At 39.3% G+C, this 56,634-nt stretch carries 59 protein-coding genes, 2 pseudogenes and 1 other annotated feature; of the genes and pseudogenes, 21 read left to right on the top strand and 40 right to left on the bottom strand.

Annotation, left to right across the window (positions count from 1 at the left end):
* Positions 1-225: 225 nt before the first annotated feature.
* Entirely contained in the window at positions 226-1,110 is an 885-nt protein-coding gene (locus tag AC0KTX_RS10735; RefSeq protein WP_474252195.1) for a nucleotidyltransferase-like protein, read from the bottom strand.
* Between the two features lie 138 nt (positions 1,111-1,248).
* Between AC0KTX_RS10735 and AC0KTX_RS10730 the strand changes: the two genes are divergently transcribed.
* Positions 1,249-1,611, top strand: a complete 363-nt coding sequence (locus tag AC0KTX_RS10730) for a YgzB family protein (protein WP_474252194.1) — start codon at positions 1,249-1,251, stop codon at positions 1,609-1,611.
* Between the two features lie 29 nt (positions 1,612-1,640).
* Here the strand turns inward: AC0KTX_RS10730 and perR are convergent, their stop codons facing one another.
* From perR to AC0KTX_RS10700, 6 genes are all read right to left on the bottom strand, one after another.
* Positions 1,641-2,081: a peroxide-responsive transcriptional repressor PerR gene (perR, locus tag AC0KTX_RS10725; RefSeq protein ID WP_474252193.1), complete on the bottom strand. Its 441-nt coding sequence runs from the start codon at positions 2,079-2,081 to the stop codon at positions 1,641-1,643.
* A gap of 391 nt (positions 2,082-2,472) precedes the next feature.
* On the bottom strand, positions 2,473-2,943 hold the full coding sequence (gene bcp / locus AC0KTX_RS10720; RefSeq protein ID WP_474252192.1) for a thioredoxin-dependent thiol peroxidase: 471 nt from the start codon (positions 2,941-2,943) through the stop codon (positions 2,473-2,475).
* A 54-nt stretch (positions 2,944-2,997) separates the two neighbouring features.
* Positions 2,998-3,408, bottom strand: a complete 411-nt coding sequence (locus AC0KTX_RS10715) for an ion channel (RefSeq protein WP_474252191.1) — start codon at positions 3,406-3,408, stop codon at positions 2,998-3,000.
* A gap of 96 nt (positions 3,409-3,504) precedes the next feature.
* A complete protein-coding gene (locus AC0KTX_RS10710) occupies positions 3,505-4,290 on the bottom strand; it encodes an ABC transporter permease (RefSeq protein ID WP_474252190.1) in 786 nt (261 codons plus the stop codon).
* A 4-nt stretch (positions 4,291-4,294) separates the two neighbouring features.
* A complete protein-coding gene (locus AC0KTX_RS10705; protein ID WP_474252189.1) occupies positions 4,295-5,086 on the bottom strand; it encodes an ABC transporter permease in 792 nt (263 codons plus the stop codon).
* Complete coding sequence (locus AC0KTX_RS10700) at positions 5,079-6,125, bottom strand: ABC transporter ATP-binding protein (protein ID WP_474252188.1); 1,047 nt, start codon at positions 6,123-6,125, stop codon at positions 5,079-5,081. The genes AC0KTX_RS10705 and AC0KTX_RS10700 overlap by 8 nt, the downstream gene beginning before the upstream one ends.
* 172 nt (positions 6,126-6,297) lie before the next feature.
* On the opposite strand from AC0KTX_RS10700, the gene AC0KTX_RS10695 reads away from it, so the two are divergent.
* From AC0KTX_RS10695 to plsY, 3 genes are all read left to right on the top strand, one after another.
* Positions 6,298-7,599, top strand: a complete 1,302-nt coding sequence (locus tag AC0KTX_RS10695) for a glutamate-1-semialdehyde 2,1-aminomutase (RefSeq protein WP_474252187.1) — start codon at positions 6,298-6,300, stop codon at positions 7,597-7,599.
* Between the two features lie 134 nt (positions 7,600-7,733).
* On the top strand, positions 7,734-8,807 hold the full coding sequence (locus tag AC0KTX_RS10690) for an FUSC family protein (RefSeq protein ID WP_474252186.1): 1,074 nt from the start codon (positions 7,734-7,736) through the stop codon (positions 8,805-8,807).
* A gap of 41 nt (positions 8,808-8,848) precedes the next feature.
* Entirely contained in the window at positions 8,849-9,478 is a 630-nt protein-coding gene (gene plsY, locus AC0KTX_RS10685) for a glycerol-3-phosphate 1-O-acyltransferase PlsY (protein ID WP_474252185.1), read from the top strand.
* Positions 9,479-9,649: 171 nt separating this feature from the next.
* On the opposite strand, the gene AC0KTX_RS10680 is transcribed toward plsY, so the two are convergent.
* The 4 genes from AC0KTX_RS10680 to AC0KTX_RS10665 all read right to left on the bottom strand — a co-directional run bounded on the left by AC0KTX_RS10680 (position 9,650) and on the right by AC0KTX_RS10665 (position 15,453).
* Positions 9,650-12,340 (bottom strand): tetratricopeptide repeat protein, encoded by a 2,691-nt coding sequence (locus tag AC0KTX_RS10680; protein WP_474252184.1) that lies wholly within the window; start codon positions 12,338-12,340, stop codon positions 9,650-9,652.
* A 128-nt stretch (positions 12,341-12,468) separates the two neighbouring features.
* Positions 12,469-14,211 carry an ABC transporter ATP-binding protein gene (locus AC0KTX_RS10675; protein ID WP_474252183.1) on the bottom strand — a complete coding sequence of 581 codons (1,743 nt, stop codon included), beginning with the start codon at positions 14,209-14,211 and terminating at the stop codon, positions 12,469-12,471.
* Positions 14,212-14,275: 64 nt separating this feature from the next.
* Positions 14,276-14,803 (bottom strand): nucleoside tri-diphosphate phosphatase, encoded by a 528-nt coding sequence (gene ntdP / locus AC0KTX_RS10670; RefSeq protein ID WP_474252182.1) that lies wholly within the window; start codon positions 14,801-14,803, stop codon positions 14,276-14,278.
* Positions 14,804-15,213: 410 nt separating this feature from the next.
* Positions 15,214-15,453, bottom strand: coding sequence for a YgaB family protein (locus AC0KTX_RS10665; protein WP_474252197.1), 240 nt, complete (start codon positions 15,451-15,453; stop codon positions 15,214-15,216).
* Positions 15,454-15,684: 231 nt separating this feature from the next.
* Here AC0KTX_RS10665 and AC0KTX_RS10660 point away from each other — a divergent pair, with 231 nt between their 5' ends.
* The gene (locus AC0KTX_RS10660) at positions 15,685-16,509 is read left to right on the top strand and encodes an undecaprenyl-diphosphate phosphatase (RefSeq protein ID WP_474252181.1); all 825 of its coding nucleotides are present in this window, start codon (positions 15,685-15,687) and stop codon (positions 16,507-16,509) included.
* Positions 16,510-16,579: 70 nt separating this feature from the next.
* Here AC0KTX_RS10660 and AC0KTX_RS10655 read toward each other — a convergent pair.
* Positions 16,580-16,723: pseudogene (locus AC0KTX_RS10655) on the bottom strand (gamma-type small acid-soluble spore protein); the annotation flags it as partial.
* Positions 16,724-16,965: 242 nt separating this feature from the next.
* Here AC0KTX_RS10655 and AC0KTX_RS10650 point away from each other — a divergent pair.
* The gene (locus AC0KTX_RS10650) at positions 16,966-17,139 is read left to right on the top strand and encodes a cytosolic protein (RefSeq protein WP_474252180.1); all 174 of its coding nucleotides are present in this window, start codon (positions 16,966-16,968) and stop codon (positions 17,137-17,139) included.
* A 10-nt stretch (positions 17,140-17,149) separates the two neighbouring features.
* Here the strand turns inward: AC0KTX_RS10650 and mutY are convergent, their stop codons facing one another.
* Entirely contained in the window at positions 17,150-18,247 is a 1,098-nt protein-coding gene (gene mutY / locus AC0KTX_RS10645; protein ID WP_474252179.1) for an A/G-specific adenine glycosylase, read from the bottom strand.
* Positions 18,248-18,387: 140 nt separating this feature from the next.
* On the opposite strand from mutY, the gene AC0KTX_RS10640 reads away from it, so the two are divergent.
* The 3 genes from AC0KTX_RS10640 to AC0KTX_RS10630 all read left to right on the top strand — a co-directional run bounded on the left by AC0KTX_RS10640 (position 18,388) and on the right by AC0KTX_RS10630 (position 19,814).
* Positions 18,388-19,368: a metal-dependent hydrolase gene (locus AC0KTX_RS10640; protein WP_474252178.1), complete on the top strand. Its 981-nt coding sequence runs from the start codon at positions 18,388-18,390 to the stop codon at positions 19,366-19,368.
* A gap of 103 nt (positions 19,369-19,471) precedes the next feature.
* Positions 19,472-19,621, top strand: a complete 150-nt coding sequence (locus AC0KTX_RS10635) for a small, acid-soluble spore protein K (RefSeq protein ID WP_474252177.1) — start codon at positions 19,472-19,474, stop codon at positions 19,619-19,621.
* Between the two features lie 37 nt (positions 19,622-19,658).
* Entirely contained in the window at positions 19,659-19,814 is a 156-nt protein-coding gene (locus AC0KTX_RS10630) for a YpzG family protein (RefSeq protein ID WP_474252176.1), read from the top strand.
* Positions 19,815-19,832: 18 nt separating this feature from the next.
* Here the strand turns inward: AC0KTX_RS10630 and AC0KTX_RS10625 are convergent, their stop codons facing one another.
* Together AC0KTX_RS10625 and recX are read right to left on the bottom strand one after the other, a co-directional pair.
* Positions 19,833-20,162 carry a YfhH family protein gene (locus AC0KTX_RS10625; RefSeq protein ID WP_474252175.1) on the bottom strand — a complete coding sequence of 110 codons (330 nt, stop codon included), beginning with the start codon at positions 20,160-20,162 and terminating at the stop codon, positions 19,833-19,835.
* A gap of 16 nt (positions 20,163-20,178) precedes the next feature.
* Entirely contained in the window at positions 20,179-20,991 is an 813-nt protein-coding gene (recX, locus tag AC0KTX_RS10620) for a recombination regulator RecX (protein WP_474252174.1), read from the bottom strand.
* A gap of 60 nt (positions 20,992-21,051) precedes the next feature.
* Here recX and AC0KTX_RS10615 point away from each other — a divergent pair, with 60 nt between their 5' ends.
* Together AC0KTX_RS10615 and AC0KTX_RS10610 are read left to right on the top strand one after the other, a co-directional pair.
* The gene (locus AC0KTX_RS10615; RefSeq protein ID WP_474252173.1) at positions 21,052-21,951 is read left to right on the top strand and encodes a TIGR01777 family oxidoreductase; all 900 of its coding nucleotides are present in this window, start codon (positions 21,052-21,054) and stop codon (positions 21,949-21,951) included.
* 273 nt (positions 21,952-22,224) lie between these two features.
* Entirely contained in the window at positions 22,225-22,785 is a 561-nt protein-coding gene (locus tag AC0KTX_RS10610) for a GNAT family N-acetyltransferase (protein ID WP_474252172.1), read from the top strand.
* Positions 22,786-22,835: 50 nt separating this feature from the next.
* On the opposite strand, the gene AC0KTX_RS10605 is transcribed toward AC0KTX_RS10610, so the two are convergent.
* The 12 genes from AC0KTX_RS10605 to AC0KTX_RS10550 all read right to left on the bottom strand — a co-directional run bounded on the left by AC0KTX_RS10605 (position 22,836) and on the right by AC0KTX_RS10550 (position 35,667).
* Entirely contained in the window at positions 22,836-24,083 is a 1,248-nt protein-coding gene (locus tag AC0KTX_RS10605; RefSeq protein ID WP_474252171.1) for a glutamate-5-semialdehyde dehydrogenase, read from the bottom strand.
* Complete coding sequence (proB, locus tag AC0KTX_RS10600) at positions 24,080-25,207, bottom strand: glutamate 5-kinase (protein ID WP_474252170.1); 1,128 nt, start codon at positions 25,205-25,207, stop codon at positions 24,080-24,082. The genes AC0KTX_RS10605 and proB overlap by 4 nt, the downstream gene beginning before the upstream one ends.
* A gap of 57 nt (positions 25,208-25,264) precedes the next feature.
* Positions 25,265-25,476, bottom strand: a binding site (T-box leader).
* Between the two features lie 58 nt (positions 25,477-25,534).
* Positions 25,535-26,026, bottom strand: coding sequence for a DoxX family protein (locus tag AC0KTX_RS10595; RefSeq protein WP_474252169.1), 492 nt, complete (start codon positions 26,024-26,026; stop codon positions 25,535-25,537).
* A gap of 324 nt (positions 26,027-26,350) precedes the next feature.
* Positions 26,351-27,034, bottom strand: coding sequence for a TerC family protein (locus AC0KTX_RS10590; RefSeq protein ID WP_474252196.1), 684 nt, complete (start codon positions 27,032-27,034; stop codon positions 26,351-26,353).
* Between the two features lie 304 nt (positions 27,035-27,338).
* Complete coding sequence (locus AC0KTX_RS10585; protein ID WP_474252168.1) at positions 27,339-28,820, bottom strand: aldehyde dehydrogenase family protein; 1,482 nt, start codon at positions 28,818-28,820, stop codon at positions 27,339-27,341.
* A 765-nt stretch (positions 28,821-29,585) separates the two neighbouring features.
* Positions 29,586-30,830, bottom strand: a complete 1,245-nt coding sequence (locus AC0KTX_RS10580; protein WP_474252167.1) for a S1C family serine protease — start codon at positions 30,828-30,830, stop codon at positions 29,586-29,588.
* 136 nt (positions 30,831-30,966) lie between these two features.
* Entirely contained in the window at positions 30,967-31,119 is a 153-nt protein-coding gene (locus AC0KTX_RS10575) for a hypothetical protein (protein ID WP_474252166.1), read from the bottom strand.
* A gap of 129 nt (positions 31,120-31,248) precedes the next feature.
* Entirely contained in the window at positions 31,249-32,241 is a 993-nt protein-coding gene (gene mgrA, locus AC0KTX_RS10570) for an L-glyceraldehyde 3-phosphate reductase (RefSeq protein WP_474252165.1), read from the bottom strand.
* Positions 32,242-32,498: 257 nt separating this feature from the next.
* Positions 32,499-32,906 carry a cytosolic protein gene (locus tag AC0KTX_RS10565; protein WP_474252164.1) on the bottom strand — a complete coding sequence of 136 codons (408 nt, stop codon included), beginning with the start codon at positions 32,904-32,906 and terminating at the stop codon, positions 32,499-32,501.
* Positions 32,907-32,925: 19 nt separating this feature from the next.
* A complete protein-coding gene (gene glsA / locus AC0KTX_RS10560; RefSeq protein ID WP_474252163.1) occupies positions 32,926-33,849 on the bottom strand; it encodes a glutaminase A in 924 nt (307 codons plus the stop codon).
* A gap of 305 nt (positions 33,850-34,154) precedes the next feature.
* Entirely contained in the window at positions 34,155-35,129 is a 975-nt protein-coding gene (locus AC0KTX_RS10555) for a bile acid:sodium symporter family protein (RefSeq protein WP_474252162.1), read from the bottom strand.
* Positions 35,130-35,343: 214 nt separating this feature from the next.
* The gene (locus AC0KTX_RS10550; RefSeq protein ID WP_474252161.1) at positions 35,344-35,667 is read right to left on the bottom strand and encodes an antibiotic biosynthesis monooxygenase family protein; all 324 of its coding nucleotides are present in this window, start codon (positions 35,665-35,667) and stop codon (positions 35,344-35,346) included.
* A gap of 150 nt (positions 35,668-35,817) precedes the next feature.
* Here AC0KTX_RS10550 and AC0KTX_RS10545 point away from each other — a divergent pair, with 150 nt between their 5' ends.
* Entirely contained in the window at positions 35,818-37,020 is a 1,203-nt protein-coding gene (locus AC0KTX_RS10545; RefSeq protein ID WP_474252160.1) for a trans-sulfuration enzyme family protein, read from the top strand.
* An 89-nt stretch (positions 37,021-37,109) separates the two neighbouring features.
* Positions 37,110-37,235, top strand: a complete 126-nt coding sequence (locus tag AC0KTX_RS10540) for a hypothetical protein (protein ID WP_474252159.1) — start codon at positions 37,110-37,112, stop codon at positions 37,233-37,235.
* 9 nt (positions 37,236-37,244) lie between these two features.
* On the opposite strand, the pseudogene AC0KTX_RS10535 reads toward AC0KTX_RS10540, so the two are convergent.
* Together AC0KTX_RS10535 and AC0KTX_RS10530 are read right to left on the bottom strand one after the other, a co-directional pair.
* A pseudogene (locus tag AC0KTX_RS10535) lies at positions 37,245-37,301 on the bottom strand (glycoside hydrolase family 2 protein); the annotation flags it as partial.
* A 374-nt stretch (positions 37,302-37,675) separates the two neighbouring features.
* Positions 37,676-38,836 carry an MFS transporter gene (locus AC0KTX_RS10530; protein WP_474252158.1) on the bottom strand — a complete coding sequence of 387 codons (1,161 nt, stop codon included), beginning with the start codon at positions 38,834-38,836 and terminating at the stop codon, positions 37,676-37,678.
* A 462-nt stretch (positions 38,837-39,298) separates the two neighbouring features.
* On the opposite strand from AC0KTX_RS10530, the gene AC0KTX_RS10525 reads away from it, so the two are divergent.
* The 3 genes from AC0KTX_RS10525 (at position 39,299) to AC0KTX_RS10515 (ending at position 40,861) form a co-directional block, all read left to right on the top strand.
* On the top strand, positions 39,299-39,514 hold the full coding sequence (locus tag AC0KTX_RS10525) for a hypothetical protein (RefSeq protein WP_474252157.1): 216 nt from the start codon (positions 39,299-39,301) through the stop codon (positions 39,512-39,514).
* A 6-nt stretch (positions 39,515-39,520) separates the two neighbouring features.
* Complete coding sequence (locus AC0KTX_RS10520; RefSeq protein ID WP_474252156.1) at positions 39,521-39,724, top strand: hypothetical protein; 204 nt, start codon at positions 39,521-39,523, stop codon at positions 39,722-39,724.
* Between the two features lie 501 nt (positions 39,725-40,225).
* On the top strand, positions 40,226-40,861 hold the full coding sequence (locus AC0KTX_RS10515) for an FMN-dependent NADH-azoreductase (RefSeq protein ID WP_474252155.1): 636 nt from the start codon (positions 40,226-40,228) through the stop codon (positions 40,859-40,861).
* Between the two features lie 217 nt (positions 40,862-41,078).
* Here AC0KTX_RS10515 and AC0KTX_RS10510 read toward each other — a convergent pair whose 3' ends face one another.
* Positions 41,079-41,861 carry a MerR family transcriptional regulator gene (locus AC0KTX_RS10510; RefSeq protein ID WP_474252154.1) on the bottom strand — a complete coding sequence of 261 codons (783 nt, stop codon included), beginning with the start codon at positions 41,859-41,861 and terminating at the stop codon, positions 41,079-41,081.
* Between the two features lie 59 nt (positions 41,862-41,920).
* On the opposite strand from AC0KTX_RS10510, the gene AC0KTX_RS10505 reads away from it, so the two are divergent.
* Together AC0KTX_RS10505 and AC0KTX_RS10500 are read left to right on the top strand one after the other, a co-directional pair.
* Complete coding sequence (locus AC0KTX_RS10505; RefSeq protein WP_474252153.1) at positions 41,921-42,586, top strand: hypothetical protein; 666 nt, start codon at positions 41,921-41,923, stop codon at positions 42,584-42,586.
* Positions 42,579-42,935 (top strand): hypothetical protein, encoded by a 357-nt coding sequence (locus AC0KTX_RS10500; protein WP_474252152.1) that lies wholly within the window; start codon positions 42,579-42,581, stop codon positions 42,933-42,935. Before AC0KTX_RS10505 ends, AC0KTX_RS10500 begins: the two co-directional genes overlap by 8 nt.
* Here the strand turns inward: AC0KTX_RS10500 and AC0KTX_RS10495 are convergent.
* The 6 genes from AC0KTX_RS10495 to AC0KTX_RS10470 all read right to left on the bottom strand — a co-directional run bounded on the left by AC0KTX_RS10495 (position 42,932) and on the right by AC0KTX_RS10470 (position 46,748).
* Entirely contained in the window at positions 42,932-43,396 is a 465-nt protein-coding gene (locus tag AC0KTX_RS10495; RefSeq protein ID WP_474252151.1) for a DinB family protein, read from the bottom strand. The genes AC0KTX_RS10500 and AC0KTX_RS10495 overlap by 4 nt on opposite strands.
* Positions 43,397-43,808: 412 nt before the next feature.
* Positions 43,809-44,264, bottom strand: coding sequence for a GNAT family N-acetyltransferase (locus AC0KTX_RS10490; protein ID WP_474252150.1), 456 nt, complete (start codon positions 44,262-44,264; stop codon positions 43,809-43,811).
* A gap of 20 nt (positions 44,265-44,284) precedes the next feature.
* Positions 44,285-45,319, bottom strand: a complete 1,035-nt coding sequence (locus AC0KTX_RS10485; RefSeq protein WP_474252149.1) for a DUF1835 domain-containing protein — start codon at positions 45,317-45,319, stop codon at positions 44,285-44,287.
* 400 nt (positions 45,320-45,719) lie between these two features.
* The gene (locus tag AC0KTX_RS10480; protein ID WP_474252148.1) at positions 45,720-45,950 is read right to left on the bottom strand and encodes a hypothetical protein; all 231 of its coding nucleotides are present in this window, start codon (positions 45,948-45,950) and stop codon (positions 45,720-45,722) included.
* 158 nt (positions 45,951-46,108) lie between these two features.
* The gene (locus AC0KTX_RS10475; RefSeq protein WP_474252147.1) at positions 46,109-46,543 is read right to left on the bottom strand and encodes a branched-chain amino acid ABC transporter substrate-binding protein; all 435 of its coding nucleotides are present in this window, start codon (positions 46,541-46,543) and stop codon (positions 46,109-46,111) included.
* Positions 46,527-46,748 carry a helix-turn-helix transcriptional regulator gene (locus AC0KTX_RS10470; RefSeq protein WP_474252146.1) on the bottom strand — a complete coding sequence of 74 codons (222 nt, stop codon included), beginning with the start codon at positions 46,746-46,748 and terminating at the stop codon, positions 46,527-46,529. Before AC0KTX_RS10470 ends, AC0KTX_RS10475 begins: the two co-directional genes overlap by 17 nt.
* 552 nt (positions 46,749-47,300) lie before the next feature.
* On the opposite strand from AC0KTX_RS10470, the gene AC0KTX_RS10465 reads away from it, so the two are divergent.
* Entirely contained in the window at positions 47,301-48,626 is a 1,326-nt protein-coding gene (locus tag AC0KTX_RS10465) for a S8 family peptidase (protein ID WP_474252145.1), read from the top strand.
* A 719-nt stretch (positions 48,627-49,345) separates the two neighbouring features.
* Here the strand turns inward: AC0KTX_RS10465 and AC0KTX_RS10460 are convergent.
* From AC0KTX_RS10460 to AC0KTX_RS10445, 4 genes are all read right to left on the bottom strand, one after another.
* A complete protein-coding gene (locus tag AC0KTX_RS10460; RefSeq protein WP_474252144.1) occupies positions 49,346-51,274 on the bottom strand; it encodes a glycoside hydrolase family 127 protein in 1,929 nt (642 codons plus the stop codon).
* 52 nt (positions 51,275-51,326) lie between these two features.
* On the bottom strand, positions 51,327-52,154 hold the full coding sequence (locus AC0KTX_RS10455; RefSeq protein WP_474252143.1) for a carbohydrate ABC transporter permease: 828 nt from the start codon (positions 52,152-52,154) through the stop codon (positions 51,327-51,329).
* 112 nt (positions 52,155-52,266) lie between these two features.
* Entirely contained in the window at positions 52,267-53,217 is a 951-nt protein-coding gene (locus AC0KTX_RS10450) for a carbohydrate ABC transporter permease (protein ID WP_474252142.1), read from the bottom strand.
* Between the two features lie 58 nt (positions 53,218-53,275).
* Complete coding sequence (locus AC0KTX_RS10445) at positions 53,276-54,259, bottom strand: ABC transporter substrate-binding protein (RefSeq protein WP_474252141.1); 984 nt, start codon at positions 54,257-54,259, stop codon at positions 53,276-53,278.
* Between the two features lie 1,181 nt (positions 54,260-55,440).
* On the opposite strand from AC0KTX_RS10445, the gene AC0KTX_RS10440 reads away from it, so the two are divergent.
* Both AC0KTX_RS10440 and AC0KTX_RS10435 read left to right on the top strand, forming a co-directional pair.
* Entirely contained in the window at positions 55,441-56,025 is a 585-nt protein-coding gene (locus tag AC0KTX_RS10440; protein WP_474252140.1) for a TetR/AcrR family transcriptional regulator, read from the top strand.
* Positions 56,022-56,432 carry a DUF5367 family protein gene (locus AC0KTX_RS10435; RefSeq protein WP_474252139.1) on the top strand — a complete coding sequence of 137 codons (411 nt, stop codon included), beginning with the start codon at positions 56,022-56,024 and terminating at the stop codon, positions 56,430-56,432. The genes AC0KTX_RS10440 and AC0KTX_RS10435 overlap by 4 nt, the downstream gene beginning before the upstream one ends.
* The last annotated feature ends 202 nt before the right edge of the window (positions 56,433-56,634 follow it).

The raw sequence follows: 56,634 nt of genomic DNA, 5'->3' as shown, positions 1-56,634 counted from the left end.
AAAAAAGTTTATCCTCATATCTGCTCATTTCTTGAATCAACAGGAACGCTTTCGTTTTGTTCAGTTTTCAAAGATCATTTTCTAATCAGGATTTTAATTTTAACAGACATAAACAACTCTGTCAACATCTTTTTTTAATGTTACAAATAAATAAGCTGCAAAAACGAATTATATCTTTTTGCTCAATCATTCATTAAAGCAGCGACGTTTAAAAATTTATCATCTTCAGATCAACCTGTCAACACTTTTTTTAAAAGAATATTCACGATGGTAGATCCCATGCCCTTTTGTTTGAATTCTGTTGACTTCAATAATGTCTTTTTCCACCAAATATTCTAATAAAACGCTTAAATCTACCGAATACAACTTTACTTCGGGATGATCCATAAGTTCCGAAAACAACCACGTTTCCTTTTCGGACATAATATCTAATAAATGAGCTGCACCGAATTCGGCTTTTGAGCGAATTAAAAAATCAAATGCTATAAAAATCAATTCAAGTCTCTTATGTAAATCTTCATGACTTTCGATTAGTTCTTTATACAGCTTGTATGCTTGGGGTTCAATTTGTTTCACTTGAGACCATACGGTAAGTTCCGGATGAAATCCGTAGTCAATAATCTCCAATCTAGCTAAATGATGAAGTGCGTGAACGATATGATTATAGGCATCAAGATATTGTTTTGTTTCAAAAAAAGCTTTTCCTTCCAAATACCGGCGGATTAATTTCGAAAACTCAATGGCAATTTTCAATTTCCTTTCTTCGAACGGAAAACTATTAAATCGCTCAATTAATTTAGACAAGTATTCATTTCGATCAAACAATACTTTCCCATTTAAAATCCAATCAATGATTCGCCGATTTGCCCCAAATGAAATCCATTTATGTAATTGAGCTTCGGTCACAATATGCAGAGCAGCTTTTTTGTCCAAAAACTCATAATGTTTAACAAAAACAGGCTTCTCAGCTTTTTTTATAATGACAAGCATTACAATATCAAAATTATCTGTCTGAGGAGATGTTTCTTTTTTCTTTTCTATGGATAAAACAGCCAAAGTGTCTGGGTGGCTTGCTCTTTCCTGATAGATTGGGCGAAGCAAATCCTCCATATTAAGTCCTCCATCCGTAACAATTACTTTTAAGCAACTATAGTAACTATAAATGATTGTTTCTGCAAATGAAAGACAAAATCCTTTATTTCTCATTTCTGTTTTGTTTGCTATATTTATTTACGGGAGGTCTATTCAATGGAAAAAAAGTATACAAGCAAGATCAATAAAATTCGTACATTTGCATTAAGTTTGATATTCGTCGGATTTATCATTATGTATTTCGGAATTTTCTTTCGTGAACATATGTGGCTCATGACGATCTTCATGCTGCTCGGCTTGCTGTTTATCATCGCCAGCACCATCGTCTATTTCTGGATTGGGATGTTGTCAACTCGAGCTGTCCAAGTGGTTTGCCCATCTTGCGGAAAAATAACCAAAATGCTTGGGCGAGTGGATATGTGCATGTATTGCAGGGAGCCTTTAACACTTGATAAAGAACTGGAAGGCAAAGAGTTTGACGAACGCTACAATCGAAAAAGCAGAAAACATAAAAAATAAAGCTGATAGTTCATTTTTCTATCAGCTTTTTAATGCATCTTATTTTTCTTTTGACAGTCCGGACAAATGCCGTAAATTTCCATCCGATGATGACTAACTTTAAAATCAGTGACATGTTCTGCCAGATTCTCTACTTCATCGAGTCCGGGATAATGAAAATCAACAATTTTCCCGCATTCTTCGCAAATGACATGATAGTGATCTGTCGTGACAAAATCAAACCGACTTGACGCATCGCCATACGTTAATTCTTTCACTAGTCCAACTTCCCGAAAAACACGAAGGTTGTTATAAACTGTTGCAACACTCATATTTGGAAATTTGCCCTCCAACGCTTTATATATATCATCAGCGGTAGGATGAGTCATGGAATTAATCAAATATTCCAAAATCGCATGACGTTGCGGTGTGATGCGTACCCCTGTTTGCTTTAACGTTTCAAGCGCTTCTTTCAGCATAGTCTCAGACATCGCCATGCACCTCTCTTCTAAAAACATTATTACTTTAAAAAATTCTTATATTATAATATTTATAATTAGTGTACATTTACGACAAGATTTTTGTCAATGGCAACAAATGAAAATTCGTTTAATTCCATTGTATCGCTGTTTTGTTGAAAATTCCAGCACTTTGGAATTCCGATTATGAAATGTCTTCCATCAAAATTTGCTTTTGCCGCATCCTTCATGGGGATAGAGCGCTGTCAAATTTTAATACAGCCTTGAAACCGGTGTATCCTGCATAAACAAAAACGGGCTTAGCAACCCCCGCTCAGCCCGCTGATTGTTTGAGGAGAAAAATATTTTTCACTACTACGATATGCAGCGCGCTTTCCCATGTTCATATACGATAACCCATTTTTTAATTCGCCATGCTTTTAATATACCTCAAGGCATCTTCAGCATGTCCTTTTACTTTGACATTCCGCCACTCTTTCATCAATTTGCCTTCTTTATCGACAATAAAAGTAGAACGTTCGATTCCCATATATTCTTTTCCAAAATTCTTCTTTAATTTCCAAACCCCATATTGCTCTGCCACCTTATGGTCTTCATCCGCTAAAAGCAGAAAAGGAAGCCCGTGCTTTTCTTTAAATTTTTGATGTCGGGTTTGAGGATCAGGACTAACCCCCAAGATGACGGCATCAAGCTCTTGAAAGCTTTCGTGATGATCACGGAAATCACAGGCCTCCGTTGTGCAGCCCGGAGTCATATCTTTAGGGTAAAAATATAACACAACATATTTCCCGCGAAAATCGGAAAGTTTTACTGTTTGTCCATTATCTGCGGTCAATTCAAAATCCGGTGCAGGTTTACCAATTTCCACAGTCATGTCTCCATACCTCCACTCTTTTTTCTATCTAATTATACCAAATATTGCCATACTTTACAACTTTGGTGTTTTTTCAATATCAATCATTGTTTTGGCAACAACGGCAGTTGGCAGCATATAACCAATTAAAGCTTCGATAACAGCAATCCATCTTCCTATTGAAACCGGCGTTATGTCGCCGTAACCGACGGAAAACAATGTAACAGCGCTAAAATATAAACAAGCAAACAAGTTTTCAAAATATGTTCCAAAGACTGGTTTCCCGGCTTCCATTAAAATTAGAAAGCCGTTTTGAAGAAAAATCAAATAAAGGACGGCAAACCCCAATAAAAAAGAAATATATACTAAAACAATTAAATAGATAGTCTCAAAGGTCAGAAATGTACCTTTTTTCACAGCAGAAAACATCGTTCGGACGCTCATGATTAAACAAAACATGATCCCAGTGCCAACAAAGAGTGCCATCATTTCCCCCAATAATTTTTTTGTTAATACATGCTATTCAAATCTTTTCTAATATATCCCTAAAGAATAAGCATTCTTTATGGCAAGGAATCGGATTTAGTTTCCTGCGCCTCGATACCGTTTGACCCCTTTATTCCAAATCATTACTGACAATACAAAAAAAACAAGGCCTACTGCGGGTGTGAAAAAAGCATAAAAATACCAATCGGTTTTTCCTAGAAAATAAGAAGCAGGGTAAACTCCAACAAACGCAAAAGGCAAAATCCAAGTTAATATGAAACGGATGAAACGATTGTATATATTAACAGGATATCGCCCATAGTTGCCTATGTTGTACATCATTGGCATAATCGATGTTTTGGCATCCGACCAAAAGCCAATCGAAGCAAGCGCAACAAATATACTGCCATATACAAGTGTGCCGCCTAGCACAAACAAAATAAAAATAAACAGATCGTACCAATGAAAAGATAAATTTAGCCGAGCCGCTGCATAACTCATGATCAAGACTCCTGTAATGGCTCCAAAAAGCGATTCCAGTTCCATTCTTTCCAATAATACCTGAAAGAGGCTATGGATAGGCCTTGTCAAAATCCGATCCATTTCCCCTCTGATAATATAACGTTCATTAAAATCCCATATATTAAAAAAAGAACTAAACAAAGCGTAAGGAACTAAGAAAAAACCATAAATAAAGATAATTTCATCCCTCTGCCAGCCGCCAAGTGCGTTTGTATGGCTAAAGACAACAAGGATGAACACTAAATTGACCGCTTGGAACATCAAATCAGATAAGATTTCTACAACCATGTCCGTTCTGTATTCCATTCGCGTTTTCATATATTGGGCGATGTATTGGAAAAAGATTGAGATATAGAACACCTCTTCATCCCCCTTGAATAATCATTTGTCTCTTAGCTAGCACCCACAAAATTTGAATCGGTACCACTAATAATAAAGCCCAAAACGCTTGAAAAAGAATGGCGTGATAAATGTCCGTTCCCGGAAAACCTTCCGTAAAAATCATGCTCGGAATATAACTGATACCTTGAAACGGCAGATATTTCATTATTTCTTGCGCCCATATTGGATAAAAACTGATCGGGAGAAGGAGTCCAGAAAACAAGTCGACAATTACCCGTTTTGCTCTCATGAGTCCATCGTTGTTATAAAAGAAAAAGGCTAAAATCCCTGTTAATAAATTAATCTCTGTATTAATGATAAAGCTGAATAAGATAGCAACGGCAAAAAAACTCCACGCATGCAAATCTGCAGGCAGTTTCAGAGGAAAAATGAAATGGACGATCGCCATACCGGGAAGGGAAAAAAAGAACAACCGAAAAATTCCTTCGCCAAGAGCCTGCATCGTTTTCATTCCGAGATAATGATAAGGTCGGATCAGTTCAACAGCGACTTTCCCTTCCTTAATCTCCATGGCGATTTCCCTGTCGATATTATTGAAATAGAATGCTCTTGCCATCCAAGATATTGCCACATATGTCACCATTTGCCCTGCAGATAAACCTTGGATGTTCTCTTTTTCTCCATAAATGGCCGTCCATAAAAAATAGTAGGCGCCAATATTAATGCTATAAATCAAAATTCCGGTATAATAGTTTGTTCGATAAGCCAGCATCATCAAAAAGCGAATGCGGATCATTTCCAAATACTTAGACATTCGCCATCACCTTTTCATCTTTTTGATCGGCCGCCGCACGAGCGTCCCCTTTTTCATAAATGTTGCGGATAATTTCTTCTGTGGAAATTTCCTTTATGGCTAAATCGACAATTTCATAAGCATTGATAACACGGTTAATGACTTCAGACATATGTTCATGATTGGTAATTTGTGCGGTCCAGATATTGCTTTTATCTCCTTTTGCCCATTGAACCTTCAAATCAGACGTCAGCTGTTTTAGAAGCGGTTCTTCAACATATGAAGCAAATTGAAAGGCAATTTGCTTTCCTCTTCCCCATTCGCTTCGCAAATGTTCCAAAGAACCGTCGTATATTATTTTTCCTTCATCAAGCATAATAACACGCTCACATAATGCTTCTATATCTGAAAGATCATGGGTTGTCAGCAAAATCGTCGTTTTATACTTTTCGTTAATCTCTTTTAGAAATTCACGTATTTTCAGCTTGACCAATACATCCAATCCAATCGTCGGCTCGTCCAAAAACAGCAGAGGCGGATTATGAATCAGCGCAGCAGCCAGTTCGCATCTCATCCGCTGTCCTAAAGATAATTTTCTTACAGGTTTGTCTAAAAGCGGTTCAATGTCAAGCGTTTGAATGACATGATCCATATGTTCGTTATAATCTTGATCAGAAACCTTATACACTTTTTTCAGCAATCGGAATGATTCTTGAACAGCTATATCCCACCATAGCTGAGATCGCTGGCCAAACACAACCCCGATTGTCCGGACAAACTTTTCCCTTTCTTTATGAGGGTTCATGCCGTTGACGATTACTTTTCCGGATGTCGGTGTTAAAATTCCTGTTAACATTTTTATTGTCGTCGATTTTCCTGCGCCATTTTCCCCTATATAACCTACCATTTCGCCTTGCCTTACTGTAAAAGACACACCGTCTACTGCCGGTATAATTTTGTAATTTCTTGTCAACAAATCGCGGAAAGCGCCTTTCAACCCTGATCGACTTGAATAGCTTTTAAATTCTTTCCTTAAATTTTCTACCTCAATCACTTTCATGTTCATCTACCTCCATCGATCGGTCACAACGATTAGTTTACTGGATTCTTGCCAAATTCACAATTTCACTGCTTTATTTTCCTTCTTGCTAAAAAGTGCTAGAATAAACAAGGATCATGAAACACCGGATGCCAATAAATGATCCAAACGCAAAGATAGAAGGTGGAAAAACATGAATTTTACAAAATCCGAACAACTATATAAAGAAGCGCTTGAACATATTGTCGGCGGAGTAAACAGCCCTTCCCGTTCATACAAAGCCGTGGGCGGGGGCGCACCCGTTGTGATGGAGCGTGCGCAGGGCGCCTATTTTTGGGATGTTGACGGGAACAAGTATATCGATTACTTGGCGGCTTATGGACCTATCATTACCGGCCACGCCCATCCCCATATTACTAAAGCGATCAAACAGGCGGCAGAAACGGGAGTCTTATATGGAACGCCAACTCCACATGAAATCAAATTTGCAAAAATGTTAAAAAAAGCGATTCCCTCATTGGAAAAGGTTCGCTTTGTCAATTCGGGTACGGAAGCTGTTATGACAACCATTCGTGTTGCCCGCGCCTATACCGGCCGCGATAAAATCATCAAATTTGCCGGCTGCTATCACGGACACTCCGACCTTGTGCTTGTGGCAGCAGGATCCGGGCCTTCCACGCTTGGAACACCTGATTCCGCCGGAGTGCCTCAAAGCATCGCTCAAGAAGTTATAACCGTTCCGTATAATGAAATAGAGCCATTTCAACAAGCTCTAAAAAAATGGGGAAACGAAATTGCTGCTGTTTTAGTTGAACCGATTGTAGGAAACTTTGGAATTGTCGAACCGAAGGAAGGCTTTTTGGAGAAAGTTAAGCAGCTTACCCATGAAGCAGGCGCTTTGCTCATTTTTGATGAAGTCATTACCGCTTTCCGGTTTATGTATGGCGGTGCGCAAAATTTACTCGGGGTTGAGCCTGATTTAACGGCTCTCGGAAAAATCATTGGCGGCGGACTTCCCATCGGTGCATACGGCGGACGAAAGGAGATTATGGAACAAGTGGCTCCGCTGGGTCCTGCTTATCAGGCAGGAACGATGGCAGGAAACCCGGCATCGATTTTGGCTGGAATTGCTTGTCTTGAGGTGCTGAAAGAAGAAGGAGTGTATGATTATCTTGATAAGCTTGGGGAGATGCTGGAAGACGGGATTGCGAAAGCAGCCGACATATACAAAATTCCCATTACGATCAATCGTTTAAAAGGAGCATTGACTGTATATTTTACAACAGAAAAGGTTTATAATTATGAACAAGCGGAAAAAACGGATGGAGAAATGTTTGCGAAATTTTTTAAACTGATGCTTCATCAAGGCATCAATTTGGCTCCATCTAAGTACGAAGCCTGGTTTATAACGATTGCCCATACAGAAGACGACATCCGACAAACCATTAAAGCTGTCGAAAATTCCTTCAAAGAGCTCGCATTCATGAAAAAATAACACCCGCTTTATGGCAGGTGTTATTTTTTACCATTTTTAAAACCAAAATTTTTCTTGAATAATCCCATGAAACAATGTATAGTCTGTATTGCTTGCAACCTCACAGAGGAAAGGAAGGAAATATTTTTTCAAACATGAAACTAGGAGCTCGCATTTTAAAAACGGGAATTGCCATTACGTTGGCTTTGACGATAGCTTCGATCCTTCAATTGCCGTCGCCTGCTTTTGCAGGAATTGCAGCAATATTTGCCATCCAGCCGACGATCTATAAATCTTATTTAACCGTTATCGATCAAGTTCAGGCAAATATCATTGGCGCCATTATCGCGATTTTGTTTGGGCTGTTTTTCGGAGCAAACCCGTTCATTATCGGATTATGCGCCGTCATTATTATTGCCGTCTGCTTGAAATTAAAAATAGAAAATACCATTGTCATCGCCCTCGTGACGATGATCGCCATTCTGGAAACAACCGGAGATGACTTTATACAGTTTGCCATCATACGGCTTTTGACAATTTTGCTGGGGGTTTTGTCCGCTTTTCTCGTCAATCTCGTCTTTATGCCGCCAAAATATGAAACAAAACTTTATCAACAGATCACTGAAATATCGCACGAAATTATGAAATGGATCCGCATCAATATCAGAAATAAATCAGAGTACGGATCTCTCAAAGAGGAAATTGACAAGTTAAAAGATCAATTGATCAAACTTGATCAGTTATTTTTGCATTATAAAGAAGAGCGGATATACTCCAAAACGAAAGTGTATGCGAAATCGAGAAAGCTTGTTTTATTCAGGCAAATGATCATTACGACCAATCGTGCGTTTTTCACATTGCGAAAACTCCACCGCTTGGAAAACGAGCTTCACCGCACACCAAGGGATTTTCAAGAACTGCTGATTTCTGAGCTTGATGTGCTGCTAATTTTGCACGAACAAGCATTGTTAAAAATTACAAAAAAGATTAAAAACGACCAGGAAGAAAATAGCGTGCCATTTGAAACATTCCATCGTAAGGAACTTATCCAAGCCTTTTTAACATTTGAAAAAGAATCCGCTGATTCAGAGCAGATTTACCATATTCTTCCCCTAGTCTCAACGATTGTCGATTATTATGACCAAATTGAACATTTAAACATGCTGATCAACAGCTTCCATCATTTTCATACAAAAGAAAATCAAATACAGATCGGCGAACATGAATAAAAAAGTTTTTATTAAAAACGGTACGTGAAAGGATCGCAACTATGGAATTTTTCTACTATTTACTCGCTTATTTGATCGGATCGATTCCTTTTGCTGTGATTGTCAGCAAATGTTGGTTTAAGGTGGACATTCGTGAACATGGCAGCAAGAATCCCGGCGCAACGAACACGTTGCGCGTACTCGGGAAAAAGGCGGGGCTTGTTGTTTTACTGGGCGATCTTCTGAAAGGATCCTTTGCGGCTATTCTTCCTGTCTTATTTCATTCAAACGCTGATCCGCTTTACGTTGGTTTTTTGGCTGTAGTCGGCCACTGTTTTCCGATTTGGTCTAGATTTCGGGGCGGGAAAGCGATCGCAACAACTGCCGGCGTTTTGCTATTTACAAATCCGCTGTTATTTCTTGTTGCCTACACATCTTTTATTCTCATCATCGCCATCAGCAAGTACGTGTTTTTCGGCTCCCTTTCGGTTGGGCTGTCGCTTTTGATGACATCCCTCCTAACAGGGGATAATATCGTGCTTTTCAGTTTATTTTTCCTTTTTCTAATTTTCCTCCACCGCTCCAATATTCAAAACTTTCTTTCCGGGAAGGAGCCGAAAATCGATGATCCTTCAATTCGCCAAGAGAAGCGAATAATACGGGGCGATTCAAAAGAAACAAAAAATGTTTAATTTTAGATTAGATGTCCTCTTTTTTTATAGAGAAATAAGCCATCGGCAAACAAAAGCGGGGCATGAAAGAGCGTATATGCCAAAGAACATCCTCTAAAGGCTTTCATTCATCCCCTTCCTGCACGGTGTTCGTCAGGGGATGCCCTGCGATCTGCCCCGCCTTGTATAACCTTAAAGTCCTTTCTGAACAGGTTTCAAGCGATTTTCGTCCAACAATTCACACTGTCGCAATTTTAATTGGAAAACCGTCAACGGGTCATAATACATTTCCGGATTTTCTTTGAAGCTGTTTAAACGCTCTTGATTTTCTTGAATTTGTTTTTCGCCTTCCTGCACCATTTGTTTGAGAAGATGGACAGGCTCGCGGAAAAACATTTTCACATCGCGTTCAATCCCTTTTTCAAACAGCTCAAATTGACCAAAAAACTTCTCAATGATGGATTCAACCGCTTGATCATAAGATTCCGTTTCGATGTATTTTCTATATTGATTGGCAATAAAAGATGGGTTTTGCCCAACGGATGAGAACAGCTTGCCCGCTCCCTTCAGCAAAATTTGCGTCGGTTTAAAACGGTTCAAAATGTTTTCATCTTCAAAATGAACGGACGCTGTTAATCGAACCATATCCCTCCGCCAATCATCAAGCACTTTAAAGTCGCAAGCAAGCTTCATCCGATCGTCCCCATACAAGGCATTAAACGATTCACACATGTCATCTAAATAATTCTGACTTTGCTTCAATTCGCTTTCAGCCAATGAAATCCATTCTTCCATGCTTTTCGACCATTTCGGCATGACGGATTTCTCAAGATATTCCCGCACCTGTTCATTCATTTTTTGGTTAAGGACAGCGGGCAATTTGTTAAAATCGCTTTTTTCGTTAATGAATTTAGAGGAAGAGCGCAAAAGATTTCGCAATTCGCCATGAAGGCCTTTTTTGATTTCTTCTTTTGCCGAATACACATATTGTTTCAATTCCGCGCTTTTTTCCGCCGCTAAATCATCCAGGCTGTTGATCAATCCATTTAACCTTTTCACGATGTCTTCATTTTTTTTGATTGATTCTTCTAAATGGCTCTCCAGTTCCGCTCGCTTATTATACGTAAAAGTGATCGATTTTTTCAGGAAGAATAATAGCTTTTCTGATCTCTTTCGTTCATCCCGGACAATGCTGCGGCCAATTTTCAAAAGCAACTCTTTGGCTCCCGGCTGCGATACAAGATGGATATCCGCCTTAGGGTAAAGATCATTTATTTGTTTTCTTGCATTTTCATAAGAAAGGCCGCTCTCCGTTTCAAGCACAAAGTGAACAGAAACATCGTCCATCTTCTCGACAATTGCCGCTAGCTTTTGGTTTGCTTCAGGTGTTAAAGGGCTCTCTTGCGAATGAAAATATACCACTCCATCAGCCAAATGGACGTACTCCATCCATTCTTGATCATCGAATGCATGTAGATCGGGTATCTCAACAAGGCAAAGTTTATGTTCTTTTAGCAGATCATTTGGTACATCAATTTCAATAACAGCTTCTTCCGCTTCAGCACCTGTTTGCAGCTCTTCCACGCCGTTCCATTCTGAAAAGAATTCATTGGCGATTTTCCGAACTTTCGTTGTTGCGCCGTATTGATAAAAAATCGGTTTTGACAATGGCATCGACGGCACACTTCCAAGGAGGAATTCATCAATCAAATTGTTTCCTTGCACACCGCCGCCTACTACCAACAGATAAAGATGATGTTCTCCTGCTAATTTTTCCATTATCCAGCGGTATTTTTGCCCAATGTTTATTTGATGTTTATCCGCCCATTCGGTCAATGTGCCGAACAGCCGTTTAACAATTTGAACGTTTGTCGGCCGATTTTGATGATTTCGCAAAATTTGTTCCGCTTGTATGATGACCCGCTCATCAAGACTCGATCGGAATATTTCACTCCACGCCGCCACGCAAGCCGCAGCCGGCACCGGTTCCCTTCCCATTGAAAGCTTTAGCCAATTCGTTAAAAAGATGGGCATGATCTCCTGCAAATCTTTCAGCAGATAAGCGCCGCTAAGCAATTCATTATGCGACTCCGCAAATAAACGAACAATCTCATCCCAATTTTCAAGCTCACCGACTTTAATATTGAGAAAAAGATTGTTTGCAGTTTTTAACCATGTTAAAAATTGTTTGCTGTAAATATAGTTCCTCCATAAAGAAGCAGCCAGCTTTTGAAACAGATGAAGATCTTTTCGGTAAAGAACGGTCAACAGTTTAAAAAACTCATCCGGCTCTTTCGCTTTCGCCAATCCCTGCTCTGCATAATCGATCACGCGCCCGAACCAATCCGGGCTTTCTGTGCGGATCGCTTCATGAATCGAAAGTTGTACAGCATCATTCCAATTTTGCTGTTTTTCATAAAATTCCACGGCAAGCGAAGACGCATCGCGATGATCGGGATCGACAGCAAGCGCCTCCTGAATCGCCTCATAAGCCTTCTCTGTCTCGTCTTGTTTTAAATAGAGGAAAAACAGCTTCACCGCGACTTCTGCTTTCAACATATTTGAATCAGTCTCAATGGATTTGTACGTTTGTTCGGCAGAGGAAAATAATCCAACTTCCGTGTATGCGTCACCTATATTTTTCTTTGCCCAAGACGACAGCTCATTTTCAATAGATTCCCATTTAAAAATGGCAGTTTCATAATCTTGATAATGAAAATAAACTTCACCTTGCGCATACCGAATGTAAGAAAGGTCGTAGACAAGCTTTTTCTGTTCTTTTTGAAGGGCTTCTCCTAGCTCTTGAACAGGGTGTTTCGATGAATGTTCTTTTAATAAGGTTTCATAGAACCTTTTGTCCATCAATTGTTTTTCGGTTGCCATATCCAACCTCCATGTTTCGTATTGGTTACTTTTTATTTTATCAAACATCGCTTGTTCATTGGTTTTTTTAAAGAAAAAGAAATATTTTATCTATAAATATCCAGTTTTTTAATGATTCATGACACAATTTAATCCAGTTGTTGAATTTGAAACAGTTTATAGTAATGGCCTTGTTTTTTCATTAATTCATCATGTGTTCCTATTTCAATAATTTCGCCATTCTCTATCAAAACGATTTTATCGGCATGAGTGATCGTTGACAGGCGGTGGGCGACAATTAATGTCGTCCGGTTTTTCGATAGCTTTTCAAGCGCTTCCTGTATAAAATGCTCGCTTTCCAAATCCAATGCGGATGTCGCTTCGTCCAATATCAAGATCGGCGGATTTTTTAAGAATACCCGTGCAATCGCAATTCTCTGTTTCTGCCCGCCTGATAATTTCACTCCCCGCTCGCCAACTTTTGTGTTGTACCCTTCCGGCAAATTCATAATAAACTCGTGAGCATTTGCCGCCTTTGCTGCTCTTATAACTTCTTCATCTGTTGCATCCGGTTTGCCAATCAAGATATTAGCTTTGATCGATTCACTGAACAAAAAAGGATCCTGAAGAACCATGCCGATTTGATCCCTTACACTTTGCAATTTGTACTCTTTAATATGAACGCCGTCCAGCAAAATTCTTCCTTCCGTCGCATCCCAAAAACGGGGCACTAAACTGACAAGCGTCGATTTTCCCCCGCCGCTCATGCCGACAAATGCTACTGTTTCGCCTTTTTTGATCGTTAACTGGATGTTTTTCAAAACCATGTTCTCATCGTCGCTATAACGAAAAGAAACATTTTCAAACGTAATTTCGCCGGAAAGCCGCTTCGCTTCCTTCGCATTTGGCAAATCGACAATATCATAAGGCTCATCAAGAAGTTCAAAAACTCGATCCATTGAAGCGAATGCTTGTGTTAAAGTTGTTGATGAATTAATCAAACGGCGGAGCGGGTTATACAGACGATCTATATAAGCAGTAAAGGCGACCATTGTGCCGATGGTTAAATCTCCTTGGATAACTTTGTAAGCCCCATAAAAAATAACCAACAACGGGGCGATGTCTGTAATCGTATTGACAACAGCAAACGTTTTGGCATTCCATTTTGTATGGTCAATGGCCTTTTGCAAAAAATTGCGATTTTCCTTATCAAATTGCTTTTGCTCATAATCTTCTATCGCAAAACTTTGAATGACAGCCATTCCGCTTACCCGTTCATGCAAATGGCCTTGAACTTCGGCAAGAGCTTGCGATCGTACACGTGTCAAATGCCGAAGCCTCCCGTAAAAATATTTAATGGAAAATCCATATAAAGGAAACAAGATAATGGAAGTAATCGTTAATGAAACATCCATCGTAAACATAATGCCGATCGCTATAAAGATGGTCATTAAATCAAGCCAAAGGTTCATCAGCCCTGTAATGACAAACGTCTTTGTTTGCTCCACGTCATTGATGACCCGCGAAATAATTTCACCCGCACGTCTATTGGAATAGTACCTCAAGCTTAAACGTTGAAGATGGGTAAATAATTGGTCGCGGATGTCATATAAAATTTTGCTTCCAGTCCATTGAGCAAAATATTGCCTATAATATTCAATCGGCGGACGGATGACAATAAAAATAAAAAACATGATTCCCATCAAAAAGATAAGTTTTTCTGTTTTCTCGCCTTCCGTCAAATTGCTATTCAAAACATCATCAACAACAATTTTTAATAATAACGGAATGAGCAGCGGAATGCCGAACTTAAGTATCCCGACGACAATTGTTAAAAAAATTTGTTTCTTATAGGGGGCTACAAATTTCATGTATCGTCTAATGGATCCCAAACAATTCTCTCCCTTCCAATCAATGAAAGCGAAAAGTCTGTTGTCTCGGCAACAGACTTTTCCTTCATAAATATGTTAAGTATCTTTCATACCATAGATCGATAAAATCCGGCGAAAAGGGCCCCTTTCTGCCCCTTATCCAAAGGATCAGCTTGTTCACATTGTTTTTCAAAATGCGGTCGATGACTTGCGGATATTTCATCGTTTTCTTATGCCGTTCATACTCATCCTCATCGAGAAGAGTATAGGTCATATCAGGAAACACTTTTATATCAAGATCATAATCAATATACTTTAATGCTTCATCATCCCAAACAAAAGGGGAACTGATGTTGCAATAATAATAAATGCCGTCTTCTCGAATCATGCCAATGACATTAAACCAATGCCGGGCATGAAAATAACAAATCGCAGGTTCTTTCGTAATCCAAGTTCTTCCGTCCGCTTCGGTGACTGTTGTGCGATCATTGCCGCCGATAATACAATTTTGCGTGCCTTTTAAAACGGTCGTTTCTTCCCAAACACGATGAATGCAGCCGTTATGTTTATAGCTGTGTATTTGAATTTTATCTCCTTCCTTTGGCAGCGCCATCTTTGCTCCCTACTTTCTAACGGACAATCAACAATCGGTCCTGAAATATCATTTTTAACTATTATACCTTTTGAGTGTCAAAATGAAAATAAAAGAGCCATGCCCTCAATAAGGCTGACCCATCGGCTTGATTTCTTGATTTTCTTTGATTTCACATAACATTTTTCACCTGAAATCAAATCTGCGGACTTCAAGTTTTCCTTTTCTTTCACCGTTTTCGAATCGATTGTTTATTTCTATGAATATTTCTCAAGTCTTAAATGAAAATACAGCGGAAGTCGGTTTTGAAACAGGTTGAGAAAAGATAAGATTCTTGGTAGGAAAGAGTAAATAAAATAAGGGTTTATTCGGACAGCGGGATGCCTGCCGCGATCGTGTTGATGGCTAACCTTTCATCCAATTGCTTTTTTTCAAATGGATGATTGATACGTCTTAATTACTTCCTCTGTTTGCTGTTCAAATAATTTTTGAATCATTTCCAATTCGAGTTTCATTCTGTTGATTTCTTTTTGAACAGAATGGAGCCTTTCATCTTTTTCATGCAAAAGCCCGGCTTCTATTTGCTGATATCGTTCAATTTCAGATTGAAGATTCAAAAGCTTATCCATCGTTTCAAGCTGCTCTGTTACAAGGAGATCGAATCGGCTCAATTCATGTTTATCCATATTCATCCCTCCGGCATAATTTTTAAATGGTATGAATAAACTATTCTCATCTTGTACATATAATTCCTTTGACTCATTATGTAGATCATTGAAAAATTTTGGATGCCCCTTTAAGAAAAGAATATTGACTCTCACATCTTATTTTATGTACAATCTGACAAGATTAAACTATATGATTCCCATTATTTCGAGGGAAAGGGAAAGGAAGTTAAAATCGTGCGGGAAATAATTGTTGCAATAATTTTGGGGCTTGTTGAAGGCTTGACAGAATTTGCTCCTATCTCTTCTACCGGTCATATGATACTTGTTGACGATATTCTTTTAAAATCGAAAGAATTGTTTTCGCAAGAAGTTGCCAACACTTTTAAAGTCGTCATCCAGCTCGGTTCCATATTGGCTGCCGTTGTTGTCTTTAAAGATCGCTTTTTTGATTTGCTCGGCATAAAAAAAATGCAAGGAATTCGCCAACCGAACGGCCAGCGGCTAACATTAGGAAAGGTTATTGTCGGTCTGTTGCCTGCAGGAATTTTAGGCGTTTTGTTTGAAGATTACATTGATGAGCATTTATTTACTTCAAGAACAGTGCTCTTTGGATTGGTATTTGGCGCTTTTCTAATGATTGCAGCCGATCTTTTTAAACCTAGAAAAACAAAAGCCGAAACGGTCGATCAAATTACATACAGACAAGCGTTCATGATCGGCCTCCTTCAATGCCTGTCACTTTGGCCAGGGGTTTCACGTTCCGGATCAACAATTTCGGCTGGTGTTTTAGTCGGTTTAAGCCACCGTTCGGCATCCGACTTCACGTTTATTATGGCTGTCCCAATTATGGCCGGGGCAAGCGGTCTTTCACTTATTAAAAACTGGGAGTATCTTACAGTGGATGCACTGCCATTTTTTATAGCAGGCTTTATAAGCGCATTTGTTTTTGCTCTTTTGGCGATCCGGTTCTTTTTAAAGCTGATCAACCGCATCAAGCTTACCCCTTTTGCCATATATCGAATTGTTTTGGCGATCATTATTGCCGTGTTCTTTTTATAAGTTAAAGCGGAGAGCTGCAAAGTTCTCCGCTTTTTTTGAAATTCGATGCTATGAAAAGATTGGCTTTTGATTAAGAATTTTGTTGTTTATTTTGCTCAGCCTTTTGATTTTGTTGTCTTACTTGTTGAGCGTTTGTTTCAGAAGCAAATTCTGTACCATATCCTTGAGCAGATTGTTGGTTTTGTTTTTTAACATTTTGCACATTTGTTTTGTTTTGTTGTTGTTGTTTCGCCATCACTTTTCACCTCCACGTCATTTATCATGTCCAGGAGGGTGACGCCTTATCCAAAAAATTTTTTTCTCTTTTCAAAAAAAATACCGCAGGAGACTAACATTTACAGCTCCCGGACAAAAATAATCTTTTTAAGCCCTTGTCAACCCATTGATTTGTGAATAAAGGCACCGGTTTCAACAAACAATATAAAAGAACAAATTATTTACGGAGGGATCGAAACATTGTCCTTGATTCGAGATATGACGGAGCTTTCGATGATGCCAAAACAACAATGGAGTGATGGCGAGCTCCATTATTTTCATACTGCGTTTCAACAAATGATGCCGTACTTAAATTCGGAAGGACAGGCGAATCTTCGAGAAATCGTTGAAGAATGGCTTCCCGCGGCGGTTTGAAAAGCAAAGGCTAGTTATTTCCTGCTTTTTCTTTATATAAAGCCCATATTTTTTGGTGTGAAACGGAAAAAGCATAACGGTCGATTTCTTTGAAAGAAATTTTTTGCAATCCATTTATCAATTTTTCATCATTCACTTTTCCGAAATAGACGCTGATATTCCAAATGAGGTGTGAAAAAACATGTTGAATCGTTCCTTTTAACTCGCTCAATTCTGCTTTGATCCCATATGTTTCGTTCAAAAATTGTTCTAATAATTTGCGGTGTGAAATATGGCTTGTCCGCACTTCACAATTCGGAAATTCCCATAAATTTGCAAGCAACCCTTCATTCGGCCTTTTATGAATGTACAAATGATTTCCATTCACTAAAACAGCTGCAGCAATCGAAACATTTTTCAATGTTTTGTTTTTCGTTTTTACCGGCAGCTGCTCTTGGATTCCTTCAGAAAATCCCCGGCAAAAATCACGCACCGGACAAAGTAAGCAGGATGGAGAAGACGGCGTGCATACCATCGCCCCTAATTCCATTAATGCCTGGTTAAAATCGGAAGGATTTTCTTTGGAAATCAGTTTTTTCGCCGCTTCTTCAAACGTATTTCTCGTTTTCGGTTTTGCGATATCTTCATCAATCGCTAAAATTCTCGATAAGACTCGCATCACATTTCCGTCAACAGCCGGTTCAGGCTGATTAAAGGCAATGCTTAAAATAGCGCCTTTTGTATACGGTCCAATCCCTTTTAGCTTGCCAAGTTGTATCGGATCATCGGGAATATTCCCGGAGTATTTTTCCTTGACTTCCTTCACAGCGTTGTGCAAATTTCGAGCCCGCGAATAATATCCAAGCCCTTCCCATGCTTTTAAAACCTCTTCCTCATCAGCATTTGCCAGCGATTCTACATTTGGAAATTTTTCCATAAACCTCTGGAAATAAGGAACAACCGTTTCCACTCTTGTTTGTTGGAGCATAATTTCCGAAACCCACACTTTATAAGGGTCTTGATCTTTGCGCCATGGCAAATCACGTTTTTCCCGCTGATACCAGCTGATCAATTCGTATTGAAATGCTTTTATATCAAAATGTTCAAGATTCTGCTGCCATTCACCCATTTTTCGTTAATGCCTCCACTTTACGCTTTAAGTTATGATACACTAGAAAGAACTACGAATTTTATGGTACATTATTTTGTTTTCAGGTAAAAGATCAATGAATTTATATATTCCACTTATTATTTCAGGGGAGGATGACTTTGGATACAGGAACACATTTTGTCATGGGACTCGCATTGGGAGGTTTGGCAACGTTGGATCCGGCTGTCGGCAGTTCTTTTCTGACGGCAGAAGCGGTATTTTTAGGTACAATGATTGGCTCACAAGCTCCGGATATCGATACGATCTTAAAATTAAAAAACAATGCGTCCTATTTAAGAAACCATCGCGGAATTACCCATTCTATTCCAGCTATTGTTTTATGGTCTTTTTTTATTACTGGTTCCATTTATTGGCTCATACCGAACAGCAATCTTCTCCATGTATGGCTTTGGACGTTCATTGCCGTCCTTTTTCACGTCGTTGTTGATATTTTTAACGGATATGGAACACAAGCGCTTCGGCCTTTTTCACAACAATGGATTGCCCTCGGCACCATTAACACATTTGATCCATTTATTTTTATTGCTCACGTAATCGGAATCGGGATTTGGCTTTCCGGTGCAAACCCAGGCGCTACTTTTGCCGTTGTCTATTTATTCCTCGCATTCTATTATGTTGTCCGGCTGCTTATGCAAAGGAAAATTAAAAACAACATCAGCAGTCAGTGGGATAACGTCGAAACGGTCATTTTTAATCCGACGATGAAGTTTCAAAAATGGCAGCTTGTGATCATCACTTCAGAATGGTATTATGTCGCTTTTTCCAATTTTACAGATGTTCATGTCGTCGATCAATTTGAACGAAAAAAACTTCCGGAACATCCTGTGATAAACGCTGCCAAAAAAGATAAAAATATCGCTGCCTTTCTGGCGTTTTCCCCCGTTTTCCGTTGGGAAATAAAAGAGCAATCCAACTATTATGAAGTCCGTTTCATCGATTTGCGCTACTTTGTAAAAGGCCACTACCCATTTGTTGCCGTCGCCCAGCTTGATCAACAATTCAATATTATCCGATCTTATACCGGTTGGATTTTCAGCAAAAAAAAGCTAAAGAAGAAGCTAGAATTGCAGTTGGATTAAGTTTTTTCGCCTTTTTTATCCATTCATACAACCTTGTGGGACACATAAACTAATGATGCGCGCGCTGGATTGCTGCGCAATCTCTTTTCACGGAGGCTGTAAAATGCGCAATAAAGCAAAAGGATTTCCGAACAAAAATATTGACGGGGAACCTCGCGCAAAAGCCGAATATGCTTCTAAGCGTGCTAACGGAACGATGAACACCCATCCTCAAGAAAGGATGAAAGCATCCAGTGATCGAGAGGAATTTTGATCAAATTAAAATTCCTTTGTAAAGGTGGTTGGAACAAATGGATCATAAACGCCGTTCATTTCCCGCCAGATATAAAAGCGAATTTCAATCAACTTGGTCAAATCCAAAACATGCTTTTCGACAAGTTAACGGGGAAACACAGCAAACACAAAGCTTGATCATCTTAGAACAAGAAACTCGGAAACGCTCGTAAATTTTTAGATCATGCCTCTTATTGGGCATGATCTGTTTTATTCAGCATGGAAATCGGCAGCGCCTCCTCCTTCAAAGGAGTGGATAAACGATAGCCCCATGCGAAGACGCCTTTTAAATATTCGACATGAAAATATTCCCCCGGCGCCCCGTCGATTTCATATTCTTTTCCGGCCGGAAAATCGTTCGGATTCAGCATATAAGCTTTTGCCATGGCAATCTTCCGTTCCAAAACGGCATATTCATTAACCATTCCAAGCTGTTCTGCTTTCTGGGCTTTTTCTTTCAAACGGGCAATTTCCGTTTGCAGTTCGTATTCAGTCATTTCACTGTAGCGTTTTTGTTCCATTTCATTTTCCTCCCTCTTAGTTTATTTCCTCCAATTCTTGATTTATATATTGTTGGATAAGGTCTTGCGAAAACCCTTTCCGATATAAAAATTGCGCAACCTTCGTCCGCAGTTCAAGGCCTTTCAAATGCGAGTATTTCCTTTTTCCTTTTTCTCCTTGTGCAACAACGGCTTCCCATTCCATACCGCCATCATCTTGCATAGGGAGCTTTTCCAACACAGCTTCGATCACATCATAAGGAAAACCTTTTCTAAGCAACATTTGCTCCATTTTTTTGCCTAGTTGAGCCAGCGATATTTTTTCCTTTTTCCTCAATTGCTTTTCTGCCAATTGATAGGCTTTCTCTATTTGCTCTTCTTTTGAAAACAACTGCAGAGCATCTTCGATTACATCGCGGGCAACGCCTTTTTGTTCTAATTCTCTTTTGATAAGATTCGGGCCTTTTAAAGCGGTTTTCATATGCGTCCTCACAAATGCCTTCGCAAACTCTTGATCATCTATATAATGGTTTGTTTTTAACTCCTCAATTACGCTGATCATCACTCGTTCATCTATGTTTTTTCTTGCAAGATAGTCACATACTTCTTTTTCCGTTCTCATTCGATAGCCGAGATATGTCAATGCTTGATTGTAGGCCGTTTTCATTTGATCGTCAAGCAAAATGGCCTCAATATCCAATTCATCCAGCTCCATTCCTTTTCTTAACCGATGTTTTACTAAAACATCTTCCCCGACGCTGAAAGCATATTCCTCGCCGAACCCTTTATCAACATAAACATTGAAACGGTTTTTCATTTTCTTTTGCACTTCAATTTTGACAATGAACATATTCGAACACCTCCATTCTATAGTATCATAGAAAAAACAAGTTACACGGAGGTTTTCTGAATGAAAATTGCCATTGCGGGTGGAACCGGTCTGATCGGACGCCAAGTATGCTCTCATTTTCAAAATCGAGGAGATGAAATTTTCATTTTAACAAGGAACGTCCCTAAAGGTGAACATCACAATATTCATTATGTTGAATGGCTAAAAGCAGGAAACAAACCGGAAAACCATTTAGAAAATACTGATGTGATGATCAATTTAGCCGGAAAATCGATAAACTGCCTCTGGACGAAGAAAGCAAAAAAAGACATCGTTGAAAGCAGAATAAAAGCAGTTGAAGAAATCATTCGCATCATTCAGGCGATGGATCGGAAGCCGAAACTTTTGATCAACGCCAGTGCTGTCGGAATATACGGTACTTCTGAAACCGGCGTGTTTTCCGAAGATTCAGCGAAGCAAGGAAACGACTTTTTAGCAAAAACTGTTCAAATTTGGGAATCACAGGCGAAAAAAGCGGAAATGGATGGCGTTCGGGTTGTCCTGTTAAGGCTTGGCGTCGTTCTTGATAAACAAGGAGGCGCTTTGCCGAAGATGGTTTTTCCTTATCTCTGTTTTGCCGGCGGAACAGTTGGGAAAGGAACTCAATGGATTTCATGGATCCATATAAAAGACGTTGTCGGTCTCATCCAATTTTGCATTGAACAAGATCGCCTATCGGATCCTGTCAACGCCGTGTCGCCGCATCCCGTAAAAATGAAGCAATTTGGCCAAATCATTGGCAAGGTTTTAAAACGGCCACACTGGCTTTTCGTACCTGATTTTTTGTTGAAGACGGTATTTGGTGAAATGAGCATGCTTTTGACGGAAGGGCAGCATGTATTGCCGAAAAAAGCATTAACAAACGGTTATCAATTTGCCTATCCAAAACTGGAAGAAGCTTTAAACGATTTGTATCATTAAGAGCACCGTTATATTGGAATTTATGCAATTTTTGTAATATTTTTTTTACAATATTCCTATTTCTTTTTTTGAAAAAATCCAGTATGATACATAGAAAGAAATATTGACAACTCCATTATACAAACAAAGGGAAGGCAAATGGTGCGCCACCGGCTTCCAGCCGGTTCTAGTGGGTTCGATTCCCACCCCGAAATTTTTAAACGCAAATAAAAATTTCGAGGGTGGGATCCATAAATCACATGGAAACTGCCCTCGTTAATAGGAGGGATGAACATGTTGAAAAAACGTGATCTTTCAGATTGCCCACAATTGTTTGAGCTTATCGTACACCCAGACGTCTTCCCTTTTGTCCGTCATAAAGCTGCAACCATTGAAGAATATATGTTTATTACAAAGCAGGTCATGGAAGCTGAGGAAAGAGGGGAACTCATTTCGCGCACCATTTTAGATGAATGGGGCTCTCCCATCGGAACAATCAGTTTGTATGACATACAAAACCAGGCGGGATTTCTCGGGACTTGGCTCGGCAAACCCTATCATGGAAAAGGGTACAACCAGCTTGCCAAAGACGCTTTTTTTCAGGAACTTTTTTATGAATTAGGGATTGAAACCATCTTCATGAAAATCCGCACTGAAAATATACGCTCTACGAAAGCCGCGCAAAAACTTCCGTACGTCATCCTTGCCAACGAAACCCGGTCAACACTCCACACTGAAATAAACAAAGGTGAAAATTTGTACAACCTGTTTGAGATTTCAAAAGATATGTATACTTTCTACACAAAAAGAAACGGATTTATGGCTGATGAGGAAAATAAATTGAAGGAAGCGTAAAAAAGCATCCGCTTAACGGATGCTTTTTTAATTGGTAGTAGGGAGTGGGTTTACGATCTAATTTGTCCGCTGCCTCTAATGATATATTTTGTAGATGTCAATGCCGGAAGCCCCATCGGCCCCCGTGCGTGCAGTTTCTGTGTACTGATGCCGATTTCTGCCCCAAAACCAAATTCAAAACCGTCGGTAAAACGGGTGGAAGCGTTATGATAAAGGGCAGCTGAATCAACCAGTTTGAAAAACTTTTCCACATGTTCAGGCGTTTCGGAAATGATCGCTTCCGAATGATTGGTGCTGTATCGGTTGATGTGATCAATCGCTTCATCTACACCGGAAACAAGCTTTACAGCTAAAATTTGATCTAAATATTCAGTCTCCCAATCTTCTTCTGTCGCTAATGTTAAATGAGGAAAATCATCGTGCAATCGCTGATCCACTCTTAATTCGACACCATTCTTTGCAAGTTCTTCAATCAGCTCCCTGATATTTTCTATTCCCCAGTTTTCATGAATAAGTACCGTTTCCGCCGCATTGCAAACGGAAGGTCTTTGCGTCTTGGCATTTACCGTAATGTTGATGGCCATGTTTTTTTGCGCCGATTCATCGATAAAAACATGGCAATTGCCTGCGCCTGTTTCCAAAACTGGAACTGACGAATTTTCCACAACGGTTTTAATTAAATTTTTGCCGCCTCGGGGGATTAATACATCTAAATAGTCGTTCAATTTAAACATTTCCGATGCCGTTTCCCTGCTTGTATCTTCAAGAAGCTGTACTGCTTCAACAGGAAAATCCGCTTCTTCCAACGCTCGTTGAATCACTTTCACAATGGCCATATTAGAATGCAAAGCAGATGAGCTTCCGCGGAGGAGCACAGCATTTCCGGTTTTTAAACAGAGACTTGAAGCATCAATTGTAACATTTGGTCTTGCTTCATATATCATTCCGACTACACCGAGCGGCACTCGAATTTTTTCGATAATTAAACCGTTCGGACGTGACCATTTTTCTAGTATTTCACCGACAGGATCCTTTAATGTGATTAACTGTTCCAGCGATTCAACCATGCCTTTGATTCGTTCTTCATTTAAGAGCAGCCGGTCAACGAGCGATTCAGATAAACCATTTTCCTTTCCGTTTTTGATATCTTTCTCATTTTCCTTTAAAATGTAAGGCGCCTCTTGCAGCAAATATTGAGCAATGAGAGACAAAGCGCGGTTTTTTTCTTCAGTCGACTTTGCAGCGAGGCGAGAAGCTGCTTCTTTTGCCAATCTTGCTTTTGTCAACAATTCGCTCATATCATCATCTCCTTATTTGTAATGGCGACAAATTGATCGCGGTGGACAACCTCCGGATGCGTACGATTTGTTTTTTCCATCGCCCTTTGGCTCGGCATACCCATTACTTCTTTTAATTCTTCTGATGAATAATTGACAACACCTTTACCGATTAATTTTTGTTCCTTGTTTATAATTTGGACGACATCTCCTGACTGAAAGAAACCGCTGACACGCTTAACCCCAGCAGGAAGGAGCGATTTTCCTTCCTGCAAAATAGCTTTTGCTGCCCCATCATCAACTTCCACATCACCAGAAATGACGGAATGAAGAGCAATCCAAGCTTTTGAATTGCGAACTGCACTCAGATCGGTTTTGCCAATATATGTTCCGTCACCGTTTCCTTTTAAAATTTCGATTAATTTTTCTTCTCCTTGACCTTGCCCGATAAATACTGACACACCAAGGGCAAGCGCCGTTTTCGCTGCCATTAATTTTGATTTCATGCCGCCTGTCCCCACTTTAGAGCCGGATGTTGCCTCCGTTTTTTCAAGCAGCTCATCTGTGACTTCCGGCAGAAAATCGTACCGTTTTGCTTTTGGGTTTTTTCTTGGATCGTCTTCATACAAACCGTTTATATCCGTCAAAATAATGAGAAAATCAGCATGCATTAATCCGCTGACGAGCGCTGACAGCATGTCGTTGTCACCGAAAGTTAATTCTGCAATTGAAACAGAATCATTTTCGTTGATGATCGGCAGCACTTGACGCTTTAAAAGCTCCGATAAAGTGGAATATGCGTTTTGGTACTGTTCTTTATTTTGAAAATTGTCCCTTGTTAAGAGCAGCTGAGCGCAAACAATTCCGTGCTTCTTAAATGCCTCTGTATAAGCCTGAACCAAAAGTCCTTGACCAACTGCAGCTGCTGCTTGTTTTCCCCTGACGGTTACAGGCCGTGACGGATACCCTAGATCACCGTATCCCGCAGATACAGCTCCGGAAGAAATTAAAATCACTTCATATCCTTCCTTTTTCAATCTCGCAATGGCGTTGACATGCTCCAACAGCTTTTCCCTGCTCAGCCCGCCATGTTCATCTGTTAATGAACTGCTGCCGATTTTGACAACTATCCGCTTCTTCCTCACGAACAAAACACCTCTTCACTGCTTTCGATCATAAAAAAACTCATATCCATCCTTTTACCAAAGGACGAATATGAGATATCCGCGGTACCACCTTTTTTAGCACTATCCAGTGCTCACCTTTAGCCTGTAACGAAGGGTACGGTCAGGTTATGAGCCTGACAGCTCCAGGGGTAGGTTCAATAGCTTGCCAGCGGTGGAACCTTTCAGCCAATGAGTTCCACTCTCTTTTCGCCTAAAGTCTATTTACTGGCCCCTTTCAACGCCGAAAAAGTATTTTTTTTTAAATTATGTTTCAAAACTATTGAAAAGTCAAGCCGCTTGCAGCATTTATACATGCGCTTTCTGATTGTATTTTTTATTGGTTAATTTTTCTTTTAAATATGGAAGGACAAATCTGTCAGCTCCCCAATGGTACGCAGCGGCGCCAACGGCGAGCAATATTATGGCTTCGGTATACATAATGGGGTTGGTGCTGGTTGTTCCCGCCAGCATAAAATTCAAATTCATAAATGCACCTGCAATTAATGCCGGAGTTGTCAATAAACCGAAAATGAGTCCTAAACCTACCAACAATTCTCCAACCGGAATAATAAAATTGAACAACTCTACGTTTGGCAGTGCAAAATGCTCAAGAAACGCTGCATACCATCCTTGAACAGCCGGATGTTCACCGCCTGCTTTGGCAATGGCTCCTTTTAAAAATCCCGTTGCATCAAATCCGCCCAGCTTTTCCACTCCCGCCATAAACCATTCATAGCCGAGCCAAATTCTCAGCACCGTCCAAACAACAGCAACTTTCGGATCTTTTACCCACTTCATTTTCATCAAACTCCTTTTGTGAAGTTTTTCACATATATTCACGAAGATGTATGTGAAATATTTCACTAACATCTTCATTTACAATATACAACTGATTAAAAAAACTGGCAATATATTTGTGAATAATTTCACATTTTGTTAACATTTTCTTCGTTTATCCACACTTTTGTGGATATTGTGGATAAAACTGACTGTTCCCATGGAATCAACAACAAGTTATCCATAGTTTTTTTAATGAATTGTGAATAAGTTGCTTTTTCGCTGTGAATTATGTGGATAGTAAAAAAGACAGGCGCCTTTTATAGCGGCCTGTCTCGGCAATCATTAAGCGGTATGTTGCAATTTATTGTCTTTTTCATCATGTTTATTTTTGGCATATCCTAATGCCAGCACGATGAATGTGATAACTCCGATAATGGAATATTCAATCAAAGCGCTCTCTATATGAAGCCATTTATCAATATGCCGGTCTTTAAAGATCATTTCCCCTGCCGTCCAAGCCAAAATTCCGGAACCTATATAAGCAATCCATTGAAATTTGTTCATTATTTTAACGATCGCCTTTGAACCGAAAATCATTATCGGAATGCTGATGAGAACTCCCAAAGCAACCATCCCGATATGGCCATGAGCAGCTCCCGCCACCGCGACAACATTATCCAAGCTCATGACAGCGTCGGCTAAAATAATCGTCCGAACAGCCTTGAAAAGGCTGCTTTGCGATTGGACATGCGCCGCCTGTTCGTCGCTGACAAGCACTTTATAAGCAATCCAAAGAAGCAAAAAACCGCCAATAATGTTTACAAACGGAATTTTCAACAAAATGACGATAACGGATGCAAATAAAATCCTTAATACAACGGCTCCGCCCGTCCCCCAGAAGATGGCTTTGTTTTGTTGTTCTTTTGGCAAATTCCTTGTTGCCATCGCAATGACAACGGCATTATCCCCCGACAAAATAATATCAATCGCGATAATTTTTAACAAAGCAACAACCGAATCAGACATTGTAGATAAACCAACTGAAAAAAAATCCAATTGTGTTCGCTCCTTTATAACATGAAAAAAATGTACACGTCCATTGTACCTCTATTTAGAGGTAAACACAATTTTAAGATTTTGCTGAAAAATTTCGGTTATAGGTAACTGTCAACCATTCTTATACATTGGAGGGGGATGAACACAGTTGAAGCTATTAAAGATGCGAACAGGGAGAGTTTCTCAAAGCGAAACTACCGAAATCCTTAAAATCGGAAAGGAGCCGTCCAAGCCAGCTAGCCTGGCCAGTTAGGACAGCTCCTTCATCAAAATCTTACTCGGGGATATAAGGCAAATCAAGATTTTTTGGAACATTGATGACATGCGTTTCAGTATAGGCAAGAAGGCCTTCCTTGCCATATTCACGTCCAATTCCTGATTGTTTAACGCCGCCGAATGGGAAACGAACGTCCAGTCCTTGAACTGCTGCTGTATTGATCATTGTCGTTCCTGCTTGAATATGTTTGGCAACCTTTAATGCATGTTCCTGTTCTCCCCAAACAGAACTAGTAAGGCCATAAATGCTGTCATTGGCCAAATTGATTGCTTGTTCATCGTCATCAAAAGGCAATATAGGAACGGTTGGGCCAAACTGTTCTTCCACGACAATCGGATCATTATAGCCAGCGCCTAGAACAACAGTCGGCTGCATGTAATAGCCGTTTTTAAATAAAGTTTCATCCACCAGTACCTTTCCGAGTTTTATTACTTTAGCTCCCCGGCTTTCTGCATCATCAATCAAACTTTGTACATACTGAACTTGCTTTTTATTATTTACCGGACCTACTGTAACTCTTTCATCAAACGGATCCCCTACGCGAATCCATTTATTTGCTGCTTCAATATATTTTTCAACAAACTGATCGTAAATGGATTTATGAACGTAAATTCTTTTCGCAATCATGCATATTTGCCCTGCCGTTAAGAAATTGGAAATCACGAGGCGGCGCATCGCTTTTTCGTCATTCACATCAAAATCATTTAGAACGATTGCGGCATCATTTCCGCCTAATTCAAGCGTCATATGTTTTATTGTTTCAGCAGCCGATTTCATAATATGTTTAGCTGTTTGAGTTCCGCCGGTAAAGGCGATTTTTGCCACTTTCGGATTCGTTGTTAATTCTATACCGACATCGGCTTCCCCATGAACCAAATTTAATACACCAGGAGGAAATTCATCGGCAATGATCTCAACTACTTTACTAGCTGCCAGCGGAGCTAATGGGCTTGGCTTCAGCACCATCGTGTTGCCTGCCAAAAGCGCAGGAGCAATTTTTATAGTCGAAAGCGAGATCGGATAATTCCACGGTGTAATCGCAGAAACGACCCCTATCGGATCTTTTGTCACGATCGTTTTGCCATTGTCATGTTCCTGTACATCCTCTTTTAAAACTTCTTTTACGTTATCACATGCATATTCCATCCACATTAAAGAAACGGCTATTTCACCCTTTGAGTCGTAAAGCGGCTTTCCATGCTCACGAGACAGCAGTTCCGCAATTTCAGGTGTTGCATCTTTTATTTTTTGGATCGCCCTTCTCATCCGTTCTATACGTTCATCGATTGAAGTTTTAGCCCAAATCGGAAATTGTTCATACGCCGCATCAATTGCTCGAATCGTATCTTCACGGGTGTTTACCGGAGTATAACCAACAATCTCATTTGGATGAGCAGGATTTTCACGGGGAACCGTTTTCTCGGTTTTATATTTCTCTCCATTTATAATGGCGTCGATCACAATCGGTTTGTTTGACATGCCACGCACTTCCTTTCGGGTTTGCTTTTAAAATTTCAACATTTATTGTTGCTGCTAAAAAGTCTTTTATTAAATATTTTGTTATTCTTTCTACAAACTATTGTTTTTAAAATTATTGCGTTTATTCTTTTCCTGTTCAATTGTATTTTATTCCATTTTTTAGGTGATTCAGTAAAAAAATACAGAAAGATTAAGAATTCCCGTGATGATTTCTGAATCACATTTTTATGAACAGCGGTTATACTTGCCGATTCTATTTGTTTTCCTGAAATAAATTTCATCTTGCAATACTCTGACAGCAGGCCAAGATTTCCCGTTTGGAAAATCGGAACAATGGAGAAAGATCTTCCGTTTTTTTCTGCCATGCAATCTCTTATATGATTAAATCTTTAATGGATTTGGTCTTATTATGTAAAAGCTTCTGTCATTTCACAACCTTCCTTTCAAAAAAAATCTTGAACCAAAATATTTTTAAATAAATTATCTTTGGTTCAAGATAACGATATTACACTATAGGTTGTATTGCAACAAATATGCTTTCATCAAATATTTCCTCAAGACATGTACAGCCGCTCTAAAAGGCGGCTTCACGACCTCTTCTAATCATACAGCATTTTACCATGGATCAGTTTGATTTGCGCGCTGGCACGGCGTGTTTCCAAAATACGTTTTGAACAAAATTTATCCGCTCCATCCATTTTTGGGAGAAATAAAAGGAAGTAGTCGTTAAATATACTTTAACGACGGCAAAATTACGAACTCACATCAAGTTTGCGACAAGTCTTGGCTTGAAAGTTTAACCGCAACCGTCATTTCTTTTCCGTCTCTGTACAATTTGACTTTGACCGTATCTCCTGATTTTGTTTCCGTATATAAATATTTTCTTAACTCGCTAGTAGTGTGAATGCTTTTACCATCCAATGCAACAATGACATCTTTTTCCTTTAATCCTGCTTGATCCGCAGGCGAGTTAGGCTGAACGTTCCCAACGACTACTCCTTCTTTAATGTTCTCAGGCAAATTGAGTGTATCCCTAAGAACGTAATCGGGGAGTTCGCTTACATTCAATAAGCCGACTCCAATAAAAGGACGGTCAATTTTTCCTTTTTCCATTAGCTGATTGATGGCGGAAACAACATCATTGCTTGGAATGGCAAACCCAAGCCCCTCAACACCCTCTTGGCTGATTTTCAAACTGCTGATGCCGATGACTTTACCTTCCATATTAATCAACGGACCGCCGCTGTTTCCCGGATTGATGGCCGCATCGGTTTGAATGACATCGAGCGCCCAGTCGCCTTCTGAAGTTGCAATATTAACCGTCCGATTCACTCCGCTGATAATCCCTTCTGTTACCGTTCTAGAAAAATCGTTGCCAAGCGGATTACCGATGGCAATCACTTGATCGCCAACGCGCACATTATCAGAATCCCCAAACTCAGCTACAGTTGCAACACTGCTGTTGTTAATTTTGATCACTGCCAAATCCGTCAACGGATCAGCGCCAACAACCTCCGCTTTTTCCTTATCTCCATTAGATAGCGTTACCTCTAATGAAGAAGCTCCTTCAATCACATGGTTGTTTGTAACAATGAAAACATCATTGCCCGATTTTTTAAAGATAATTCCTGTTCCGCTTCCGCTTTCCACTACTTCACCGGAAGAACCGTGACGAGAGCCAAACCAATCGCTCTGTGCTTGCTGCAAATTGGAAATGCCGACAATTGCCGGTGTAAGTTTTTCAGCAATTTCCGCAATATCGCCTGTATTGGAAATTTTTGCAACACTAGCGGACGTTTCTTGGTCATTTGTGCTTTGACTGACCGCCACATGCTGTGATTGTTCATTTGACGCCTCATTATGATCTTGAAACGGCAAAAAGGTCAACGCACTATAGACGACAGCGCCACCCACAACACCGCTGATTAGCGAAGGAAGAACCGTTTTCAATACATTTTCTTTTTTTCTTTTCGCTTGATTGGTTTGATCTATTTCATCATAATATCCCATTTGAAAGCCCTCCCTATTGTTCATCGTTTTTCTAATGCACATACTATCCCAAAAATATGACGAAACGATGAACAAAAGGTGAAAAGACATTTAAATAATGGAAAAGAGCTGTGTTTGTTGTCCATGCTGCCATCATTTATACAACACGATGCTTCGGTTCGTTCCTATTTAAAACGGACAATAAGTTATCCGCCGCCAAATGAGCCATTTTCATTCGAGTTTGCATGCCGGCACTGCCGATATATAGCAGCGACACAACATTTGGCAATGATAATAGCGGATGATTCAATGAGACAGGTTCTACCTCCAATACCGCTGATAGGCGACACCTCTTCTGCATGGCATTTGCGGATTTAGTCAATACAGTGATGCCATGCTTGAGAAAAGCAGAAAATGCATATTAGTTAATGTTAGTCTGTTAATCTTTTAATATACGATCTATTTCCGCCAGTTCTTCTTCTGTAAATGATAGATTGTCCAGCGCTTTTACATTTTCAACAATTTGGCTGGCACTGCTTGCGCCAATTAGTGCGGAAGTTACTTTTCCTTCGCGAAGCACCCATGCAAGAGCCATTTGCGCCAAAGTTTGCCCCCGCTCTTTTGCGATTTCATTTAATTTTTTCACCTTTTCGATCACTTCAGGCGTAATGGCATCTTTTTGCAAATAACCAGTCGATTTGGCTGCACGAGAATCTTCTGGGATGCCATTCAAATATTTAGTCGTTAACAATCCTTGCTCCAATGGACAAAAGGCAATTGAGCCCACCCCGTATTTTTCCAACACTGCTTGCAGACCGTCTTCAATCCAGCGATCAAACATCGAATAACGGGGCTGATGTATTAAGAGCGGTGTTCCCAAGTCTTGTAAAATGTTAATGGCTTTTTCTGTTTGTTCAGCATCATAACTGGAAATACCGACATATAGCGCTTTTCCTTGTTTGACAATTAAATCCAATGCAGCCATTGTTTCTTCAAGCGGAGTGTTCGGATCCGGCCGATGGGAATAGAAAATATCAACGTAATCAAGACCCATTCTTTTTAAGCTTTGATCAAGGCTTGCAATGAGATATTTTTTCGATCCCCATTCGCCATATGGACCGTCCCACATGCGATAGCCGGCTTTTGTAGAAATCACCATTTCATCTCGATACGGTTTGAAATCTTTTTTCAGTATTTCACCGAACATTTCTTCCGCAGATCCTGGCGGCGGACCATAATTATTGGCCAAATCAAAATGAGTAATTCCCAGATCAAAAGCGGTTCGCAACATATCCCGACCATTTTCAAAAGAATCGACCCCGCCAAAATTATGCCACAGCCCTAACGAAATGGCAGGAAGCATCAATCCGGATCGCCCGCAGCGATTATAAACCATGTTCTCATATCTTTCTTTGTTTGCTAAATAAATCATTTTTCATCACCTCAATGATTAATTGTAAACGCTACCAAACAATTTGTCATCTTTTCTTCAATTGTTAATCTCCCGAAAATTGAATGTCTAATAAAAATCTTAATGAGGACTTATCTGTCATTCGAATAAAAAAATCCCGACTTAAATTTTGCTAAAAAGCGGGATTTAACATTAATTATATTGCTATCAATGAACGAACCAAACCGAACGGGTTTGTTGTTTATAATCATCAAAGCGGCTTTTCCATTTTCATTGCCTTAATAAACTTCAACAGATTTTCCTTCTTCAACAATATGAAAAAGCAAGTGTGCCAAGTAATGGATGGAACCGTATATTTCCTCTTCTTCTTGCATCGCCATGTTTTCATCGCCGAATTCTAAGTCGTTCAGATAAAGGGCGATAAATTCATAAAAGTCTTTTAGCTCAAACCGATAGCATTCGCTCGGATCTTCCTCATCCTCCTCGTACCGGAGGGAGAGATAAGACACATGCCCATTTGCGTCCTCAGCATCAAAAAAGACAAAAAAACCTATATTTGTATCAAGATCAAATAAATGTCTTGTTCCCCCCTCTGTCGCCTTCTCAAAATCTTCCGGGCTCAGCTTTTGCACTTTCATTTCTCCGATATCGTCTTCACGATGAAATTTGACAGTAAATTCCTGCATCTTATATCTCCTCCTTAACTCAGAAAATGCTTAATGAATATGTTTTTGATAAAAATTCCAGCAGTTTGGTGCCGGTTAGGCTGTTGCCTTTATCATCCAAAGCCGGGCCAAATATGCCAATGCCGCACCTTCTTGGAACAGAAGCAAGAATTCCGCCGGAGACGCCGCTTTTTGCCGGAATCCCGATTTTAATCGCAAATTCCCCTGAAGCGTTATACATTCCGCAAGTGACCATAAAGGTTTTGCAAATACGCGCAATATCAAGGGGGATAATTTGTTCGTCCGTCAACGGATCGTGCCCATCCATTGCAAAAACGAGGCCGATGCGCGCCAAATCGATGCATGTCATTTCAATGGCGCATTGTTTCGTATAAAGATCCATCAGATCTTCAACATCTTCATCAATAATATGGTGCTGTCGAAGAAAATAACATAAAGAACGGTTTAAAAAAGCAGTTTCAAATTCGGATTGAGCGACTTCTTGCGAATAAGATATGATTGGATTTCCTGCAAGCTTGCGGACAAAACTAATGAGTCTCTGCAGCCGTTCATCCACCGTTCTTCCAGAAATCATATGCGTTACGGCCAAAGCGCCGGCATTGATCATCGGGTTTAGCGGCTTGGCAGGCTGAATTTCTTCCAGTTTGGCAATGGAATGAAACGGATCCCCCGTCGGTTCCATTCCGACTTTTTGGAATACCGCTTTCTCTCCATGATCCATGATGACAAGCGCTAATGCAATAATTTTTGAAATGCTTTGAAGCGTCACTTTTACCGTTACATCCCCAGCGTCAATGATCTGCCCATCAGGCATGTAAACAGCAATTGATAAATCATTCGGATTCGCCTTGCCAAGAGCCGGAATATAATTGGCAACTTTTCCTTGATGCGCATACTTTTTCGCTTCCTGAACAAAACGGATCAACTCTTCTTTTTTGTACATGTCGCCATCACCTTTTTTTAGTATGGCCGTTAAAATAATCGATATGTAATGGAGATCGCTGCTATCGCATTTTATATTTTTTAAATCAGCAGTTTCATAAGTCATCAAGACGCTTATACTTTTGGAAATTGTATTTTTTCAGAACTATTGTCATCTGCAAAAAACTTGTAAATTTTTAGGGGAAATCCAAAATATGCGGGGGAAAATTGAAGGACCGCTCAAGTTTTAAAAGAGGTTCCCTAAAAATACAAGAAAACGAGCGGTCATTTGTTTTTCAGCCTATGCTTGTATGCATGCAAAATCCATCATTTTGCATCTGCCGCATACTTTTTTTCAGCAAGCGAAGGATGATAAACTTTTTCAAGCATATGTCCATAGAAAGAAGCTAAAATTTGCTGGAAAAGCATGCCCATCACAACAGGAACCGCCACTTGCGGCGGAAAATAAGTGACCGCAAGCACTGCACCGGCGCTAATATTCCTCATTCCGCCCGTAAACGTTAAAGTGATGATATCATCCTGTTGAAATTTTAATAGACGCCCGGTCATCCATGAAAAAAAGTAGCCGCTTGTAGCAATCAAAAAAACGAAAAACCCAATCAAAATTAATTTTTTATTCGGGTTCGCCAAATAAGGAGCCACTACCGCACTGTTGATGATAACAACAAGCGATAAAGCTAATTTGGAAAACGGACTTAAAACGGCTGCAATACGCTGTTTCAATTCTTTTTTCGTCCACTCATTTACGAGCATTCCTAAAATGGAAGGCAGGATAATCATGAAAAATAAGCCAGACATCATATTCCATACGTCGATTTCTACCGTTCTCCCCACCAATACTAATAAACTGGCAGGAACGACAAAAGGAGAAATAAACGTATCTATTAATATAACAGCAAGAGCTAAAGCCAAATTTCCTTTATGGATTGATACCCAAATAAAGCTTGTAACACCAGTTGGAATGATCACGGCCAAAACTAAACCAATGATCGTGAAGCTGTCTTCTTGAAAAGCAAGATGGCCGACAGCAAACGCCCAAAGCGGGATGAAAAGATGAAGCAGCAAAAGAACGACGAAAATCGGCAGCGGATGCAAAAGAGCCTGCTTAAACGCATGAAAACTAAGATTTAAACTGCCCGCAAACGTAATAAAAGCAAAAATCCACGGAACAAGCTGAGAAAAATCGTCAAATATAGTTGAAAATACAATCCCGATCACAACACTTGACGGGGTTAAAAAAGGAAGCATCTTTTCCATTATGCTGTTTATGTTTTTTAACATTTTTCTCTCTCCAGTGTTAAGCTAAAATGAAAAGTTGCGCAATCCTAATGTTCACAAATAGTGAACAATCTTTCCTTCATTATATAATATGCAATTTTTTCTCACCAATCCAGCGCTATGTCAAAACATTTTGCGAAGTTACTATGAACCTAGTCTCATGCCTTTTCCCTTGGGTTTTTAAGGAAGCGGCCATTCTTCTGGGCTATAGTATCTATCAAATATGGAAAACCCTTTCCTCTTCTACTTTGCAAATTCTGATTGTATAACGTTTATACCATTCCATCCTGCCTTTATCCTGCGCCGCTTTATGCAAAGCATTTTCTTTCCAGCGTTTGATATCATCCAATGATTCCCAATATGAAACTGTAATTCCGTACCCATTCTCATTTCTTGCACTCTCTGCACCTAAAAAACCGGGCTGTTTGGACACCAATTGATCCATTTCCTTTGCCATTGCCTCATAACCATTGTCCCCTTCTGTTCTTTCCGATGTGAAAATCACGGCGTAATACTCGTTTAAACGTTTTGTATAATTCATTTTTCAAGCCCCCTTTCTTATCATAACGAAAAGTTTCATACTGTTTTATCATATAATGAACAAAAATGAATTCTCAAACTAGTTTTATTTTTTTTAATAATAGATATATAATATCTATAAAATTACTTTGATTTAAGGGAGAAATAAATAATGAAAAGAAATGAACAAGAACAACGGAATCCTCAAGCACTCAGAGATGAAACAATTGTCATCCATGGCGACGATTCTATAACGGACGAAAAAGGAGTCAATCCTGCTATTTACTATTCCGCAACATTCAAGGCACATAGTGCAAGCGAATTTTCTGAAATTGCTGGAACACCTCGTCATCCGCAATATTACACACGTTACGGAAACCCAGTGCATGAACGGGTGCAAAAAATTGTAGCAGATCTTGAAGGAACGGAAACAGCTTTAGTAACCGGCTCTGGTATGGGAGCGATAGCGACAACTATTTTATCGCTTGTAGCAGCAGGCGATCATGTGATTGCCCAAAAAAATCATTATATGAGCACAACGAAAATTATGGATGAGCTGCTGCCGAAATTTGGTGTTGACGTGACGTTCGTTGACCAATCCGACACTTCTGCGTTTGAAGAAGCAATTCGGCCGAATACAAAACTTATTATGGTTGAGACGCCTGCCAATCCTACATTGGTATTGACAGATTTAGCTGCAGTGTGTGATCTTGCCCGCAAGAATGGCATTATCGTTGTTGCGGACAATACATTTGCTTCCCCTATCAATCAGCGTCCACATGATTTTGGGGTTGATGTTGTTGTCCACAGCGCAACGAAATACATGGGCGGCCATCATGATTTGACAGCTGGCGTCATTTGCACAAACGAGGAATTAGCTGAACGTATTTGGAATACGCATATTTCCATCGGTTCAGTGCTTTCGCCTATGGATGGGTGGCTGTTGCTGAGAGGTTTGCGCACCCTTCCTATGCGGATCGAACGGATTAACGCAAATGCCTTGGCGTTAGCCAAATTTCTCGAGAAACAGCCGCAAGTTGAGCGGGTATATTATCCGGGGCTGCCAAGCCATCCGCAGCACGAGCTTGCTAAGCGGCAAATGAAAGGCTTTGGTGCCGTTATTGCCTTTTCCATTAAGGGCGGTTATGCTGAAACACAGCGCTTTGTTTCCGCATTAAAGCTTCCTCCTAACGCTGTAAGCCTTGGCGGAGTCGAGTCTCTCGTTGTACATACAGCAGCGATGTGGGAAGGAACAATGAACGAAGAACAAATGCAGCTCGCAGGAATCCCGGCAAACTTCGTGCGCTTCTCTGTCGGCATTGAACATATTGAAGATTTAAAAGCAGATGTTAAACAAGCATTGCAAAAAATTTGATTGTTTTTAAAATAATGGAACATTCACCATCAAAAATAAAAATTTCTTCTCACTAGGAAAATTTGCTCCTAGTGAGAAGAGAAACACAAATGTTTTTTGAACATGGAAAAATTTTAATTCTGCGCCATTTCCCATTCCCATATTGTCTTGCCACCAACCAATGGATTGATCGCAAAAATATTGATTTTGTCCATCATGATCTCTTTGCCGGATAAGTGTCTTAATTGAATGACCTTTGTTTCCCCGGGCAATAAATCAAAAAAATTGTCGGAGCAAACAATTTCTTCTTGCGGTATATCTCATGTACCCCGTATATAAAAGATCTTGCCTAAATCATAATTAAACTGTAATCCAGGAGCAACTCTCAACAGCGTAAAAAAAGCCACATAAGAAGGTCGAGACCTAATGTTTGTAAAAGCCTACTCTCGGTTCAGCAAACTTTGTCTCCGAAAATAGAACCAATTAATGTCCGCTTCTTTTTACACAAATTCCTAGACTTCATTCATAAGAACTCAAGGTTACTTTAAATGATAGTACTATTTATTCAAGTTATTCAGCTTGAAAACCACGGTGATTTCGTTTCAACAACTGCAAAAGAAAAACAAAAAAAGCTGTGCAATCTTCGCACAGCTAAAATGCCTGCAAACAGCGTTGTTTATAAATTTCTTTCCATGCTCTTTACTTTCGGCATTCCTTTCTCTTTTATAAAGAAGGCATAGTAGACAGCCAATCCAACAGAGCCAAGCAGCGCTAAACACCCCGATATTTGGTAAAGCGTATCGCCGCCGAACTCGTCAAAAATCTTCCCCCCTGCTAATGAACCGATAATTCCTGAAAAAGCAAAAAATGTAGACAAAAATAACAGCTGCCCTGTCGCTTGGAACTCTTTCGGCACAAGCTTCGTAACGAATTGAAAAGAACAGAGGTAAAAAACCCCGTATGACAGACCATGAAGCACCTGCAAAAAAATCAATTGATACGGCGATTCGATCACAGAGAATAAAAACCAGCGAATGCAGTATATGAAAGCAGCAATGATTAAAAACATAATTTCGTTCGATCGAGCCATCCAATATGAGCTGAATAAAAAAACAACCGCTTCCGCCACCACTGCAATAAACCAGGCCCAGCCAATGAGTGTTTCACTTCCGCCAAGCGATTTTATGTAAATGCCAATGAAGCTGTCATTGGTACGATGAGGCACTGTAATAAACACAATCATAAACAAAAACAAAAAAAAGCGGGGATTGGCAGCCACTTTGAAAGCACCTCGAAGGGATACCGGCTTTTGTTTATTCTCTACATCCGTAACCTTCCAAACGATGCAGAAAGCAATGACTGCATAAAACAAAAACAAATATAAAATATTTTCAATTCCGATGACAGAAAAAACCTGCCCCGCCACTAAGGAAGTGATCGCAAAACCGATCGACCCCCACATTCTAACTTTGCCAAATGAAATTCCCGCACTGGCTGTAACCCTTTGGGTCAAGCTGTCTCCAAGCGCACCAGTCGGAGCCATAAACGTAAAAAAAATACCGCATAATAGCAAAATCGACCAAAATGATTCCATTTGAAACAAAATGATGCTGACAACAATGACACACGAAAGACAGATCAACAAAATTTTTTTGACGGTTTTATATTTGTCGCTCATATACCCCCAAAAAGGCTGTGAGAATAAAGCGGCAAAAGGACCGACAGCAAGCAGCCAGCCGATTTCCATTGGTGTTAACCCCCGGTGCTGAAAATAAATCGGAAGAAAACTGTTCGTAATCGTAACGGCAGAGTGAAAGAAAAGCAAAAACGCCCCCACATAAAAAATTCTCCGATCTATTGTTTATTCCCCCTTTTCATTTTTATAAAAAAAGCAAACGTTTTCATAAATAAGATGCAATGTTTGTATAATAATTAAACAATATTATAAAGAATTTATTGTGAAATTTCACCATTTTCTTAAATATTTCCTAACAGCCTCAATTCTGTTGCTTTTGGAAAAACAGATGATGCAGCACCAAAAAATATGCATGCGGGAGCAGCCACCTATTTTGAAAGAACAGCAAAACATATCCCAACGCAAGCGCTAAAGTTGAGAACATCAGGCTGCAAGCGGCGAAGATGCTGGCAAAGCACTGAAAGCTGTTCAAAAGCAGGGCTTCAAACGTTATCCAAATGTTGAAAACCAGAGTGGGACATTCCAAAATTTTCAGCTTCATATCAGAACATATATTCGCATATAATAAAAATAGAACAAACGTTCTTTACCGGGGTGGTTTTCATGAACAGTTTGCTGCAAAAAGCCAAAACGAACGGAACCGTTTTAAAAATGTTCTATATGAGCAATCAGGGCGATATAACCGAACGGTTAATTACCGTAAAAGATTTTAATGAAAACTACATTCAAGCTTACTGCCATTTTCGGAAAAAATATCGCACATTTAAACGCAGCAACATTCTTTCCATTGGTTTCATGAAAAAACGAAAAACAGGGTGAAAAAGCGTGAGCAGGTATCATATTATGCTGACATACTATCAAGGACGCGAAAGAGTTGTACAAGTCATGGATTTCAGCGGCGCGCAAATCATTACATTTACAATGGAGGAATTTGAAAAAGATGTGTTGCCGCCGGAGTTAAAAGAATATATGAAAACAATTGAAAAAGAAATAACGGAAGGTCGATGGGATTATTGGAAAAGAATTTGAGAAACGGCACTTGCCTGCCTTTCTTCTAATTTTGCTGCCGTTCAAACTGATGAATTTCCATTTCGTTTATCAAACGAGCTTCACATCAACATGTATTTTTCCAAATATTTCTTTTTTTCAACGATAACAGAATAGTAAAATGTTCATTGGTAAAAGCTAATATCAAACCATTTATAGGGGGCAGCAGACCGATGGATGAAAAATCGGTTTACACGGAAGCATTCAGAATTATGAATTTTCCGATTATGAACCATTAGCCAATGAACCTTTTGTATTGACAGATGAGATGAGAAAAAATATTAGCGGAAATCCGTTTATAATGGAGTAGCTGAAAATGCATGCTTGTCAAAAATTAGACAAATTTTTCCGTAAGCAAATCAGTTGAAATCGAAAATAAATTCCGCTAAGATTGTCTCGAAATAGAGATTTTTAAAATTAAAATTTATAAATTTTAATTTTTTACAAAATTAAAATACAAAAAGTTAGAGAGGAATGGTATCATTGGCAAAAGTATTGTACATCACAGCACATCCACACGATGACACCCAATCCTACAGTATGGCTGTAGGGAAGGCTTTTATCGAAACCTATAAGGAAGTGCATCCTGATCATGAGGTGGTTCACCTTGATCTATATAAAGAATATATTCCCCAAATTGATGTTGATGTATTTAACGGCTGGGGAAAACTGAAATCCGGCAAAAGCTTTGAGGAACTTTCCTCAGAGGAAAAAGCGAAAGTTGGACGGCTTTCAGAACTATGTGAACAATTTATTGCCGCAGATAAATATGTGTTTGTCACACCTTTATGGAATTTTTCATTCCCTCCTGTCATGAAAGCCTATATGGATGCAGTGGCAGTTGCCGGAAAAACATTTAAATACACCGAGCAAGGATCGGTAGGATTATTGACAGATAAAAAAGCCCTGCATATTCAAGCACGCGGAGGCATTTATTCGGAAGGTCCGGCAGCGCAAATGGAAATGGGGCACCGTTATTTAAGCGTCATGATGCAATTCTTCGGCGTTCCGTCTTTTGAAGGTTTATTTGTTGAAGGTCATGCGGCCATGCCTGAAAAAGCAGAAGAAATTAAAGAAAAAGCTATTTCCCGGGCAAAAGATCTGGCTCATACGTTTTAAAAAACAAGGGGCAGTTCTAAGTCGATTTTTCGACTTAGAGCAGACCCCTTTTTCATGTAGTAACGTTGATGGATCAATGTTTCAGTTTTTTAAATTTAATGAAATTCCTCTTTTCGGACAGCCCCTTGCTGCTTTTTTTATTAGGAAAAACTCTTTAAACAGCAAATTCCCTTTTTCCAACGATCTCCCACAAGAGGGCTGCCGAAGCTTTTTCTTTCTATTTTTCAGAAAAATTTCTAATTTTCATTCCCGTATAAACAAAGACAGCGTCTCTTAAAAATTCAGCGGCTCCCGGATGTTGTTTGTCATAATAAGCTCTAAACCTTTCATCCTCTACATACATTTGCGTTACGCCTCTATGCGCTTCCTTCGTATATCGGGGCCAAAAAAAGCTTAACCATTGGCGATGAAGGTCGGCGGCTTTTTGTGCTAATTCGCCTGCCGGATCTCCGGTTAAAAACGCCTCATTCAGTACGTTCAAAACCTCCTCTCCCAGCTTGTTCGCCTCAGCATACTGCTCCTCTGTCATTTCCCTCAATTTTTGATTGGATTGATTGACGATCTCTTCTCCATATTTGGCTCTTATCTCTTCCCCGTATTTCTTTTCATTTTCATCAATCAGTTTCTGCTTAAAAGCCTCAAATTTTTCGTTGTCGCTCATCGTGATCCTCCCTTCTTGAGCTGCCAATGTTTTCTCAACATTTGCTATTAATAAATTTAATTGCTCGCGTTTTGCCAGAAGTTTTTCGCGATGTTCTTTTAAAGCCTTGATGCCGTCAAAAGATCGAGAGTTGACAATTTTTTTAATCGTCTCCAAATCAACATCAAGTTCCCTGTAAAAGAGAATTTGCTGCAGCTTATCAACTTCTTTTTGTCCATAGATGCGATATCCGGACGAATTGATTCTCGCCGGCTTCAGAATGCCTATTTCATCGTAATATCGCAATGTTCTTCCTGTTACTCCAGCCAATTTTGCGAGTTGATGGACTGTATACTCCATCGCTTCACCTCCTGACAAAATCATCATAATCCTTTACGCAGCGTCAATGTAAAGAGCAAATGACGACAATACAATGGTATAATAAAAAAAATGGCGAGGTTGTGAGCGAATTGGCATTTTTATCAAGCACTCTCCGCAAAAACATGCCTTACGTAACGGCGAAGTTAACTGGCGCGGGTCTTTCATTATTTTTGTTCTTCACGGCTTTATTATTTATTACTGATTTTGATTTGTATGAATTTTCTAAAACGATAGATGCGCCGCTCATTTGGCTAGTGTTCTACGGATACGGAATGATATGCTCCATGTTCATTGACTGGCTTTCCAAGAAAACGCCCGCTCTCAAAAAAACGATGAAAATCATTCTTTATATTCTTGCAGGATCGATTATTTTTCTTCCGATGGGATGGATGGCAGCAATAATTGGCGGTGCAGTCGGAGCGATTTGTTCGCTCATCTTTTATTATGGGACGCACTTATCGCGAAAAAATACGTTTTTTACCTGTTGCTTTTCCTTTTGTGCTCCGCTCGTTTTGCTTATGATTGGAACCATTGATTTTACTGTGAAAGAAAATTGGCATGAAGTAAAAAAAGCCTCCAGCTTCACAGCCCGTTTTGACTATTTCAACGGGGCGCATGTGGTTCCGATTGCTGCAGAGAAAGGTGTTTTCTGTAAAATTTACCAATTTTCAAGAAGGTGGTTATGGTTTCCATGTATTGAATGACGAAAACGACTTCATTGGGATGAAAACTGTCAATGAACAGACCTATCAAATTGAAGCAAAAGAAAGCGGAATTTACCGAATCATCGTCGAAGGCGACGATTTAAAAGGAAGTTTCCTAGTCACTTGGGACGTGAAACAGCCGGAAGCCGATACAGTTGAACTGCCCGAATTAAGCCGGTTTACATATGAAGTGCCGCTCACCACGATGAGTTTGGCGAGACGAAGCATGCTGCATTTAATGGAAATGGGGTGGGAAGGGAACCCCATCCTATTTTATTGCTTGTCCCATCGAATCACTAAAAAAACGAGACGACGTTCCAAATGGATCATCATCCCGTTTTTTATTTAACCACGTTTAACAAATAATGGAAGGTCTGTATGCCCCATTTCACGCACGTACACAAACAGCTGCCCTTTATGATGAATTTCATGATCCATGGCTGTTTGCAGCAGTTGTGCTCCTGACATTTTCGCACCAAAAATTTTCGTTAGATCGATTATGCGCTCAAACTCATCATCTGTTAAAGACTCAAGCAATGTTACCGTTTCTTTCGTATACACTTCTGCAAGTTCATTAAGATCGGCCGTTTCCACATCCAGTTTTCTGGAAAAAGCAGCGGGGTCTCCGCTTTTTGCTGTGTTGGCAAACTGATAGAAAGATTGCAAAATATGAGACGCCAATTGTTTTGCCGACATCGAGGTTGGCGTTGGTTTGAAATCATAATGACTTTGATCGATTTTGCCAATCAACTCTATTGCAACATTGCGATGTGATAAAAAATATTGAACAAACTGATTTGCTCTGCTCATTCATAACCCTCCATCTTCCATTTGTATCACTTTCATCCTAAAGTGAATAAACGGATTTTGCAAAAAATATGGTTTATGTAAACTGTTTTTCCCTCAACTATTCTCCTGCTAGCCTGTTGAATTTTGTGGATTCCCCTAAAGTTTCATAACTCAATAGGTTGTTGTTGTGTCAATGGTTCTGGCAAATTTCCCGTCCAGTTGTATTGGTAAATACGGACAACCCTAAGAAGTTGATTTATTCTAAGCTGCCCCTAACATGTTTACCGCTTTCCGTATGATATAAGGAGCGCGCCCAAAAACATTGACATATGATGGATCCGATTAAATTGCCGTTATACAACCTAAAGCGGATCGATTTTTCCTTTAATGAAACTTCCTGCTTATGTTAACCTTTGCCATGATCAACAGCCGCTTAGCGGATGATTTTTTTAAATACACTCAATGACAATTGATCTGAAATATGGTGCTTTCCTGTCTCGACATACCCATTTTTCAAATAAAACTTCACGGCCGGCGTGTTATTTGCAGCAGTTGCCACGAGGATTTCATAAATATTCCGATCGAACGTCTCGACGAAACGGATTAGGGAACTGGCTATTCCTTTTCGAAAATGAGCTGGTGAAACAAACAAGCGATGAATATCCAAAACGTTTTTCGTTTTTTTAAAAGAAATGACGCCGGCTAATTCCCGCTTTATAAAACAACCGTAAAATGTTTCCTTGCAATGCTGAAGTGATTCAACGGTGTCTTTCAGTGGCGGGAGATCAAAAAAATGGATGAGTTTTGCTTCTGATTGATATGACGGAATTTGCAGTTTTAATACTTGCTCTGCAATGTTTGCATCCGTTATATCGAGTTCCTTGATCATTCTTTTCCCCTCCACTCCATTCAGTGGATGATTTTTACTTGATAGTAGCGCATTGCTTTCAAACTGCCTTCCATTTCAAAAATTCCTTTTTCAATGAGCTTTCTTACCCGGTATTCGATAAACTGATCCCCGACATACTGTTCTAAATGACCGATAACTTCGCCGATCAGTCTGGCGGCTTTCATATAATCTTTCTTTCCCTGTTGTCTATGCAGTTTTTTCGCCTTATGGATGATGAATGAATCAAAATAATCTTCCGGGACGCTATGTATCTTTCCATTTCGCCATATTCTCAATTTTCCGCGATCGTTTGACAGTTCCAGCCATTCTTGTTCCAGTTGCTCTCGTTCCAACTGTGATAAAGGCTGCTTTTTTTGCCCGCAAAGTATTTGAATTTTTTCAATCGCTATTTCACCGGAGTGAAGCGGAACGAACTGTATATGAGGGGAATGAAAATGATCATGATACGCTTTTGTTGTGTTGATCATCATGATTTGATGAGGCCTGTCCCTTAATAAATAAAGAACAAACCGCATTCCTGTCTGTTCGTGGGCGTTTTCTCCAGTCCATATTGTAATCGGCGTACCATCCGGTATCGATATGATTTGCCGAATCGTTTGTTGGAATTTTTGTTGATATACGAGATGATCGTCTTCCTCGTTCATGTTTTGCTTCAACCAATCAAATCTCGCTTTGACACCGTTCTCTTCTTCAAGATGAAAGACCGGGCCTACAGAGAATAATTCCCAAAATGAAATGATCCGTTCTTTTTCATCCAGCCCTAAATTTTTCAAACTTATTCTTAAACTGCCCTCAGCGGAAGGTCCAAACACAATATGCACCATCTGAACGTTCCTTTTTTCGTCCATTTCCTGCCGTTCCAGCCTATCCACAATCTTTTTCTTGATTTCTAGGACATCTTGAATAAAATTTGCCTGTGTGTATTCAGTTACTTTAACTAAATCGGCTTTAAGAAAGATGTGAAACAGCAAGGACTTCACTTCTTTTTCCGGCAATGCGCTGAGAACTTTTTTTAATTTTTCAATTTCAAGCATTTAAAAACTCCTTTCTTTGTCCGTGCCCCGTACTGTCTTATTCTAAAAACTTCATCCTCGATAAGTGGAAATGACGGCCACACCATTTGAAAAAACCCTTATTAATATTTATTTCGATCTCCATTAGCAAATTCCTTCTTCACATACTTTGCTAAACATTTAACATTTCGGCTTATATCCAGTTTTCATGGCCTTAATGAAAAATGCGATATTTCTTCTCTTACCGCAAGTCCAGGAAAAGAGCATTTCCTTATCCCCGCCACTTGTGCAAAGGCTTTCCATCCTTTGCTTATTGGACGGAAAGCCTTCCAAGAATTCAACATGAAAAATGTGGGCAAGGAACGAATGCATTTAACTAATGGATTAGGCTTCCTGCCATTTACGATAAATAGCCGTTCGGTTAATACCCGCCATAGCTCGGATAATATCCGCCGTAACCGTGGTGGTAGCCGTGGCCGTGGTGATAGCCGTAGCCTGGATAGTACCCGCCGTAGCCATGATGATAACCGTAGCCTGGATAATACCCGCCGTAGCCGTGATGATAGCCATAGCCCGGATAGTACCCGCCGTGGCCGTGGTGATAGCCGTAACCAGAATAACCATCATAACTTCCAACATATTGTCTTTCCATTTCTTTCTCCTCCTCATTTTTTTCAAAATAGTGTATGTGTCTATCTGCAAAAACGATATAGGCATTTACCCATTTTAAGGCGGGAAGCGTTTTTTTTACTTACAATCGCCCCGAGATTTAGAGGAGCATGTCGCTGCTTCAAAAACTAGGCAGAATTTTTATTCATCTTCTTCGTCTTCAAGTTTCTTTTTTCTTAAATAATGGATGTATGAATAAGGTGCGAGCATGCATAAGAAGAGGGCGATACCAATTGCTATTGAATCTTTCAGGCTGCTTTCAGGACTTAAATAAACGAGCAGACCGATCACGAAATTAATACCTAAAATAACAGACAAACCTTTGTAGAAAGAACTAGGTTTTATTTGTTTACTTGGATTTTCGTGATCAATAGAAATACTCATTTGTGAATATCCCAATACAATGGCCGTGATCATAAATACAAGCCATAAAGGTTGATGTGTCATGCTGGCAATACCGTTAGCCAAGGCATCATGGAGCAAAATCCCTATAATCCCCACCGACTGGACAACAAACGCTAGCCGTATGTTTTTTAAATTTTTTAATACTAAGCGTTCATCAGTAATTTTTTTCATCATTTTCACTCTCCCTTTCTACCCAAAATAATTCATCTAATGTTTTATTTACGGCATAGCAAATTTCTAAACACAATTTTAATGTTGGGTTATACTTACCTTTTTCAATCAAGCTGATTGTTTGCCTTGTAACTCCCGTTTTTTCAGCTAATTGCTGCTGAGTTAAGTTTGCTTGAATCCGTGCGACTTTTACGTTGTTATCCATTTATAAATCACCTCTTCATAACTATATTGTAATATATATTTTCTGTTTTTCAATATATATATTACATTTTTCACATATATTTTACATTACAAAAACGGAATCTGCTTAAATACCTTTAATTGGGAATAAAATTTTTTATTGATACAAAAATATGCATTTCTTTTGAAGGAACTTTAAAGAGGGAAAATATCTGAGGGAAGTTTTTACTCTTTTCTCCCAAACTTTTTCTTGAAAGTAAAATCATAGTTTCTTTACGGACTAAATAAAAAATGAAATATCCAAATGATCGCAAATACTGTTATCCAATTAGATTCCCTTTTACCATATTCGCGCTCATAACTAAATTAATCGGTATTAAATTACAGCACAATTATTTTTCCTATCTTTTTTTCTTTCATGGAATTTACTGATAAAAAAATCCTTCTTTTCTAATTTTTTATAACGACCTGCCAAGCAAATCACCCAAATTCCTCCCCTATTGGGTATACAACGTTACGGGTATCCGATTCATCACATAAATTAACAGCAAAATTTTAGATAAGGGTGAGGTCGATGTTCGGATACTCAATGGTGAAAATGGTTCGGGAAAACGCCCACAAACTGGATCAGCCATTGCGTACTAAAATTTTGGAAATGTACAAACCTTTTAAATGGGTTCCGTGTTTTTTCCATAAATGGATGGAACAATTGATAAAAAGGAGCAAAAAAATTTCCGTTATTGTTGAATTTCAAGAAAACAGTTTTCAGGAAGGCCTTCAAGAAATCAATCATATTGTAGAACAACATAAAAGATGCAAAGTGCGAAAAAATTTTTCGATTGCATGCTGCTGCAGTCTTGATGTCACTCCCACTTCATTAGAAAAAATCATCTCCAATTGCCAACATGTGAAAAAGGTTTATTTAAATAGGGAAGTAAAAGCTTTATTAAATGTTGCGGTGCCAAGTGCCAATGCACAAAATATTGTCCGAAATGGGAAAAAATTAACGGGTAAAGGTGTAACGGTTGCTGTTCTCGACACGGGGATTTATCCACATAAAGACCTATCCGGAAGAATCGTAGATTTTGTTGATTTTATTAATCAGCGGACTGTTCCATACGATGATAATGGACATGGAACCCATTGTGCTGGAGACATTGCAGCAAACGGCTCATCTTCCTCGGGAAAATACAGAGGTCCTGCACCAGAAGCAAATCTCATTGGTGTGAAAGTGTTAGATAAAAGGGGTAGCGGCTTGATGGAAACCGTTATGCAGGGGGTCGAATGGTGCATCCGTTATAATGAAACAAACCAGTCGAATAAAATCCGTATTATTAACTTGTCCCTTGGAAGTACGCCTGAACCATTTCCTAAGGAAAATGATGATCCAATGGTTCGAATCGTGGAAAGGGCTTGGAAAAGCGGGATTGTCGTTTGTGCAGCTGCCGGAAATGAAGGATCTGCCCCAAGAACGATTTCCAGCCCCGGTATCAGCGATAGAATTATAACAGTCGGTGCATCTGACGATCATAATACGATTGATAGAAAAGATGATAATGTTGCAAACTTCTCAAGCAGAGGGGCAACCATTTATGGCGTCACAAAACCGGATTTGTTGGCTCCGGGTGTAAATATTATTTCATTGCGCGCCCCAAAATCATATTTGGACAGAACCCAAAAATCAAGCCGTGTGGGGACTGATTATTTCATGCTCTCCGGAACATCGATGGCCACACCGATTTGCGCCGGTGTCTGCGCTTTAATTCTCCAAAGAAATCCAAATATTAATCCTGATGAAGTTAAGAAGCTTTTAAAAAACGGGGCTGATTTATGGAGAAACGTAGATCCCAATACCTATGGCGCAGGCCATTTAAATGCTGAAAATTCCGTTCCGAAATAATTTTTATCCCGCTACACAGTAAAACAGTTAGTTTAAAATTCGACAAATCCTTTACAATGGTTGGACAGGTCGTTCCTGCCCAAATCCAGAGTAAAGGATAAACTCTATTGGCAATTGTCTACTTGACAAGGGCAGTCTATTTTAAGATCGGGCAGGAATAAAATTTTCTAATAAATTTATATGGATGTTGGAAAGACTGAAAAATAATTTGCTTGGGGTGGAACAATTCTCCTCGGTCATTGAAAAGGCGCGCTGCAATTACCATTCCATCGCAAACAGGGTATATTTTTCACAATGGTAATTAACGAACAGCTTTAGCCGTATTCGTAACTTTCATAGATTTGAATGGATATGAGTTCACAATGGCGAATAAAGAGGCAGAAGATTTTACCGTTTATCTTGCTGAGAATGATTGCAAAATAACTAGCGTCTCAAAAACAATATGAATGTAATTGCAAAAGCAACCGCAATAAAAAAATCATCCACCCTTTAAAGCCAAAAGCAAGGTGGATGTTTCAACCGCTATCTGTCTGTTCCCATTAAAAAGATTTCGTTTCATTGCATCCGCCATCAAAAAGAGCCTTCACTTTTACCTTATGTTAGATTCCAATATTTTAAAAATATGATTCTTGCTGTTTTTGAATTTCAGGAAGCAAGGCATATTCTTTAAAACTTGGAAATCAGAAAATGTCTGTACTTTCTTCCCACTTCAATTGATCTTATTTTTCATGAATCCAGACTAACATTTCTCCGCTTTCCCGGTTGCACCAAGCATAATAAGGAACTGCTTTCAATTTTGCTGTTCTTGTTTGCACATTTTTCACTGGTTTGTACAATTCATCATCCCATACCGCCCCATCAATTCGCTCTGCTTCACCAGTAATAACCGTAACACCACCGAGTAGATCGGGTTCAAAGCTGGCAAACAGTTTTGCATCACGACTGAGGTAGATATTTGGCAAATTTGAGCCATTATCCACTTCTTCCAAGCAGTACACAATTGGACCTCGCTGTAATGCAACTTTGCCGGCATTTGCCCGCACATTTGGATTTGCCTTTATACGTTCAATCGGCATCGGAAGGAATAATTCAATCTGATCATCATTTTGCCATGTACGTTTTAAATACGCATATCCATTTTTTAGGAATGGAGTTATATCGACCGCCTCACCGTTTATTTTTAGTTGAGCACCTCTGCACCATCCAGGAATGCGCAGTCCAAGTGTAAATTCACAATCTGATTGTGGTGAAACGGTAATGGTTACGGTGCCATCCCAAGGATAGTCAGTTTTTTGGGATACCCCCACAATTTGGCCGTTTACATTCGCATATATTTCACTGCCAACATATAGATGTACAAACAGTTCATTTTGTTTAAGCGAATAGATATAATGACCAATAGAAGCAATTAACCTTGCTAAGTTAGGCGGGCAACAAGCACAACTGAACCATTTTTGCCTGACTGGTTTTACATGCCGTTTATCATGGCGAGTGCATGCCTCTGGCCAAACTTCAAGAGGATTGACATAAAAGAATTTTTTTCCGTCTAAGTTCATTCCGCTGATTGTACTGTTATATAAAGCACGCTCCATTACGTCTGCATATTTTCCATTCATCTCAAGATTCAGCATACGATTCGCCCAAAACACTAATGCAATTGATGCGCATGTTTCCGCATATGCTGTATCGTTCGGCAAGTCAAAGTCAAACGTAAAAGATTCCCCAAACGCACTTGAGCCAACTCCTCCAGTTATATACATTTTTCGTTTCGTTACATTTTCCCATAATGTTTTGCAAGTTTCCTTTAAAGATTCATCCTTGGTTTTTGAGGCAAGATCTGCCATGGCTGTATACATATACAGTGCTCTTACCGCGTGTCCGACAGCCTTTGTTTGTTCCCTGACAGGAATATGGGCTTGGTGATAGATATAGCCATCATGAAACCAAAAAGGTTTGGTTTCCCCTCTTTCTTTTTTCTCTATATCAAAATAATGGGGCTGCTGTCCGCGCTCATTAATAAAATATTTACTTAAATTCAAATACCTTTCATTCCCTGTGACATCATAAAGTTTTAAAAGAGCCAGTTCAATTTCTTGATGTCCCGGGTATCCGGGAATCTGGTTATCGCCTTTGCCAAAAACAGCGGCAATATAATCGGCGTATTTGCAAACAATGTTTAAAAATCGCTTTTTCCCGGTCGCTTTGTAATAAGCGACAGCTGCCTCAATAAGATGTCCTGCACAATACAGTTCATGATTATCTCTAAGATTTGTCCAGCGTTTACCAGGCTCCTTTACGGAATAAAACGTGTTTAGATAACCATCCGGCTGTTGCGCTTTTTCCAACAGTTCAATGACCTCATCCGCCATTTTTTCCAATTCAGCATTAGGTTCGCTTTCCAGACAATAAGCCACCGCTTCCAGCCACTTTGCAACATCGCTATCTTGAAATACCATCCCGTAAAATTCACCTTCTGATTCGCCAGCAGCAATTCTTAAATTTTCAATTGCATGGCTCTGTTCTGCATCGGGAATTCGGTCATTTAAAGCCTCCCATTGGTAAGGAATCACTTCATCCCTCACAACATTCATAAATTTTTTCCAAAATTTATCATCTACTTTCACATTTTTGATAATTGTCGATTTCATTTCAAACCACTCCCTTATCATGTACTTTAAAAAATTTTCCTCCTCTAAAAGATTATGAATCTTTTAAACCTGATAACGTCACACCACGAATAAAGAAGTCCTGAGCCAATAAGAAAATGATGATAACCGGCAAAAGACTAAGAACAGTTCCTGCCATTAATACAGGCCAATCAGTAGAATACATTCCCTGCATCGATGCTAAACCTAAAGGCAAAGTCATCTTTTCCAATGAATTAATAAAAACAAGCGGACCAAGAAAATCATTCCATGTTCCCATAAAGATAAACACTCCTAAGGTGGCAAGAGCAGGTTTGGATAACGGGATAAAAATTCTCCAATAAATGCCAAAAGGTGTGCAGCCATCGATCTTTGCTGCATCTTCGAGCGCAGTCGGAATGGTAAGGAAAAACTGGCGCATTAGAAACGTGCCGAAAGCGGAAACGAGTCCGGGCAAAATGAGTGCAGCATGCGTATCAACGAATCCATAATGGCGCATTAAAATAAAATTTGGAATCATCGTAACTTGCCCGGGAACCATCATAGTTGCCAGATATAAGCCAAATAAAAGATCGCGGTAACGGAACTTAAGACGTGCAAATACATATCCTGCCATGGAACTTGTAATTAATTGACCAATGACTACAATCACTGTTATTTTCATGCTATTCCAAAAGAACAGCCCAAAGGGAAACCGATCAGAAACTCGAAGATAATTCTCCCAGTGAATGTTTTCACCAAACATTTTCGGCGGAAATATAAATACTTCTCCCATACTTTTAAGCGAAGTACTAATCATCCATAAAAAAGGAAAGATCATGACCGCTGCCCCTAAGCTGAGAATTATGTGAGAAATAGCTCTTTTGGCTAAACTTTTTTTCATAAACTCCTCCCCTATTTTTTCGATTTGTTTGCCGAGATCAGTCGTGCAATCTTCCACGCTTTAAAAATCTAAAAAATCTTTAGTCTCCGTTGAACTTTTGACACCGCCTTTTTTAATAGATTTGCGATTTTTTCTGACGCCAAAACTGTATGAGAGTGATAATAGCAATGATAAAGAACAGAACATAAGACATCGCACTTGCATATCCCATCTTAAAAAATTGGAAAGCGTTTTCGTAAATATAATGAACCATAACAGATGTTGATCTTGCCGGTCCTCCCTGAGTCATAAGAAAGACTGAATCAAATACTTGAAAAGAACCAATGACTGACATAACTGATACAAAAAAAGTGGTTGGAGATAGAAGAGGAATCGTAATATGACGGAACTTTTTCAACCATGTTGCCCCATCGATATCTGCCGCTTCGTAATAACTCTCAGGAATAGCTTGTAATCCTGCAAGAAAAATTAACATATTAAAACCTACGTTTTTCCAAATGCTTGTTACAATGACAGCTGGCATCGCCCACTTTGTACTTGTCAACCAGCTCGGACCTTCAATACCAAAAACACTTAAAAAGTAGTTCAACACTCCGTATTCTGGATTATAAATCCACTGCCAGATGACAGCCACAGCAACCATCGATGAAATGACTGGCAGAAAATATGCAGCCCTATAAAACTTAATGCCTCTTAGCCCTTGGTTAAGCGCTACCGCCAATAATAGAGAAATCACTATTCCTATTGGCACGGATACAATTGTAAAGTAAAGAGTGTTTCCAAACACTTTTATAAAAATCTCATCTTGGAATAAGTTTATATAATTTTGAATGCCAACAAACTTCATAGGCTGCAAAAGATCCCATTCAGTAAAACTAAGCAGAAAAGAAGCCAAAACAGGCCATAATGTAAATAATAGAAAGCCAATAAGATTGGGCAGTAATAAAACAATTGCCCATGTATATTCTTTATAAAATAAGTTTTTTAAAAACTTTTTCCTTGTCTCCGGTTCTGATTTTTTAACCAACGGTGCAGCTTCACTTAATAGTTTCTGCGATTTCATTTCACCACCCCTTATTTGAAACGCCCTAGGAAATGGCCCTAGGGCGATTTCAAATTTTTTAATCCCTTTGATTTTGCAGTTCAACATTTGAACGTTTGTCAATCCGCTCTGCTACTCTATCTATTGACACTCCATCGTAATAGAATTTATCTAATTCCTCAGTAATGATAGAGCTTACTTTATTATTAGAAAGAAAGGCATTAGGATAAGGTTTGGCATCTCTGAAAAAAGTCGCCATTTCTTTAAATCCTTCCGGATGCACATCCTCGTTATACCATTTTTTGATGCCTTCATCGGTATATAAAGATTGACGGTTTGGCATCCATAAACCTTCCTTAACTAATTGAGTTTGATATTCCTCAGAAGAAAGGAAACTGATTAATTTCCAGGCCTCTTCAGGGTGTTTCGTTTTAGCCGAGGCAGCATGCACGTGTGCTTGGCCGTGTGTAACTGATTCTTTAAATTTTGGCAAAGGGGCTGCTCCAACAGGGAAGTTCATGGAAGCTAATTCCTGCAGCGCCCACGATCCATCCACAAGCATTGCTACCTTTCCGGTTTGCAGCATTTGCGTAGGCCTCATACCGATTTTTTCAAGAACACTGGCCTCTGGAGCTACACCTTCTTTCACACGTAAATCTAAAACAGCCTGTAAAACCTCTTTCACCTCAGGAGTATTAAAAGTTGATTTTGTAAAATCATTATTATATGGACTTCCTCCATTTGAAAAATATTCGGCTGTTGTCATATAATTGTTTTCAAGGCCAAACACGCCATACTGAGTTACTTTGTCCCCATCTTTTTTAGTGAGCTGTTTGGCAGCCTCTACAAATTGTTCCCATGTCCACGCCTTTTCTGGATTACTAGGCGGATACGGAACCCCTGCTTTATCAAACAGATCTTTGTTATAAAAAAGAACGGGAGATACAGTACAACTGCTTACACCGAAGATTTTCTGGCTATGTATCCAAGGCCGTTCGGTGATAAATAGTCCACCTGAAATAAAATGAACAGGCTTATTGATATTAATCTTTAAAACCTTCATAGCATCCCTCTCTCTACTTCTTTCATTTTTTCGAAAACTTATGCTTGTAACATGAATTGGTCAATGAAAGGAAGTGCGGCTGAAAATAGAGATCTTCTATACTTTTTTGCAGCTTGTTTGTTCATTTAGCAGCCTTTACTTATCAAGAGCAATTCACGTAATGAAAAACATAATAGATCAATCAACCGTTGCGCATGGCAATATATCAGGATCACCCGCATTTCTAAAGAATACCTGATCGTTGTTGAACCAAAACCAGTGATTTTCACCATTTGTTCGGCACCTGCATTTTTAATACAACTGTTCCAGCCATCCCAGCGCTGTTGGTAGAGCTCATATTGTGGATCGAGGTATATCTGAACTTTCTAGAGTTTTTTTCAAAAAATGATATTAAACGGAATTTTTTTAATGTGTATAAGGCAGCTTTTTCTTTAGGCGCAAATTAAAAAACTCAAGGAATGTGTCTTCCATTTTTTATCACCTGTTCAGCAAATTGATCTTGAATTTAGAGATCTTCACTCCGTTCGCTAAAAAGCTTCTCCAATGAGATTTGGCGAGGAGGTATCACCTGTTTTGCATCAGCTGCGCCATCCCTTTCACATCTTTTTCGCTGAACTTTACATGAAATTGACTCGTATAAAATCACCATCTCGCAATTTAACAATATACTCATGATTCATTTAATCATGACCGGGTGCAGCAAAAATCAAGCGACCCGACCCATCAGATGTTCTTTCAAATGGCTTTTTGCCCAACCTACCAAAGATTGAAATCTTTGGATAGGATCGCAAAAGTTTCATTCAATGTCCCAATGTCTTGTGCGAGAATAATCACTGAGTAGATGCGATATTGAAATTTTGAAAAAAAAATAGAAGGCGCTCTATCATAAATGTACGCATTGCAGGCGAAGTACATTTAGATGAGGCCTTCTTATTGGGGAGAATTATATCAAAAATATATGGACAAATAAAGAACGCATATAAAATCTGATTAAGTTGGAAAAACACATCCAGTTATTGTACTCATAAAAAAGGACAAGTTAGACTGTTAAATGCAGCAGTGAAGAAGACTGAAAAAACTTGGCACATACTAAAATAAAATTTGATTGATTATTCAAAAAATGAATGGTAAAATTTTCTTAGTTAAGTTAGTTATCTGAATAACTAATAAGGAGTGAAAACATGGCAAAGCCGAATGTGATTAGTAAAAATGATCTCATTAAATCCGCGAAGAAGTGTTTAGTCAAAAACGGAATTGAAAAATTCACTTTGAGGGCGGTTGCCGAAATGGCAGGGGTTACACAAGGGACTGTTTACTATCATTTCCGAACAAAAGAACAATTATTATTGGATATTGTCAAAGATATTTGCGACAGTTCTTGGAACGAAATATCCAAAAGTGATGAAAATATCATTCAACAGGCGATCGAGTCAGCCAAGAGCCGCTGTTCTCATGATTCATTTTTTCATAAATTGTTCTTAACGCTCGTCGTTTCAGGTTTTCATCATGATAAAATCAGGGAACAGCTTGAGGGGATTATTTTAAAAGAAAATAAAGCTCTAGCGGAAAATTTATTAAAAATTTGGCCTTCATCACCAATTAAAGGAATTTCGCTTGACACATGGGCGATATTTTTAAACGCTGTTGTAGACGGAATCGCCTTACAGGCTCTATTGTCAAAAAATTTTCCGGTAGAGAAAACATACGCAGAACTTGAGAAATTATTTATAGCATTGAGCGGCTTACAAGAGGTGGAGAACAAATGAAAGGATATTTGTACACAGCATGCTGGAGCGTTTTTGTTTGGTTTTTTGCCACAATGTTTTTTGTTATGTTTGGGGACAGCGTTCTTTTCAGACCGGGTACAGCGGAGTTTGCTGTCAGCTTCTCTTTGCTAATAGCTGGAACAGGGGTGTTATTGGCAGGAGCCACGTATTTATATGTATTGTTTGACAAAGCCGAAAATGCACCGCTGAAATTTGGATTCATCGGCACGATCGTTGGTTTAATTTTAGATACTTTTTCTTTATCCAACCACCAGCTGATTTTTCCTAAGCTTGATGAGCCGCAGGTTATCGCTTTTGCAGCATGGATGTCTTTTGCCTACGCATTATATTTATTAATACCTGCCATGATAAATGAATTCATGAAAAAGAAGCTTAAACCCGAATGAATTAAAATGCAATCACAAAAAATCATCTGCCTTTGAAAAGCAAGGCAGATGTTGAGGGCATTGTATGACTGTTCGAATTTAAAGGGATTTCGCCTTATCAAAACGTAAGTCTTTTCTTTTCCTTACTGTACTTGAGCAAATTTACTAACATAAATTTACAAATAAACATAAAAAGAGACATGAACCGATTCCTTGGTTAGAA

The sequence above is a fragment of the Aeribacillus sp. JST-2 genome (genome assembly GCF_056032925.1).
Note: the sequence above shows the minus strand (reverse complement) of the source record. Positions and strands in the feature narration are given on the sequence as shown.

Excerpts from the sequence above, each read along its gene's own strand:
- AC0KTX_RS10735 (WP_474252195.1), bottom strand. The coding sequence starts at position 1,110 with ATGGAGGATTTGCTTCGCCCAATCTATCAGGAAAGAGCAAGCCACCCA.
- AC0KTX_RS10730 (WP_474252194.1), top strand. The coding sequence starts at position 1,249 with ATGGAAAAAAAGTATACAAGCAAGATCAATAAAATTCGTACATTTGCA.
- perR (WP_474252193.1), bottom strand. The coding sequence starts at position 2,081 with ATGTCTGAGACTATGCTGAAAGAAGCGCTTGAAACGTTAAAGCAAACA.
- bcp (WP_474252192.1), bottom strand. The coding sequence starts at position 2,943 with ATGACTGTGGAAATTGGTAAACCTGCACCGGATTTTGAATTGACCGCA.
- AC0KTX_RS10715 (WP_474252191.1), bottom strand. The coding sequence starts at position 3,408 with ATGGCACTCTTTGTTGGCACTGGGATCATGTTTTGTTTAATCATGAGC.
- AC0KTX_RS10705 (WP_474252189.1), bottom strand. The coding sequence starts at position 5,086 with ATGTCTAAGTATTTGGAAATGATCCGCATTCGCTTTTTGATGATGCTG.
- AC0KTX_RS10700 (WP_474252188.1), bottom strand. The coding sequence starts at position 6,125 with ATGAAAGTGATTGAGGTAGAAAATTTAAGGAAAGAATTTAAAAGCTAT.
- AC0KTX_RS10695 (WP_474252187.1), top strand. The coding sequence starts at position 6,298 with ATGAATTTTACAAAATCCGAACAACTATATAAAGAAGCGCTTGAACAT.
- AC0KTX_RS10690 (WP_474252186.1), top strand. The coding sequence starts at position 7,734 with ATGAAACTAGGAGCTCGCATTTTAAAAACGGGAATTGCCATTACGTTG.
- plsY (WP_474252185.1), top strand. The coding sequence starts at position 8,849 with ATGGAATTTTTCTACTATTTACTCGCTTATTTGATCGGATCGATTCCT.
- AC0KTX_RS10680 (WP_474252184.1), bottom strand. The coding sequence starts at position 12,340 with ATGGCAACCGAAAAACAATTGATGGACAAAAGGTTCTATGAAACCTTA.
- ntdP (WP_474252182.1), bottom strand. The coding sequence starts at position 14,803 with ATGGCGCTGCCAAAGGAAGGAGATAAAATTCAAATACACAGCTATAAA.
- mutY (WP_474252179.1), bottom strand. The coding sequence starts at position 18,247 with ATGGGTGAATGGCAGCAGAATCTTGAACATTTTGATATAAAAGCATTT.
- AC0KTX_RS10635 (WP_474252177.1), top strand. The coding sequence starts at position 19,472 with ATGCGCAATAAAGCAAAAGGATTTCCGAACAAAAATATTGACGGGGAA.
- AC0KTX_RS10630 (WP_474252176.1), top strand. The coding sequence starts at position 19,659 with ATGGATCATAAACGCCGTTCATTTCCCGCCAGATATAAAAGCGAATTT.
- AC0KTX_RS10625 (WP_474252175.1), bottom strand. The coding sequence starts at position 20,162 with ATGGAACAAAAACGCTACAGTGAAATGACTGAATACGAACTGCAAACG.
- recX (WP_474252174.1), bottom strand. The coding sequence starts at position 20,991 with ATGTTCATTGTCAAAATTGAAGTGCAAAAGAAAATGAAAAACCGTTTC.
- AC0KTX_RS10615 (WP_474252173.1), top strand. The coding sequence starts at position 21,052 with ATGAAAATTGCCATTGCGGGTGGAACCGGTCTGATCGGACGCCAAGTA.
- AC0KTX_RS10610 (WP_474252172.1), top strand. The coding sequence starts at position 22,225 with ATGTTGAAAAAACGTGATCTTTCAGATTGCCCACAATTGTTTGAGCTT.
- AC0KTX_RS10605 (WP_474252171.1), bottom strand. The coding sequence starts at position 24,083 with ATGAGCGAATTGTTGACAAAAGCAAGATTGGCAAAAGAAGCAGCTTCT.
- AC0KTX_RS10595 (WP_474252169.1), bottom strand. The coding sequence starts at position 26,026 with ATGAAGTGGGTAAAAGATCCGAAAGTTGCTGTTGTTTGGACGGTGCTG.
- AC0KTX_RS10590 (WP_474252196.1), bottom strand. The coding sequence starts at position 27,034 with ATGTCTGATTCGGTTGTTGCTTTGTTAAAAATTATCGCGATTGATATT.
- AC0KTX_RS10585 (WP_474252168.1), bottom strand. The coding sequence starts at position 28,820 with ATGTCAAACAAACCGATTGTGATCGACGCCATTATAAATGGAGAGAAA.
- AC0KTX_RS10580 (WP_474252167.1), bottom strand. The coding sequence starts at position 30,830 with ATGGGATATTATGATGAAATAGATCAAACCAATCAAGCGAAAAGAAAA.
- mgrA (WP_474252165.1), bottom strand. The coding sequence starts at position 32,241 with ATGATTTATTTAGCAAACAAAGAAAGATATGAGAACATGGTTTATAAT.
- AC0KTX_RS10565 (WP_474252164.1), bottom strand. The coding sequence starts at position 32,906 with ATGCAGGAATTTACTGTCAAATTTCATCGTGAAGACGATATCGGAGAA.
- glsA (WP_474252163.1), bottom strand. The coding sequence starts at position 33,849 with ATGTACAAAAAAGAAGAGTTGATCCGTTTTGTTCAGGAAGCGAAAAAG.
- AC0KTX_RS10555 (WP_474252162.1), bottom strand. The coding sequence starts at position 35,129 with ATGTTAAAAAACATAAACAGCATAATGGAAAAGATGCTTCCTTTTTTA.
- AC0KTX_RS10550 (WP_474252161.1), bottom strand. The coding sequence starts at position 35,667 with ATGAATTATACAAAACGTTTAAACGAGTATTACGCCGTGATTTTCACA.
- AC0KTX_RS10545 (WP_474252160.1), top strand. The coding sequence starts at position 35,818 with ATGAAAAGAAATGAACAAGAACAACGGAATCCTCAAGCACTCAGAGAT.
- AC0KTX_RS10540 (WP_474252159.1), top strand. The coding sequence starts at position 37,110 with ATGTTTTTTGAACATGGAAAAATTTTAATTCTGCGCCATTTCCCATTC.
- AC0KTX_RS10525 (WP_474252157.1), top strand. The coding sequence starts at position 39,299 with ATGAACAGTTTGCTGCAAAAAGCCAAAACGAACGGAACCGTTTTAAAA.
- AC0KTX_RS10510 (WP_474252154.1), bottom strand. The coding sequence starts at position 41,861 with ATGGAGTATACAGTCCATCAACTCGCAAAATTGGCTGGAGTAACAGGA.
- AC0KTX_RS10505 (WP_474252153.1), top strand. The coding sequence starts at position 41,921 with ATGACGACAATACAATGGTATAATAAAAAAAATGGCGAGGTTGTGAGC.
- AC0KTX_RS10495 (WP_474252151.1), bottom strand. The coding sequence starts at position 43,396 with ATGAGCAGAGCAAATCAGTTTGTTCAATATTTTTTATCACATCGCAAT.
- AC0KTX_RS10490 (WP_474252150.1), bottom strand. The coding sequence starts at position 44,264 with ATGATCAAGGAACTCGATATAACGGATGCAAACATTGCAGAGCAAGTA.
- AC0KTX_RS10485 (WP_474252149.1), bottom strand. The coding sequence starts at position 45,319 with ATGCTTGAAATTGAAAAATTAAAAAAAGTTCTCAGCGCATTGCCGGAA.
- AC0KTX_RS10480 (WP_474252148.1), bottom strand. The coding sequence starts at position 45,950 with ATGGAAAGACAATATGTTGGAAGTTATGATGGTTATTCTGGTTACGGC.
- AC0KTX_RS10475 (WP_474252147.1), bottom strand. The coding sequence starts at position 46,543 with ATGAAAAAAATTACTGATGAACGCTTAGTATTAAAAAATTTAAAAAAC.
- AC0KTX_RS10470 (WP_474252146.1), bottom strand. The coding sequence starts at position 46,748 with ATGGATAACAACGTAAAAGTCGCACGGATTCAAGCAAACTTAACTCAG.
- AC0KTX_RS10465 (WP_474252145.1), top strand. The coding sequence starts at position 47,301 with ATGTTCGGATACTCAATGGTGAAAATGGTTCGGGAAAACGCCCACAAA.
- AC0KTX_RS10460 (WP_474252144.1), bottom strand. The coding sequence starts at position 51,274 with ATGAAATCGACAATTATCAAAAATGTGAAAGTAGATGATAAATTTTGG.
- AC0KTX_RS10455 (WP_474252143.1), bottom strand. The coding sequence starts at position 52,154 with ATGAAAAAAAGTTTAGCCAAAAGAGCTATTTCTCACATAATTCTCAGC.
- AC0KTX_RS10450 (WP_474252142.1), bottom strand. The coding sequence starts at position 53,217 with ATGAAATCGCAGAAACTATTAAGTGAAGCTGCACCGTTGGTTAAAAAA.
- AC0KTX_RS10445 (WP_474252141.1), bottom strand. The coding sequence starts at position 54,259 with ATGAAGGTTTTAAAGATTAATATCAATAAGCCTGTTCATTTTATTTCA.
- AC0KTX_RS10440 (WP_474252140.1), top strand. The coding sequence starts at position 55,441 with ATGGCAAAGCCGAATGTGATTAGTAAAAATGATCTCATTAAATCCGCG.
- AC0KTX_RS10435 (WP_474252139.1), top strand. The coding sequence starts at position 56,022 with ATGAAAGGATATTTGTACACAGCATGCTGGAGCGTTTTTGTTTGGTTT.